Source organism: Bradyrhizobium sp. NBAIM14 (assembly GCF_020193895.1).
Taxonomy (GTDB): Bacteria; Pseudomonadota; Alphaproteobacteria; order Rhizobiales; family Xanthobacteraceae; genus Bradyrhizobium; species Bradyrhizobium yuanmingense.
In genome coordinates, this window is record NZ_JADYVQ010000013.1 from 1 (window position 1) to 55,648 (window position 55,648).

At 62.6% G+C, this 55,648-nt stretch carries 53 protein-coding genes and 4 pseudogenes (1 of these 57 cut by a window edge); 24 read left to right on the top strand and 33 right to left on the bottom strand.

Features of this window, described 5'->3' with window-relative positions; genetic code table 11:
- Positions 1 to 529 precede the first annotated feature (529 nt).
- A complete protein-coding gene (locus I6F28_RS25530; protein WP_162131166.1) occupies positions 530 to 952 on the bottom strand; it encodes a response regulator in 423 nt (140 codons plus the stop codon).
- Positions 953 to 1,347: 395 nt separating this feature from the next.
- On the opposite strand from I6F28_RS25530, the gene I6F28_RS25535 reads away from it, so the two are divergent.
- The 4 genes from I6F28_RS25535 (at position 1,348) to I6F28_RS25550 (ending at position 3,872) form a co-directional block, all read left to right on the top strand.
- Positions 1,348 to 2,058: a Crp/Fnr family transcriptional regulator gene (locus I6F28_RS25535; RefSeq protein ID WP_225141651.1), complete on the top strand. Its 711-nt coding sequence runs from the start codon at positions 1,348 to 1,350 to the stop codon at positions 2,056 to 2,058.
- A gap of 186 nt (positions 2,059 to 2,244) precedes the next feature.
- Entirely contained in the window at positions 2,245 to 2,943 is a 699-nt protein-coding gene (locus I6F28_RS25540) for a Crp/Fnr family transcriptional regulator (RefSeq protein WP_192893380.1), read from the top strand.
- Between the two features lie 154 nt (positions 2,944 to 3,097).
- Positions 3,098 to 3,472, top strand: coding sequence for an Hpt domain-containing protein (locus I6F28_RS25545; protein WP_036008515.1), 375 nt, complete (start codon positions 3,098 to 3,100; stop codon positions 3,470 to 3,472).
- Between the two features lie 151 nt (positions 3,473 to 3,623).
- Positions 3,624 to 3,872, top strand: coding sequence for a hypothetical protein (locus I6F28_RS25550; protein ID WP_036024694.1), 249 nt, complete (start codon positions 3,624 to 3,626; stop codon positions 3,870 to 3,872).
- A 69-nt stretch (positions 3,873 to 3,941) separates the two neighbouring features.
- Here I6F28_RS25550 and I6F28_RS25555 read toward each other — a convergent pair whose 3' ends face one another.
- The gene (locus I6F28_RS25555) at positions 3,942 to 4,571 is read right to left on the bottom strand and encodes a helix-turn-helix domain-containing protein (protein WP_057026527.1); all 630 of its coding nucleotides are present in this window, start codon (positions 4,569 to 4,571) and stop codon (positions 3,942 to 3,944) included.
- A 335-nt stretch (positions 4,572 to 4,906) separates the two neighbouring features.
- On the opposite strand from I6F28_RS25555, the gene I6F28_RS25560 reads away from it, so the two are divergent.
- Both I6F28_RS25560 and I6F28_RS25565 read left to right on the top strand, forming a co-directional pair.
- Positions 4,907 to 6,070, top strand: a complete 1,164-nt coding sequence (locus tag I6F28_RS25560; RefSeq protein ID WP_225141653.1) for a hypothetical protein — start codon at positions 4,907 to 4,909, stop codon at positions 6,068 to 6,070.
- A 553-nt stretch (positions 6,071 to 6,623) separates the two neighbouring features.
- A complete protein-coding gene (locus I6F28_RS25565) occupies positions 6,624 to 7,832 on the top strand; it encodes an EAL domain-containing response regulator (protein WP_225141663.1) in 1,209 nt (402 codons plus the stop codon).
- A gap of 48 nt (positions 7,833 to 7,880) precedes the next feature.
- Here the strand turns inward: I6F28_RS25565 and I6F28_RS25570 are convergent, their stop codons facing one another.
- Positions 7,881 to 8,735: an NAD(P)H-dependent oxidoreductase gene (locus I6F28_RS25570; protein WP_225141665.1), complete on the bottom strand. Its 855-nt coding sequence runs from the start codon at positions 8,733 to 8,735 to the stop codon at positions 7,881 to 7,883.
- Positions 8,736 to 8,831: 96 nt separating this feature from the next.
- On the opposite strand from I6F28_RS25570, the pseudogene I6F28_RS25575 reads away from it, so the two are divergent.
- Positions 8,832 to 9,746 (top strand): annotated as a pseudogene (locus tag I6F28_RS25575) (LysR family transcriptional regulator); the annotation flags it as partial.
- A 94-nt stretch (positions 9,747 to 9,840) separates the two neighbouring features.
- On the opposite strand, the gene I6F28_RS25580 reads toward I6F28_RS25575, so the two are convergent.
- From I6F28_RS25580 to I6F28_RS25600, 5 genes are all read right to left on the bottom strand, one after another.
- Positions 9,841 to 10,125, bottom strand: coding sequence for a hypothetical protein (locus I6F28_RS25580; protein WP_225130809.1), 285 nt, complete (start codon positions 10,123 to 10,125; stop codon positions 9,841 to 9,843).
- Positions 10,126 to 10,297: 172 nt separating this feature from the next.
- A complete protein-coding gene (locus tag I6F28_RS25585; RefSeq protein WP_225141669.1) occupies positions 10,298 to 11,158 on the bottom strand; it encodes a DMT family transporter in 861 nt (286 codons plus the stop codon).
- A 423-nt stretch (positions 11,159 to 11,581) separates the two neighbouring features.
- Entirely contained in the window at positions 11,582 to 12,721 is a 1,140-nt protein-coding gene (locus I6F28_RS25590; protein ID WP_225141671.1) for an FAD-dependent oxidoreductase, read from the bottom strand.
- A 564-nt stretch (positions 12,722 to 13,285) separates the two neighbouring features.
- Complete coding sequence (locus I6F28_RS25595) at positions 13,286 to 16,486, bottom strand: class I SAM-dependent DNA methyltransferase (protein WP_225141673.1); 3,201 nt, start codon at positions 16,484 to 16,486, stop codon at positions 13,286 to 13,288.
- Positions 16,483 to 16,959 (bottom strand): type IIL restriction-modification enzyme MmeI, encoded by a 477-nt coding sequence (locus tag I6F28_RS25600; RefSeq protein WP_225141675.1) that lies wholly within the window; start codon positions 16,957 to 16,959, stop codon positions 16,483 to 16,485. The genes I6F28_RS25595 and I6F28_RS25600 overlap by 4 nt, the downstream gene beginning before the upstream one ends.
- Positions 16,960 to 17,122: 163 nt before the next feature.
- On the opposite strand from I6F28_RS25600, the gene I6F28_RS25605 reads away from it, so the two are divergent.
- Positions 17,123 to 18,019, top strand: coding sequence for a DUF7947 five-stranded beta-barrel domain-containing protein (locus I6F28_RS25605; RefSeq protein WP_225141677.1), 897 nt, complete (start codon positions 17,123 to 17,125; stop codon positions 18,017 to 18,019).
- Positions 18,020 to 18,100: 81 nt separating this feature from the next.
- Here the strand turns inward: I6F28_RS25605 and I6F28_RS25610 are convergent, their stop codons facing one another.
- The 4 genes from I6F28_RS25610 to I6F28_RS25625 all read right to left on the bottom strand — a co-directional run bounded on the left by I6F28_RS25610 (position 18,101) and on the right by I6F28_RS25625 (position 21,985).
- Positions 18,101 to 18,727: a GDYXXLXY domain-containing protein gene (locus tag I6F28_RS25610; RefSeq protein WP_225141679.1), complete on the bottom strand. Its 627-nt coding sequence runs from the start codon at positions 18,725 to 18,727 to the stop codon at positions 18,101 to 18,103.
- Complete coding sequence (locus I6F28_RS25615; RefSeq protein ID WP_225141681.1) at positions 18,724 to 19,995, bottom strand: DUF2157 domain-containing protein; 1,272 nt, start codon at positions 19,993 to 19,995, stop codon at positions 18,724 to 18,726. Before I6F28_RS25615 ends, I6F28_RS25610 begins: the two co-directional genes overlap by 4 nt.
- A gap of 335 nt (positions 19,996 to 20,330) precedes the next feature.
- Positions 20,331 to 20,846, bottom strand: a complete 516-nt coding sequence (locus I6F28_RS25620; protein WP_225141683.1) for a nuclear transport factor 2 family protein — start codon at positions 20,844 to 20,846, stop codon at positions 20,331 to 20,333.
- A 77-nt stretch (positions 20,847 to 20,923) separates the two neighbouring features.
- Positions 20,924 to 21,985, bottom strand: coding sequence for an aldo/keto reductase (locus I6F28_RS25625; RefSeq protein ID WP_225141685.1), 1,062 nt, complete (start codon positions 21,983 to 21,985; stop codon positions 20,924 to 20,926).
- Positions 21,986 to 22,077: 92 nt separating this feature from the next.
- Here I6F28_RS25625 and I6F28_RS25630 point away from each other — a divergent pair, with 92 nt between their 5' ends.
- A complete protein-coding gene (locus I6F28_RS25630; RefSeq protein ID WP_225141687.1) occupies positions 22,078 to 22,980 on the top strand; it encodes a LysR family transcriptional regulator in 903 nt (300 codons plus the stop codon).
- A 210-nt stretch (positions 22,981 to 23,190) separates the two neighbouring features.
- On the opposite strand, the gene I6F28_RS25635 is transcribed toward I6F28_RS25630, so the two are convergent.
- Positions 23,191 to 24,171, bottom strand: coding sequence for a Bug family tripartite tricarboxylate transporter substrate binding protein (locus I6F28_RS25635; protein WP_225141689.1), 981 nt, complete (start codon positions 24,169 to 24,171; stop codon positions 23,191 to 23,193).
- Positions 24,172 to 24,245: 74 nt separating this feature from the next.
- A complete protein-coding gene (locus I6F28_RS25640; protein WP_225141691.1) occupies positions 24,246 to 25,886 on the bottom strand; it encodes an FAD-dependent oxidoreductase in 1,641 nt (546 codons plus the stop codon).
- 111 nt (positions 25,887 to 25,997) lie between these two features.
- Here I6F28_RS25640 and I6F28_RS25645 point away from each other — a divergent pair, with 111 nt between their 5' ends.
- Positions 25,998 to 26,909 (top strand): LysR family transcriptional regulator, encoded by a 912-nt coding sequence (locus I6F28_RS25645; RefSeq protein ID WP_225141692.1) that lies wholly within the window; start codon positions 25,998 to 26,000, stop codon positions 26,907 to 26,909.
- 168 nt (positions 26,910 to 27,077) lie between these two features.
- Positions 27,078 to 28,133 (top strand): DUF6538 domain-containing protein, encoded by a 1,056-nt coding sequence (locus I6F28_RS25650; protein ID WP_225141694.1) that lies wholly within the window; start codon positions 27,078 to 27,080, stop codon positions 28,131 to 28,133.
- On the opposite strand, the gene I6F28_RS25655 is transcribed toward I6F28_RS25650, so the two are convergent.
- From I6F28_RS25655 to I6F28_RS25705, 11 genes are all read right to left on the bottom strand, one after another.
- The gene (locus I6F28_RS25655) at positions 28,039 to 28,422 is read right to left on the bottom strand and encodes a recombinase family protein (protein WP_524536114.1); all 384 of its coding nucleotides are present in this window, start codon (positions 28,420 to 28,422) and stop codon (positions 28,039 to 28,041) included. The genes I6F28_RS25650 and I6F28_RS25655 overlap by 95 nt on opposite strands.
- Before the next feature lie 212 nt (positions 28,423 to 28,634).
- A complete protein-coding gene (locus I6F28_RS25660; RefSeq protein WP_225141696.1) occupies positions 28,635 to 29,870 on the bottom strand; it encodes a low temperature requirement protein A in 1,236 nt (411 codons plus the stop codon).
- Between the two features lie 5 nt (positions 29,871 to 29,875).
- Positions 29,876 to 30,550, bottom strand: a complete 675-nt coding sequence (locus tag I6F28_RS25665) for a YoaK family protein (RefSeq protein WP_225141697.1) — start codon at positions 30,548 to 30,550, stop codon at positions 29,876 to 29,878.
- A 58-nt stretch (positions 30,551 to 30,608) separates the two neighbouring features.
- Entirely contained in the window at positions 30,609 to 31,544 is a 936-nt protein-coding gene (locus I6F28_RS25670) for a pirin family protein (protein WP_225141912.1), read from the bottom strand.
- 29 nt (positions 31,545 to 31,573) lie between these two features.
- Positions 31,574 to 32,857 (bottom strand): alginate export family protein, encoded by a 1,284-nt coding sequence (locus I6F28_RS25675; RefSeq protein ID WP_225141699.1) that lies wholly within the window; start codon positions 32,855 to 32,857, stop codon positions 31,574 to 31,576.
- Between the two features lie 210 nt (positions 32,858 to 33,067).
- Positions 33,068 to 33,541: a DoxX family protein gene (locus I6F28_RS25680; RefSeq protein WP_225141701.1), complete on the bottom strand. Its 474-nt coding sequence runs from the start codon at positions 33,539 to 33,541 to the stop codon at positions 33,068 to 33,070.
- Position 33,542: 1 nt separating this feature from the next.
- Positions 33,543 to 35,528 carry an amidohydrolase gene (locus I6F28_RS25685; RefSeq protein ID WP_225141703.1) on the bottom strand — a complete coding sequence of 662 codons (1,986 nt, stop codon included), beginning with the start codon at positions 35,526 to 35,528 and terminating at the stop codon, positions 33,543 to 33,545.
- Positions 35,528 to 35,803 carry a XapX domain-containing protein gene (locus tag I6F28_RS25690; protein WP_225141705.1) on the bottom strand — a complete coding sequence of 92 codons (276 nt, stop codon included), beginning with the start codon at positions 35,801 to 35,803 and terminating at the stop codon, positions 35,528 to 35,530. The genes I6F28_RS25685 and I6F28_RS25690 overlap by 1 nt, the downstream gene beginning before the upstream one ends.
- 114 nt (positions 35,804 to 35,917) lie before the next feature.
- A complete protein-coding gene (locus I6F28_RS25695) occupies positions 35,918 to 36,613 on the bottom strand; it encodes a hydrolase (protein WP_225141707.1) in 696 nt (231 codons plus the stop codon).
- 63 nt (positions 36,614 to 36,676) lie between these two features.
- Positions 36,677 to 37,267 (bottom strand): alpha/beta hydrolase, encoded by a 591-nt coding sequence (locus I6F28_RS25700; RefSeq protein WP_225141710.1) that lies wholly within the window; start codon positions 37,265 to 37,267, stop codon positions 36,677 to 36,679.
- A gap of 211 nt (positions 37,268 to 37,478) precedes the next feature.
- Positions 37,479 to 38,372, bottom strand: coding sequence for a LysR family transcriptional regulator (locus I6F28_RS25705; RefSeq protein WP_225141712.1), 894 nt, complete (start codon positions 38,370 to 38,372; stop codon positions 37,479 to 37,481).
- A 137-nt stretch (positions 38,373 to 38,509) separates the two neighbouring features.
- On the opposite strand from I6F28_RS25705, the gene I6F28_RS25710 reads away from it, so the two are divergent.
- From I6F28_RS25710 to I6F28_RS25735, 6 genes are all read left to right on the top strand, one after another.
- Positions 38,510 to 39,160: a hydrolase gene (locus I6F28_RS25710; RefSeq protein ID WP_225141714.1), complete on the top strand. Its 651-nt coding sequence runs from the start codon at positions 38,510 to 38,512 to the stop codon at positions 39,158 to 39,160.
- Positions 39,161 to 39,202: 42 nt separating this feature from the next.
- Entirely contained in the window at positions 39,203 to 39,562 is a 360-nt protein-coding gene (locus I6F28_RS25715; RefSeq protein ID WP_225141716.1) for a MoaF-related domain-containing protein, read from the top strand.
- A gap of 81 nt (positions 39,563 to 39,643) precedes the next feature.
- A complete protein-coding gene (locus I6F28_RS25720) occupies positions 39,644 to 40,477 on the top strand; it encodes an SDR family NAD(P)-dependent oxidoreductase (protein WP_346656745.1) in 834 nt (277 codons plus the stop codon).
- A 33-nt stretch (positions 40,478 to 40,510) separates the two neighbouring features.
- On the top strand, positions 40,511 to 40,801 hold the full coding sequence (locus I6F28_RS25725; protein WP_225141720.1) for a GNAT family N-acetyltransferase: 291 nt from the start codon (positions 40,511 to 40,513) through the stop codon (positions 40,799 to 40,801).
- A gap of 49 nt (positions 40,802 to 40,850) precedes the next feature.
- Positions 40,851 to 41,015 carry a pirin-like C-terminal cupin domain-containing protein gene (locus I6F28_RS25730; RefSeq protein WP_225141722.1) on the top strand — a complete coding sequence of 55 codons (165 nt, stop codon included), beginning with the start codon at positions 40,851 to 40,853 and terminating at the stop codon, positions 41,013 to 41,015.
- Positions 41,012 to 41,527 (top strand): RidA family protein, encoded by a 516-nt coding sequence (locus I6F28_RS25735; protein ID WP_225141723.1) that lies wholly within the window; start codon positions 41,012 to 41,014, stop codon positions 41,525 to 41,527. Before I6F28_RS25730 ends, I6F28_RS25735 begins: the two co-directional genes overlap by 4 nt.
- A gap of 41 nt (positions 41,528 to 41,568) precedes the next feature.
- Here the strand turns inward: I6F28_RS25735 and I6F28_RS25740 are convergent, their stop codons facing one another.
- The 3 genes and pseudogenes from I6F28_RS25740 to I6F28_RS25750 all read right to left on the bottom strand — a co-directional run bounded on the left by I6F28_RS25740 (position 41,569) and on the right by I6F28_RS25750 (position 43,695).
- Positions 41,569 to 41,913, bottom strand: a complete 345-nt coding sequence (locus I6F28_RS25740; RefSeq protein ID WP_225141914.1) for a nuclear transport factor 2 family protein — start codon at positions 41,911 to 41,913, stop codon at positions 41,569 to 41,571.
- A gap of 72 nt (positions 41,914 to 41,985) precedes the next feature.
- A pseudogene (locus I6F28_RS25745) lies at positions 41,986 to 42,838 on the bottom strand (alpha/beta fold hydrolase); the annotation flags it as partial.
- 116 nt (positions 42,839 to 42,954) lie between these two features.
- The gene (locus I6F28_RS25750) at positions 42,955 to 43,695 is read right to left on the bottom strand and encodes an SDR family NAD(P)-dependent oxidoreductase (protein WP_225141916.1); all 741 of its coding nucleotides are present in this window, start codon (positions 43,693 to 43,695) and stop codon (positions 42,955 to 42,957) included.
- A gap of 506 nt (positions 43,696 to 44,201) precedes the next feature.
- Between I6F28_RS25750 and I6F28_RS25755 the strand changes: the two genes are divergently transcribed.
- Positions 44,202 to 44,699 (top strand): nuclear transport factor 2 family protein, encoded by a 498-nt coding sequence (locus tag I6F28_RS25755; protein ID WP_225141724.1) that lies wholly within the window; start codon positions 44,202 to 44,204, stop codon positions 44,697 to 44,699.
- Between the two features lie 95 nt (positions 44,700 to 44,794).
- Positions 44,795 to 45,537: pseudogene (locus I6F28_RS25760) on the top strand (SDR family NAD(P)-dependent oxidoreductase).
- Between the two features lie 241 nt (positions 45,538 to 45,778).
- Here I6F28_RS25760 and I6F28_RS25765 read toward each other — a convergent pair.
- Positions 45,779 to 47,047 carry a hypothetical protein gene (locus I6F28_RS25765; RefSeq protein WP_225141725.1) on the bottom strand — a complete coding sequence of 423 codons (1,269 nt, stop codon included), beginning with the start codon at positions 47,045 to 47,047 and terminating at the stop codon, positions 45,779 to 45,781.
- A gap of 227 nt (positions 47,048 to 47,274) precedes the next feature.
- Between I6F28_RS25765 and I6F28_RS25770 the strand changes: the two genes are divergently transcribed.
- The gene (locus tag I6F28_RS25770; protein ID WP_225141726.1) at positions 47,275 to 47,562 is read left to right on the top strand and encodes a hypothetical protein; all 288 of its coding nucleotides are present in this window, start codon (positions 47,275 to 47,277) and stop codon (positions 47,560 to 47,562) included.
- A 6-nt stretch (positions 47,563 to 47,568) separates the two neighbouring features.
- On the opposite strand, the gene I6F28_RS37850 is transcribed toward I6F28_RS25770, so the two are convergent.
- Positions 47,569 to 47,739, bottom strand: coding sequence for a DUF6538 domain-containing protein (locus I6F28_RS37850; RefSeq protein ID WP_524536117.1), 171 nt, complete (start codon positions 47,737 to 47,739; stop codon positions 47,569 to 47,571).
- A 696-nt stretch (positions 47,740 to 48,435) separates the two neighbouring features.
- Here I6F28_RS37850 and I6F28_RS25775 point away from each other — a divergent pair.
- Complete coding sequence (locus I6F28_RS25775; protein ID WP_225141727.1) at positions 48,436 to 49,362, top strand: hypothetical protein; 927 nt, start codon at positions 48,436 to 48,438, stop codon at positions 49,360 to 49,362.
- A gap of 400 nt (positions 49,363 to 49,762) precedes the next feature.
- Here the strand turns inward: I6F28_RS25775 and I6F28_RS25780 are convergent, their stop codons facing one another.
- A complete protein-coding gene (locus I6F28_RS25780) occupies positions 49,763 to 50,089 on the bottom strand; it encodes a BglII/BstYI family type II restriction endonuclease (RefSeq protein ID WP_225141728.1) in 327 nt (108 codons plus the stop codon).
- A 1,636-nt stretch (positions 50,090 to 51,725) separates the two neighbouring features.
- Between I6F28_RS25780 and I6F28_RS25785 the strand changes: the two are divergent.
- Positions 51,726 to 52,611, top strand: a pseudogene (locus tag I6F28_RS25785) (LysR substrate-binding domain-containing protein).
- Positions 52,612 to 52,656: 45 nt separating this feature from the next.
- Here I6F28_RS25785 and I6F28_RS25790 read toward each other — a convergent pair.
- Positions 52,657 to 52,956: a hypothetical protein gene (locus I6F28_RS25790; protein ID WP_225141729.1), complete on the bottom strand. Its 300-nt coding sequence runs from the start codon at positions 52,954 to 52,956 to the stop codon at positions 52,657 to 52,659.
- A 429-nt stretch (positions 52,957 to 53,385) separates the two neighbouring features.
- Between I6F28_RS25790 and I6F28_RS25795 the strand changes: the two genes are divergently transcribed.
- Positions 53,386 to 54,360: a helix-turn-helix domain-containing protein gene (locus I6F28_RS25795; RefSeq protein WP_225141730.1), complete on the top strand. Its 975-nt coding sequence runs from the start codon at positions 53,386 to 53,388 to the stop codon at positions 54,358 to 54,360.
- 215 nt (positions 54,361 to 54,575) lie between these two features.
- A complete protein-coding gene (locus I6F28_RS25800; protein WP_225141731.1) occupies positions 54,576 to 54,953 on the top strand; it encodes a nuclear transport factor 2 family protein in 378 nt (125 codons plus the stop codon).
- Between the two features lie 302 nt (positions 54,954 to 55,255).
- Here I6F28_RS25800 and I6F28_RS25805 read toward each other — a convergent pair whose 3' ends face one another.
- Positions 55,256 to 55,648, bottom strand: partial view of a DUF302 domain-containing protein gene (locus I6F28_RS25805; protein WP_225141732.1) — the 3' portion only. The gene runs 12 nt beyond the window's last position; the window shows 393 of its 405 coding nt (coding positions 13-405); its start codon lies beyond the right edge, outside the window; it ends in the stop codon at positions 55,256 to 55,258.

Sequence of the window (55,648 nt, forward strand, 5' to 3'; positions counted from 1 at the left end):
AGGCGGAAGATGTTATCCAGGATCTTGGCGTTGTTCGGCTCCTGCTCGAACTTCACCAGCTGATTGTCCACGGTGTCCAGGCTCTCGCTGGTCTCCGTCAGAAACTCCCGCAACAGATCATCCATGAGCTACGCCTTACTGACCCGGGCCGCAAACGCGACATCCGAGCCACCCTTGGCACGGACGCACGCCCTATTTTGGATCGTTAGACATCCCCTTTCACAGTCCCGTTAATTTCATCCTCCGTGCTACTACGGATTTTGAAGAGAAGTTTGCGGTTCTGCCGCGTGTTGCAGCGCTTTTCGGCAAAACCATCCCCGCGCCGCAACGGCGGGAGCCGCGCGGTGAACGAGCCACTAATCGCGCGACGCGGCGTGCGAGAAAGTCCTGCTCGTGAAGAACGATAGAGGCGGTCGAGGCAAGCCGGCCGCGCCCTCGTCGCGCGAGTGCTTGGGCGTTGCCGGATCTAGGCGGTCCACGCTCGAGGTAAACGAAGCATTACCCCGCGGGGAAAGCGGCTCGTGTCGCGCTAACCGAGCTGCACGGCCGTGGCAATGTCGGAGCGGGGGCGAGGCTCTGCCAGGCAATCGTTGATGGCGGCGAGCAGCGCGTGCGGCGTGAACGGCTTGCGCAGACAGCGCGCGGCGCCGAGCTCCAGCGCCATCCGCAGGAAGTCCGGCGCGGGCGAGTCCAAATTCGCGAAGGCGTAGCCGGACATCGCGATCAGCGGAATGACCGGAGCCCGGTCGTGGAAAATCCGGATCGATTCGAACCCGCGCATGTGCGGCATGAAGATGTCGATGATCATCAGATCGAATTGCTTGTGCTCGAGGGCGCGCAGTCCGGCTTCACCACCCTCGGCGATCGTCACCCGAAAATTGTTGCGCTGGAGGTAAACCTCGATGGCCATGCACACCATCGGGTCATCGTCGACGACGAGAATATGGCGCAGATCGTCTCGCCCGGATTGAGCTTCCCGTTCCGGCGATTCAACAATCGAACCGTGGGGCACGCCTTTCTCCTTTGCTTTCGATGAGAGATGAAACTTACATTTTTGCGGACGCGGTCGAGGCGACGCGAGCCGGCCCGATGGCCAGCGCGACTGCAATGCCTTCCGGCTCCTGAGGCCCCCTTGCCGCTTTTTCCCTGCGCAATCGTTGCAGGACGGCCGCCTCGTCAACGAATCAGCGTGCGCTACTTAATTCCGCCGCAAATGAGACAGGCTGTCTGCCCTCTAACGGGTATATGGACGACACCACAACCTTCAGATTAGTATTTGCGCGCCGTGCAACTGAGTGACGAAGGCCGCCGCGCCCAGCGTCCATCGAACCCGCCGGATTAACCTGCATGACCGTGAGCGGCCGCCCGCCCAACCAGCTGCTGCAACTGCTCGATGCGGCGGATTTCGATCTGCTGCGCCCGCACCTCGCGACGGTTGAAATGGTCAGCAAATCTGTCGTGGGCGAGATCGGCACTGCACCGAAACATGTCTACCTCCCGCATGGTGGATGCGTTTCGATCAGGGTGAGCCTGTCCGAAGGACAGACGATCGAAATTGCGATGCTGGGCCGCGACAGCGTCGTGTGGGCCGGTGCGGCCCTTGCCGACGGCATCTCGCCGATGGACGCGGTTGTGCTGTTCCCAGGAGCTGCTTCCGTGATCGAAATCGGAGTTTTCCGCGCGGTCGCGACCGCAAGCGCACGCCTCCGCAAGCTGATGGTCCGCCACGAGCAGGTCATGCTCGCGCATGTGCAGCAATCGCTGCTCTGCAATACGCTGCATCCGGTCGAGGCGCGGCTCGCGCGTTGGCTGCTCCGCGCCCACGACCTGTCCGACGGCCAAATCCTGCCGCTGACCCAGGAGGCGCTGGCGCAGATGATCGGCGTCCGCCGCAACGCGATCTCGCTGGTCGCGCATGCGCTGCAGCGCGCCGGCATCATTCACTACAGCCGCGGCCAGATCGAGATCATCGATCCCAAGGCGCTGCTGGCGACGTCCTGCGGCTGCTATTCGGCGGTGAAGGCCCATCACCTGCGCCTGATGGGAGTCGTGGCGTGACGGGAGCACGATGCGATCTCTGTGTTCCGACGTGCACGCAGCGTCGATGCATCGCCAGGGCCGGACAACTTGTCTCAATTGCCAATATATCCCGCCGCGAGGATGATGGAACTTACCCGCGCACCGCGTGAGTGCAGGCGTGCGATTCCCAGGTGCAAGGGTACGGAGGAGGCAGCTTTGGAAAGCATGGCGCGTCCGTCCAACGGTTTCCTGTCCGCACTGTCGGCAGACGATTATGAGTTGATCCGCCCGCACCTGCGAACTGTGGATCTGCCCCACGGGGCGGTGCTGGTCGAGACCGGCGAGACGCTCATGCGCGCCTATTTTCCTCACCGCGGCGTCATCTCGCTGGTGGTTGAACTGGCCAAAGGCGAGCATGTGCAGGTCGCCATGATCGGCCGTGGCAGCCTGCTCGGAACGCTCGCCATCGAGGGTGATGCGTGTGCGTTGAACACCGCCATCGTGCTGGTTCCCGGCGCCGCCTCGGTGGTGGATCTGGACCGCCTGCGCATGGCCGCCGATCAGAGCAGCGCCCTGCGCACGCAGCTTGCGCGTCACGGGCTGGCGGTCTACGCCCAGGTGCAGCAAACCGCGGGCTGCAACGCCGCTCATCCGGTGGAGTCGCGGCTGTCGCGCTGCCTGCTGCACACGCATGACATGTCGGGCGAGTCGCGTCTGCTGCTGACACAGGAGACCATGGCTCAGATGATCGGGGCCCGGCGCAACAGCGTGTCGCTGGTCGCCAACTCCCTGCAGCAGGCCAATTTCATCCACTACAGCCGCGGACACATCCAGATCACCAACCTGGACGGGCTGCGCCAGACGGCGTGCGAATGCTACGCCGCCGTGAAGGCCCAGTACGACCGGCTGCTCGGCCCGCCCTGAACGCCGCGGTCGCTTGGTAAACCGCGGGCTAATGCCGGCCTGCAAACACCAGCCATCCTGCTACCAGAACTGAAATTCGAAGGCCGTACAAACGCGACATGCCTCGCGCGGCGGCGTGCCGCGCGACACGAACCGGGATCAGGGCAGGCAAGACATGTTTGACGTCACCGTCGGGCTTGCGAACGCGATCGATGCCGAACCCGCGCGCGAGCCGCGCGCGTACGAAGCGCTGGTGCGCGAGATCGGCGAGGACGGTGCTGGCGAAGTGCGCGACGTGTTCTGGAGCGAGACCTGCGCGCGCCTGGAATCGTTCCGAACGCTCTCGCCTGCGCAGCACCACGCCAGGATCGCGCGCGAAGCACATTCTTTGAAGAGCGCGGCCGGAACGTTCGGCTATCTCAGGCTGGCAGCGCTGGCGCTCCGGCTGGAGAAAACCGCGGAAAGCCTCGGCGAGACCGAATTCCGCGCGCTGCTGGACCTGATGGATGCGGCCTACGCCGCCGCGCATGCGCAGGAGCCGCAAGGCTAGCTCGCTTGGGATGCGCGCTCGTCGCGCTGCTTCGCGTGAAAACGCTCCGAACTACTCGCGCGTGCATTCCCGCCGTACTTCTACGGTTTGCGATTTTCACAGATGGCTAATCATAGCTGGCGATAGTCCCGGAAAACCAGGAGGGTTTTCCATGTTCACCTACGAGACCGCAGACCAGAAGGAGGTTCGTCGCTTCCGGATCGCACAGTTCAACGGCCGGATGGCGACGGTGAAGGCCGGCGAGTCGACCGTGACCGGCTTCGTGCGCTCGGTGCTGGAGCAGGAATCGAGCATGCCCCCCCGCTGGACCATCACGATCATTCCGAGCGCGCCGAAGGAAGAGATCAAGCCGCTGCGTCCCACCTCGCGCGCACGTCCCTTCGCCGAAGACTATTTCTGAGCGCCACGGATTTCCCAACTTTCGAGCTAGGCGTCGGGTCTCGCCCGACGGCGGGCGACGGGCCCGGCCTCAGTCGATCGAATGCAGCAGCGCCGCACGGACGAGGTCCGCGGTGTTGCGCGCACCGAGCTTGCGCATCGCCTCGGCGCGATGGCTCTCGAAAGTGCGCGGACTGATCTGCATGCGAAGCGCACCCTGCTTGTTCGAGTAGCCTTCGCTGATCAGCCTCAGCACCTCGCGCTCGCGCCTGGTCAGCCGCTTCTGGCCCGACGGGCCGATCAGATCGGCGCTCGGCGGCCGCGGCGGTTGCAGCACGCGGACGGCCTTCGATTCCGCTTCTTCGGACGGGCTGGGCAAGCCGCCCTTGGAGCCGCCCTTGGGCGGGCCGGCGAGCTGCTTGACCAGGCCGCAAACGCGCTCGGTCTGGGCCAGCGCGTTCTCCACCACCCGCTGCAAATAGGCGCGATCGCCGGTCGCGGGGACGAGCTGATCGCTGTGGTGCTTGATCTCGCCCATGTAGAGCAGCAGCGCGGTCAGGGGGCCATTGAGCTCGCGGGCGATGGCAGCCGCCATTTCGTCGGCCGCCTTGGCACGCAAGGCGCTCAGGCGGGCGAAATCGAGCTCTTCAGCTGAAGCAGCGCTGCTTTCGTGCCATGCCGACGGCCGCGAATCGGTGGCCGTATCATTCTGTGACCCCATGTCACTCGTTTAGCGGAACCGGGGCGGGTCTGTGATTAACTTTTTGCTCCGTATGACTACGGTGATTTAGACGGTTTTACGCTGAAATGACGACTTCGGCACAATTTGTGCTTGCGCGGTGCCGCACGCGACCATGCAGCGGTTGAGTTTTCTGCCGAAATCGTGGGGTGGGAACGGGAAAGCTCCTCGGCGAACGCCTTGCTCCGACATCCACCCCCCGGATTTTACGGATTAATTAACGGCGACTTGCTTCTCTAGGGAGGTTGAGAGCGCGCAAATGCCTCCACGCATTGGACCCGCAAGCCCGCGGGACACGCTGCGAAAGATTGCGTGCCATGGACGAGATCGACCGGCTATCGGAATTTCTGCAGAGGCTGACGCCGCTGTCGCGCAGCTGTCTGCTCAGCGAGCTCGAACGGCTCGAGCTGTGCGGCATCGACATGCCGGGTTCGGCCGACATCCAGGCCCGCTTGCGCGCCGAATTCCGCAAGGACGGATCGACCCAGGCGCGCGCCACCAGCCCGTCGCGCTATTTCTTCGCGCCGCTCGAGCTGCTGCTGATCGATGGCGCGCCCGAGCATGCCAACATGGGGCGGATCTCGCGCAATACCCTCACCCCGATCTGGGAATGGATCTGCCGCGACCTGCTGCCGACCATGGCGCGCGACTACATCAAGGCGATCGGCGACCAGGTCGCGGCCAACAACCCGAAGGAGGTCCAGAAGATCGCCTCGACCTTCCAGATCAAGGTCGTCAAGGTCCTCGAGAGCACCCTCGCCTCGCCCGAGAGCGCCGAATCCGCGCGCGCCAAGCTCGGGCAATATACGGCCTCGCGCACCGCCTTCGACGACGTCGTGAAGATGCTGCACGTGTTGCGCGCCGGCGATGCACTGCCGAAGTTCAACGCGAAGCTGCCCGACAAGATCGCGAAGTTCGACGACGGCCAGGTCGCCCAGATCACCCCGCAGCTCGATGCCTTCAAGAAGGCGCATCCCCAGGCGCTGCCATTCGCGCTGGCGCTGGTGGCGCGACGCCTGAAGACGTCCTGGCAATTGGTGCGGCTTGCGACCCGAGCCGCTGCGAGCAAGGCCGCCGCAGACGTCGCCGCCACCCCCTATGCCTGCGTCGTTCCCATGGTGCTCGACCGGCTCGACGACAAGCGCCTCGCGCTTCGTGTCGCACTCCGGCACAACCGGGTGCTGATCGCCCGCGACCTGCTCGCCGAAATCTACGACACCGAATATGCGCTCAAGGTCCGGATCGACGGCATCGAGCAATGCGAATGGGGCGTCCGCCTCCAGCAATTGATGGACGCGATCGCGGCGCTGGTCTCCGCCGAGGTGAGCCGCTTCCCCGACAATGTCGGCCACATTCTCGGCTCGCGGCGGCTGCGCAGCCACGATACGCTCAGTGGCAAGCTGAGCTATCTGGCCTGGAAGGGACGCGACGCGATGCAGGACGGTGCGGCGGCGTTCCGCAAATTGATCGGGCAAACCTAAAGCGTTTGAGCATGATCTTTCCGGAAAACCGCTGCACACTTTTCCGGATCATGCTCTAGACCCGGTTCGGCCGCGAAAAACCGTGCGCCGCGCGGCTAGCGCGGCAGGCACAGGAAGCGATCCATGAATCGCCCTGACAGCACGAACCTGAACCACCAATACATCATTCGCCGCATCGACATAGCTGTAATCCTCGACAGCCCTCCACCGGCTCGGGGGAGCTTTAGCGCGAGCGCGGCAACGCGCGTGTGATGTGCTTCACATTCTCGGCCGCCGGCGCGGACCCGTTGTCGCATGACCGTCACGAGCGAAAGGCGGCGGTGCGCGCATCGCGGGAAGACGCAAGCGTGAAAGCCGCCGCCGATTCACGTTGCGCCGGCTTCATCGCCGCCGCGGGACAACCGCGCGCGTGCGCCCAAAGATTTCGTCGACAAATTAGCTCGAATTGCAGGGCTTAACGTTACTCAGATAATTCAAGAACGATGTGAAGCTCTCCTTATTTGAACCCACGCTCCGCGTTTAAGAAACCGTCACGGAACGGGAGTGGTGTACGATGAACGATGGGATGATTGAACTCGTCGGACGAAGGCCTGTGACCTTCGGACGGCGAAAGGTGACGCCGCGCGCCTGCGTGGCCGACAGCAAGCGTCACTTGCGCGCGTTCCTCAGCGAGATCCTCGAGGATCTCGGCTTCGTCACCTGCGAATGTGCCAGCGCCGACGAGCTGAAGACGGTGCTCGCGAGCGAATTGCCGGACCTGATCCTGCTCGGCGTCGCCGCCGACGGCATCGAGCCGGGACGATTCCTCGAAGTCCTGGTGCGCGAGGCATTCGCCGGCAAGGTTCTCGCCGTCGGCGCCCGCGATTCGATCATCGTCAAGGCCGTGCGGCAGGTCGGCGACGAATATGGCCTTGCCATGCTGCCGCCGCTGACGACGCCCTTTGCCGCGGAGACGCTGCGCGAGCGCGTTGCCATGCTGCTGCCGGAGGAGCCGGCGCCGAGCCCGGCCGTGCATGTCGGCGAGGCCTTGCATGCCGGCTGGCTCGAGCTCTGGTACCAGCCCAAGATCGACGCGCGCACGCTGGTCCGCAACGGCGCCGAGGCCTTGGTGCGGATGCGGCATCCGACCTGGGGCGTGGTGCCGCCGGCCTATTTCATCCCGGAGCCGCACGATCCGCATTTTCGCGAGCTGTCGGAGTTCGTGATCGATCGCGCCATGCAGGACTGGCACTATCTTCTCGAGCAACAAAGTCCGGTCGACCTGTCGATCAATCTTCCCGCCTCCTATCTCAGGGAGCCGCAGGCGGTGCGCGATCTCTGCCGCCGCGTGCCGACGCATCCGGCCTTCGGCGGACTGACGGTCGAGATCGACAGCGAGGAGGCGATCCGCGAGCTCGATTTCCTCGCCGAGGTCGCGCGCGAGGTCGGCCTGCACAATATCGGCCTGTCGATCGACAATCTCGGCGCCAACTGGCCGTCGCTGATGGACCTCGACAAGATTCCCTTCGTCAAGCTGAAGGCCGACCGGCAGTTCGTCACCGGCAGCGGCGGCGATCGGCTGAAGCGCACGGTGTGCCGTCACATCGTCGAGCTGGCGCAGACCTTTGGTGCGCGCGCGGTGGCGCAAGGGGTCGAGAGCCGCGCCGACCTCGTTGTCGCGAACGAGATCGGCTTCGATGTCGTGCAGGGCTTTCTGTTCGGCAAGCCGATGCCGCTGAAGAAGTTCGCACGGAGCGCGCTGACGCGGACGGTGATGGGGTGAGCGCGCGCGTTCCCGGGCCTTGAGAGCTGCGTCCGTGCGATCCCGCAACTACGCCGTTGCCGCGCGGAGATCCGCCGTCGACCGCATCGTGCCTAGCTCGCCCGGCGCGCCGCCTTCGTCAGCGGGATCGAGGTGGAGCGCGAAGCCGCGCGCTCCGGGAGACTCGAGCCCGGCGCGGAGCTGCATGCTCGGAATGACGTAATCGCCGCCATTCTGGCGCCGATAGGGAATCGGCAAAGTTGTCGCAAGCGTTCTCATCCGCTCGCGCAGGCGTTCGGCCGTCGCGCCGAAAGCGGCTTCATCGAACCTGTCGGCCTGATAGGCCACGAACGGCGGCAGGACGTCATATCCGGGATAATAGAGAATGCCGTGATTGATCGGAAACAGCAGGTCGTCGATCGGCCCGTTGATCCCGCGGGCGGAATAATGGTCCTGCCAGCCGCCGGCAGTCACGATCAGCATCGCGCGCTTGCCCGCCAAGGTCCCTTCGCCGTAACGGTCGCCCCAGCGCTTGTCGCTGTGCTCGCCGACACCATAGCCGAAGCCGTAGGCGAACACGCGGTCGACCCAGCCCTTGAGGATCGCGGGCATGCTGAACCACCACAGCGGAAACTGCAGAATCAGAGCGTCCGCCCACAGCAGCTTCTCGATCTCGCCCTTGACGTCGGCAGTCAGCGTGCCCGCCTCGAACGCCTGCTTGGATGCCGCGGCGACCGCGAGACGCGCATCGACCGGCAGCGACGGAAAGTCGCCGCGGTCGACCTCGGACTTCCAGCCTTCGGCATAGAGGTCAGAGACCCGCACCTCGTGCCCCTGCGCCTCGAGCTCTCTGACGGCGACATCCCGGAGCGAGCCGTTGAGCGAGCGCTGTTCAGGATGGGCATAGACGATCAACACTTTCATGTTCGGGCACCGTTGGATTGAGGATTGTGGCTCGGCAGATAGCGCGGTGGCCCGCGATCCGGTAGACGTAGCCGATGGATAAGATTGTGCCGGAAAATGGATAGGCCGGAGGTTACGCTCGAGCGCATGCGCAGCTTCGTGCGCGTCGCCGAGCGCGGAAGCCTGTCCGCGGTCGCGCGCGAGCTCGGGATCGGCCAATCCACGGTGACGCGGCACATTCGGGAGCTGGAGCAGGCGGTCGGCGTGCCGCTGCTCACCAGGACCACGCGCAGGGTCACCGTGACGGAGGAGGGCCGCCATTACTACGCCGACTGCGTGCACATCCTGCGTCTGGTCGAGCAGGCCGGCGACGAGGCGCGCTCGACGCGCGGCGCGCCGGCCGGAACGGTGCGGGTCTCCTGCACCGCGGCGTTCGGCGTGCTCCACGTCAGCCGCTTGATCTTTGCTTTCCAGGACACTTATCCCGAGGTGTCGGTCGATCTCAGCCTGACCGACGAGCGGATCGACCTTGTCAGGGAGGGCGTCGATGTCGCACTGCGTTTGGGGCCGCTCGCCGAAAGCTCGATGAAGCTGAAGTCGCTTGGCCAGTCGCGGCGGCTGCTGGTGGCCGCACCCGGCTATCTTGCCGCGCGTGGCCGGCCCGCGCGCCCGCAAGACCTCGCTCATCACGAGGGCGTTCGGATGTCCAACATCGCCGGCAGCGATGTCCTCGTGCTGCAGGGGCGCCGCGGCGGCCGCCATGCGATCCCCTTCACCGGGCGGCTGCGCCTGGATCACGGGCTTGCCGCGCGTGAGGCGCTCGCAGCCGGCCGCGGCATTGCGCCGGCGCATCTTTGGCTGGTCAGCGACCTGCTCGCCGACGGCCGCCTCGAACGCGTGCTGCCGGATTATTCGCCGCCGCCGGTGCCGCTGAACATGCTGATCGTGCCGGAGCGGTCCGGCATTGCGCGCGTGCGCCTCCTGATCGATTTCCTCGCCGGAGAGATCGCGCGATTACCGGGGATCGAAAGGCCTCAATCAGAGCTTTCTGTCCGGCAAGCCGATGCCGCTGAAGAAGTTCGCACGGAGCGCGCTGATGCGCACCGTGATGGGGCAGCAGTGAGGCCTAGCGGCAGACCCAGACGCCGTTGACCAGCACGCGGACGCAGGCTGGCGCGACGACGGCGGCTCCTGCGGCTGCTGCACCGACGGCGGCGCCACCGACCACGGCACGACGCGTCGTTCGACGTGCGACGCCCGCAACACTCGCCGGCGTCGCCGGCCGGCCGACGCGGGCTTCCGCGCTCTGGATCGAGAATGAAAGCCCGTCCTCTGCCGACCACTGCACCGAGGTCAATGCTGCGCAGGCAACAACGGCGCCCGCCAACCACAATTTGGTTCCCTGTCGCATGACGTCCTCCTTCGCTTCTCATGCAGCAAAGGCAGACACTGCGCCGGGACGGGCGTTGATCTAGATCAAGGTTTGGCGGCCGCATGACAATGGCGCCAGATGTCGATCGCCCCGACCCCGCAGGAAGCGCATTGACGCGGACGGTGATGTGGCGGGTGTGAGGCGAGAGGCATCACGCAAACCGCCGCGCGAAGAAGACGCAGGCGACCACGATTGCCGTCGCGGCGATCATGCTGCCTGCGACCGGCTCGCCGAGCAGGAGGCCGGCGAGCGCCAGGCCAAAGAACGGCTGCAGCTGCTGGAGCTGGCCGACGCGGGCAATGCCGCCGATGGCGAGCCCGCGGTACCAGAAGATGAAGCCGACGAACATGCTGAAGACGGAGACGTAGGCGAGCCCGATCCAGGCGGGCACCTTGATGCCGCTCCAGCTCGGCGGCCACGTCGGCACCGCGAGCACCAGCATCAAGGGCAGCGCGAGCAGCAGCGCCCAGGAGATCACCTGCCAGCCGCCGAGGCGGCGCGACAGCGCAGCGCCCTCGGCATAGCCGAGGCCGCACAGCACGATCGCGGCGACCATCAGGAGATCGCCTTGAAGCGAGGCCGCGCCGTCAGCGGTGAGGGCAAAGCCGGCCACCGTGGCGCTGCCGAGACAAGCGAACAGCCAGAACGGCGGCCGCGGCCGCTCGCCGCCGCGCAGCACGCCGAAGATCGCGGTCGACAGCGGCAACAGGCCGATGAAGACGATGGAGCGCGCGGACGTGATGTGCTGGAGCGCGAGCGCCGTCAGCAGGGGAAAGCCGACCACGACGCCGATGGCGACGATGGCGAGCGAGGCGAGATCACGGCGCTGCGGCCGCGCCTGCCGGAGCAGGCCGAGCACCACAGCCCCGATCAGCGCCGCGATGACTGCGCGCGCCGAGGTCAGAAACAGCGCCGAGAAGCCGCCGACCGCCACGCGCGTCGCCGGCAGCGAGCCGCTGAAGATGATGACGCCGAGAAGCCCGTTGCCCCAGCCGCTGGCGGAAGAGTGCATGTTGGTCTCGCTTGGTGGGGGGCGGCGGATGGGATGCCGCGGCGGTTGAACGCTTCGCGTGATGGCATGGAACAACAAAGGTGCGAAAACAACCCCATGCACAGTAGACGGGGGTTGCAAGATCAATGGGTTAGGTGGGGAGCTGCAAACGGTGCGGGTCGGACGGGGTTTCAGGAGCCGAAAAACCGGCGGAACGTGGTTTGACGTGCCTCTCCGGCGCTCCATGCGAGCCGACGAGAACTGGCCGCGAGCGGTACGGCCCATTCCGACTGACGTCTCCCGTCATTTGCTTCGTCGGGCAAAACAGGAGCATAGTGGCATCATCGCGGGAGGTCGGACAGGGAGGGCTCCGGGCCTCGTGAAGGCGTCTGCCGCCGGACGGTGCGCGTTTCGTGCACTGTCACCGCAACATCCAGCATCCGCTCAGGCGAATTGAGAATACCGCGAAAGCTGAAAGAACGGTTCTGCCTGGTAGGACGGATCGGCGGCAAGGCGAGCAAGCCTTTGCCCGATGGCGGGCGCGAATTTCGCACCATGGCCTGAACAGGCGGAGCAGACGATCAGGCGGGACTCCGGCCAGCGATCAATGATGAATTCCTCGCCCGCGTCTAGCCGGCGGTCGGCGGGCGCGGTGTTGGTGTAGAGGCAAACGTCGCGATCGATGATGGGCCCGGCCGCACCCGGGACGAGGGCGGCCAACGCTTCGCCGACCGGGCGGAGTTCGGCATCGCTGGCGTGCGGACCCCAGTCGTCGGGGCCGACCACGGGCCCGTGGTTGTGAGGCGCAGCTTTGACGCCGCGCTTTTCGAAGTCCGGAAAGCCGTAGACCGTGTCGTTGGGACCTCGGTCCAGAATGAAGATCGGGAAACGACCGAGCGCCACGGTATCGGGGCTGCTAGGTGCAAACCAGCCGACCGCCTGTCGGGTCACGTTGAGCAGCGCGCCTAGCCGCGGGAGTGCGCGACCGAGCCATGGGCCCAGCGCCAGAATCGCGCGCTCGGCGAAGAACTCTTGCGTGGCCGTGCGGATCGACACGCCGTCGTGGTGCGGCGTGAAGCTCGCGTGTTCCGGAATCACGCGCGCGCCAGCGCGTGCGCGCATCAGTTTCATGACGACCTCGGTCCGCAGGATCGCGCCACCGTCCTGCACGACGACGTCCCAGTCGCCGGGCAGGCTGAAAGCCGGAAATTCCTTGTTCGCTTGAGCCGCGGTCAACATCGGATCCGCGCGCCCTTTCGCGATCGCGGCCGCGCGCGAGGACGCCACCATGGCAGAGCCGGGGCGGCCGGCCTCCAGAACAGGGGTTTCCGTCAGAATTGTTTGACCGCTTTCGCTCTGCAGCCGGATCCAGCCGGCATGAGCCTCGTCGCTCAGGCTGGTGTAGTTGGGGTTTTCGAAATTGAAGCGACGGAAAATGCGACATGAACCATGTGACGAGCCCCGATCCGAACCTGCTGCGACAGGGTCGAAGCCGAGCGCATCGACGCCGGCATCCAGCAATGCGCCCAGCGCTGCTCCGCCCATGAGCCCCAGACCCAGCACGGCGACTTCGCATTTCCGCATGTAGACCTCGCGAGCGATGCTACGACGCGCTGATCATCGTGATGATTTCGCGGGTTGACAAGGTCTACGAGAGGGCGACTACGGCACGACGGCCTGCTCGCGGCAACCGCGTTGATGCACAATCTGACGCTGGTGACGCGCAATGATCGCGGTGTTGCGGGACTGGGGCGAGCGTGATGAATCCGTTTGGGGACGCTGGAGATTAGGATTGATCTTGGTCTCAGCTTACTACGAATGACGTCGCACGGCCTTTGACCCGACCGGGCAAAACAAGAGCATAGTTTCATTGTTGCAGGAGGTCTGATTGGCGGGCCTTCGCCCACCTCTCGAACGCAACGGAATTGCGCGGTCGGCGCGGGTACGGCTTTTGTTTGACCCGGCGTCGCCACTGGACACGAGTTTAGTGCACTGTCACCGTAACTATCGTCGGCACGAACGCTAAGCGAACTAGTCGCGCTGTGCCATTTTAGCAACCTTCAACCGCTGTGGCGAAGCGAGAACCTAACGAAGGAGGGAGCCTAGTGTCCGTCCTCAACACGCCCCCGCACCTGTCTTGATTTCGATCTATCTTGGCAAGAAGTATCTTCGCTGTCCCTCGTACTCGCCAGCCCGTGCTAGACCCGTAGCAACCAGCGTTTCCAAGACCTCCGCGATGCGCTGCCGACGCTTGGCCGTATTCTTTCCCTCCAATCCGCTGGCTATAGCATCTGGCAGAATGGGCGCTGGAGCCTTAAAGAGAAAGTCTCGCACGAACCTGAGCTGTTCCAGACCGTCCGGCGGCCATTTCGGTCGCTCGGCCGCGTCTGGCAGTTCGATGTCCAGCATTCCGACGGGTTCGCTCTCCTGTTTGGATGCCTTCACGCCCAGCTTTGCTATCTGATACTCCGGTCTTAACCACCGAACCAACCCACGTTTCTCTTCAGACGCTCGCTCTTGATTGAGCGCTACAAGCCGGGTCAGAAGTTCTTCCTCTGCCCTCTCTTGCTCTGGCGATTTGTGAAGCGAGGGCAGCGTTGCACCGGGCCGACCGACCAGCAGCGGGATTAGGTCTTCCCAGCCGTAGGAGGTCAGCACCGCTCGGTCGATATCGTCATGAATTTCTTTCAGAACCGAAATTAGGCCAGCCTGGTGCATGTCACGCTCTGCATCAGTGAGCGGAGGCACGGCGCAGCCGTTTTCCAGTTCACGCAATCGTTCCAGCGCGTTGTAGAGATCCGTCATCGTCAAGAAAGAATGCTCAGCTAGTCGCTGCTTGCGAAAGCTATCTAGCCGCTCGCCAAGACCCCTTAGCCGCTCCTGTTGGGCAAACAGCGGATTGGCCGATGAAAGTGCCGGATCAACCGCGAGCGGAAATGGGAATGGATCAAAGGTCCTCGACTTTGAGTATCGAGGATCGTTACCCACCCCGAGCCACCCGCCCGTGGCGATAGCCCAGGCCACATTCAGCCGCGACGACAAAACAGCCAAGTGCTCCGCCGTGTCGAGACTGACGCAAACAAGCATATTGTCGGGCCTGATGCTGGCATCAAGAAATTGAAATGTCCTGTGACGGGTCGTCTCGACGGTCACGATGTATCGCGGCAAACCTTCTAGTGCCGGACGGAAATCCCGTCGCGGTTCACCAAAAATCCACCACAGGTCGCGGTAACTAGCTCGGTTGTTGTGATCGCGCTCCGGTTTCACATTGTCTAGTATGTGTTGATAGACAGCCGGAAAACGCGAGCGGACTTCCTCCGCTTCCAGCGGGTATAAGTCGATTACCATTACGCCGCGTGGACGCTGCGCAACGTCACGCCCATTGCGATAGTTGAGGATGTGGCTCTCCAAGCCGCTAACTGTTCCAAGTCCTAACGCTTTTGCCTGCGTCGGTGTGACGATAAAGCCCGCCCCATGAAGCTTTACACCCGGACTAGACAATAGGTCGTTGGCAAGAAGAGCTCTCGCAGACGCAAGGTCTGCTCCTATGGTGAGATTGGCACGAATTTTTCCGTCACGCGTCTCCAATCCAACCTGGGGCGTGTCGGTACCCAACCCTGCTTCAGACACAACTTCCGCCAATACTCCATCCCGCTCTCCCTTCTCCGCAACGGTCATGGCGATCCGTACGGCTGCTCGATCGGATGCCTTCATCCAAGGATGGTTGGGCACAGCGAATACCAAGGACAAAGGCTCCTTCGCGGCCATGCTCCGCTCAATCGCGCGTCGGGAAAAAGTTTGCGTGATCGAATTTGTTGTGATGAAGCCGAAGCGCCGCAATGGATTCAATTGGCCCTGTAATGGCTTGCGTAACAGCCGGGTCGCAGCCTCGTCCCAGAAGTGCAAGACGAAATCGGCTCCCCCGGAAAGATGCGGACGCGCTGCCCAGCAAGCTTCGGCATACCCGTCACCAAGCTCCGCACGCATGTCCTTGCCACCGATGAAGGGCGGATTGCCAACGATAAACTCGACCTCAGGCCAAGGAGCGCGTTTTGGATTTGCATAGCTATAGAGCGGCACCTGGGCGTCAGGGTCCGGAATTTCCTCTCCGGTGATGGGATGCAGCTTCTTCGTGATTCCATCCCATCGGGACAAAGGTCGGCCGCTGGCATCGCGCAGCAATTCTTGTCGATCGTAAGTAATGACGGCATCCTGCTCCTTGATGGTGCCGTAAACATCTAGGACCGGCTCATGAATTGTGTCCGGCCCTCCCGTCTTAAGCTGCCATTTCAGGTAACCGATCCAGAGAACCAGATCGGCGATCACTACAGCCCGAGGATTCAGCTCGAGACCGTAGAACTGATGAGGATCAACGGTAAACCGTCCCCCAGTTCGTGCTAGTCGTTGACCGACTAGATCCTTACCGGCCTCTTCCCGATAATCGCTGTATCGGTCTGGTTGCCCACCAAGATTGGCGATTGCCTCCAGCACCTCGCCTTCTAACTTCTTCATCAACTCAAGGCTGACGTAAAGGAAGTTGCCGGTACCGCAGGCAGGGTCCAGCACACGTGTGGTGCACAGCTTGCGATGGAACCTAAGCACCGTCGCCAACGCACCTCGATGATTCCCCTGGTCGCGCAATTCCTTTACTTGCCCCTGAACAAGCTCCCAGTCAGCGCGTAGCGGTTCGATGATAGTTGGCACCACGAGGCGCTCCACATAGGCGCGCGGCGTGTAGTGCGCTCCTAGCTTAGATCGTTCACGTGCATTCAATGCGCGCTCAAGCAGCGTACCAAAGATCGCTGGCTCGACATTCGACCAGTCCTTGCTGGCAGCAATCCACAGTTCGTTAATGTCCTCCTTGCCCAGTGGCAGCGCCGATCTTTTCTTGAAAAGCGAGCCGTTGAATTTCTTCAGAGTGACATTGAGGTGCGGCGCATAACCACCTTGGTCCATCACTGCCCAGAGGCTTTCCAGGGCCGCGACGAAATGCTTGGGCGTGTCTCTCATCTGCCCGAGCAGCTTATGAAACCCCTTCTCGGGTATGAGCTTCGCGTCCTCTGCGAACATTGTGAACAGGCAGCGCATCAAGAACTCCGCCACGTCCTTAGCGTCGCACTTCTCTTCCAACCGCTTCGCGATCTTGGCGAGACGCTCGGCAATGTCCCTCGTGACCTCTGCTGAAATTCGCGTTGGATCGAGTGACCGAGGGTCGTTCCAGATTGCCTGCAAGCGCGCTTGAACGCTCGGATCGCGCAAACTATCCATGCTGATACGGTAGGATTGGCGGTCCGGGAAGTGTGCGTAGTTCTTCCCTTGGCCGGAGAAGTCTGCATAGACTTCGATCACATGACCGACGTCCACGACGAGCAGAAATGGTGGGTAACCATGCTCAACAGCAGCGCGCGAGCATAATCCTCTGCCTGCTTGCGAGCAGCAAGCATCACTTGGTCCCAACCGCGCGTCCCACGCAGAGCATGCCCTGACTTGAATTGCTGTTCGTCTTCACCAAGAAGCAGCAGTTGGTCAGCCGCGAGTCTGGCTTTTTGACGCTTCCGTGATTGCTTTGCTTCGAGCACGAAGCTGTTCTTGCGATAACAATCTATAAAGCCGGAGGTGGTGGTCCCATCCGGATGCTTGAAGTCAACGCGACGCTCGAAGACGTAGTCATTTAGGGAGTTCTCCTCCCTGGCGAGATCGGGGCCAGGAAGACCGAGCGCACCGCACAATCGCTCAATAAAAAGCTGATAGTTGGCTCTCTCCGCTCCGCCGGACGCACTCGCCGCAGCGATCAAGGCTTCTAGCTTGGCATCATCAATCACCTGTTGCCCCATACTCCCAAGGGATTCGCCTCAAAGTCCCTGTAGCAATAGCACCGCTTCTGCATTGCAGCGATTCTCGCTCCAGCTCAAAGTCTAATCATCTCAAGATAGACGAAAGTCGCAACGGCAACTATCATTGTCCGACGGGAGGGCATGCCAAAGAATGCAGGGGCCAATCTTCGACGCGATACCCGTAGCTTACCGGGGTCTTCTCGCGGATCAGCATCTCGTTGACGCGCAACAATTCGGCAAATCGCTGATTGGGGTGACTAAGCTCGCTAACAGCGTTTGTCACGAGATATTTCACGAAGAGATCACCCATGATCCGCGGTCATACCAAATCCGATTTTGCGTGGGGCCCAGCAAGGAGAATGGTCTCGTCCAGGAGATATTCGCCGTCGTTACTTCCGGCCAGATGCCGCTCTATACCCCAATCTTATTGACCGTCGGAAAGAAGCTTACTGAGCTTTTGGTGGGCGCTGTAATCGAGAAGGCCCTTGGGAAAAAGAAGGATACCAACAACGCTGTCGATAAGATTCACGAGCTGGCGATGGCGCACAACGATTTTGCCCAGCAGGTTCTGCGCGGCCAGATGCGCGACAAAGCAGCGCTGATGAAGATCATCAACGAACTTCATCGGGAGAATAGAGCGTCGTTAAGACAGATACCCGAGCCAGTCGGAAGAACGGTGCGGTCGCTGCAAATCGGCAGCAGCCGCAGCTCAGCTTTCATCGACGAGCCAGCCGCCGAAGTACTGCGCTCACCAGAGCAACTTACACTAGGTGAGCCGGTCACCTACGATGTGAAAATCCAAGGCGTTTTCAAGACAAACGGAGCTTGCCGAATTGAGATACTAGACCAAAAAAGCAAGATCGTTTCTGGAAAGATCGCCGACGCCACTCTCGATGCACCTCACAATGTCTATACGAAGGCGCTCGACGAGGGGGCCGTTCTCCGCGTTGTGGCTCAACCGACGATGAAGGACGGCAGGCTGCACCGACTTTTCATCACTAGCGCTAAAATTGCGCCGAAGAGGCGCGGCAAGACACAGGGACGCTGAAGGCCACTACGCGAGTCGCTCGCAAGCGTGAGAGGTGAGCGATCGCCGCGGAAATCGATCAGTCCTAAAAGTCACCCTGCCCTAATACAGCGGCTCCTCATACACCGCCTCACCCTCAAGCAGCAGCCGCTTGATCGCGGCGCGGCCTGAGGGCAGCACGGCGGCGACGATGCGCAGCTTCTGCTGGTTGCGGGCATCTTCGAGCTTCTTGCCCTCGCCTTCGGGCACGAAATAGCTTTCCAGGCCATATTTGATCGGCAGGTTGTCGCAGAACCTTCGCCGGTCGTCGCCGCAGGACCCGCCGTAATTGCCGACGCGGCCGCGGATCAGCACTTCGGGCGCGGTGACCGCGACGGGCTCGGCATGCACCGAGACCGCCTGATAGAGGCCGCCGGCACTGGGCGCGAGCTTGACGAACACGATGGGTTGGCGCGCGTCGGCTACCTTGCCGGCGAGCGCGCCGGCCGGCACTTGCGAGATGTCGTAACGGAGCACGACATAGTCGCCGCGCAGGAGATCGCGGGGATCGACCGGCTGCGTCTGCAAGGTCACCTCGACGCCGTTACGCAGGATCTGCATGCGGTCGGCGACCATCAGGACCAGCAACGCACATTGCAGCAGGACGGCGACGCCGAACAGCACGGCATTCGGGATGCGCCGCCAGAACGCGGCCAAAGATGCGGCTAAGGGTGCGATCATCTCGTTCATCGCTGAGCCCTCGGCAGCATGCGGTTGAGCGCGGTGGCAAAGGCGACGGCCGCGATGCCCGCCACGGCCAGGAAGGCCGAGCGGCGCAGCAGCGATCCCTTCACCGCCCAGGTGATGCCGGCGATGACCCCGGCGATGCCGAGCCAGCCGGCGACGATGCGCGGTCGCACGTCGTCGAGCATGCCGGAGACGACGAGACACAGCATGGCACTGAGCAGCGCGGCATAGGCGAGCCAGGATTCGCCGGCCATGGAGGCCGGCCAGACCGGCGCCGCGAGCAGGACCAGGGCGATGGCAGCTGCTGCAAGCAGCTCTCCCGCGCGCCGGGTGATCGCAGCTGAGGCCAGCGCGAGGATCACGCCGGCATTTCCGCACGCGATCGCCCAAAGCGGCTGGCCCGCAATGGATCCTTCGCGGAAGCGGACGAGATCGTCGACCGTCGTCACCTCCAGGAACGCGGCGATGGCCAGTGAAAACGCGCCGTAACTCGACAGGACGCTGCCGAGCCGGAGCGCGCGCGGCGACGGCGCGGCGGCGATCGCGAGCCCGGCGCCGAACAGCAGCGCCGCACCGCTCGCGAGCACGAAGGACGGCTGGGTGCCCTCGAATTCGAAGCGGAGCGAGGTCGCGATCCACCACGGCAGCAGCGCCAGCGCGACGAGGTGGGCCGCGATGCGGGAATTCCAGGCGAAGGCGAGTGCGGCGGCGAGGAGCCAGACCGCGACGAACGGGAGATGCAGCACGTCGGACGCATCGGTGATCCGCATGCAGGTCCAGATCGAGGCGGCGACGAGACCGACCGCTAGCGCACCGCGCGAGCCGGTCAGCAAAGCTGTGGCGAACGCGCCGATCGACCACAGCAGCATGCCGCCGGCAAAGTCCTCGCCGAGGTGGTACATCTGGCCGACCAGCGCGATGCCGGCGCCGAAGATGATGGCACCGACGCTGGCGCAGAGATCGGCGAGAATGGTGCGCTCTCTCGCGGCGAACCAGGCGCCGAGACCGCCGGCGATCACCATGCCGGCCAGCAGGATCGCGAACCGCGCCAGGCGCGCGATCTCGGTCCAGTGCGCGGCGACGAAGGCGAGGAACGCGGCGGCGATCAGCAGGCCGCCGACGATGGCGACGACCGCGGCGATGTTGATGCCGGGTGGAAGCGGCGGCAGCGCGCTGCGGATGCTGGCTGCCGCCGCCGGCGCAATCACGCCGTCGGCCTCCCATCGCGCAAGATCGGCTTCGAGGCGCTGCCGGTAGGTTTTGTCGAACATCGTCCTGGGATCACCTGGCGCCCGCCGGATGGCGGGACCTTGCTAGGTCGGATCGTACGGGCGATGGGTTCAAGCTCCTGCTCGCAGGAGGGTGAATCGCATTCGAGACTTTTCCCTGCGGCCATCCTTCGAGACGCCCGCTTGCGCCGGGCTCCTCAGGATGAGGATGGAGTCCGCGGCAGCAATTTCAACGGGCATTCGCCTCACCCTGATGAGGCTAAGCGGCATCGGAGCCCGCCGAAACTCGCGCCACACACTCGGTCCTCATCCTGAGGGCCCGCCAGCGGCGGGCGTCTCGAAGGATGGCCACAAGCGACATCACTCTTATGTGCGGCCTATTGCGTCGGCGCGGGAATGCGCCGCAGGACGTCGTCATAGGGTGCGAGGTCGAGATAGGCCGTGACCTCCGCCGCCTTGCCGTCCTGCATGAGCAGGATCCACGCGTAAGAGTTCGCGTAAGCCTTGCCGTCACGCGCCACGCCGCTGCCTTCCCAATGCGCGATGACGTGGTCGCCATCAGCGAAGATCCTCACGGAAGTGGGGCGGACCGGGGTCGACAACCGGCTGGCGAACGGGCGGACCGCGCGATCAATGAAGACATCGCGCCCTCTGAACTCGCCGGCGCTTGGACCGGATCCCTTGATGCGCCAGACCACGTTGTCGTGCAGCAGATCATTGAAGAAGGTGGTTCCTCCGGCCGCCCAGCGATCGAACGCATCGGTGACGATCCGCTTGTTGTCGTCCTGGATCGAGTTGGCCTGTCCGCAAGGTGCGGCCGTCGTCAGGGTGGAAGCCGTCACGATGACGGCGTAGACGCACGACGCAAGCGCGCGATTAAGCAGGGTTGCCATTGGTGTCTCCCTTTCTGGTGCAAGATGTCGTCTGCCCCGAAGTGTTGCGCGCATGGTCGGTCGCGTTGTTGCTCGATCTAGCCGCGCCGCGCGACGGCGGCGCCGCCGAAGATGAGCTGCTCGACCATCGGGCGGCGCAGGAAGCGGCCTGGAAAGATGGGATCGGGCGCGGTCGCCTGGTCGAGGCGCGCCATCTGCTCGGGCGACAGCGAGATCCCGACCGCGCCAAAATTGTCTTCCGCCTGCTCCAGCGTGCGGGCCCCGATCACCGGCGCGGTGACCGCGGGATTGGCCAGCGTCCATGCAATCGCCACTTGCGAGGACGTCGCGCCGAGCTCCCAGGCGACGGATCGCACCGTCTCGGCCGCGTCCAGCGATCGCTCGTTGAGAAGGCCGGATGACGCGATGATCGAGGCGCGTGTCGTGCCGACGGCGCGTTCCTGGGAATCCCTGAGGTCGGCCCGGCTGTACTTGCCGGTGAGCACGCCGCCGCCAAGAGGCGACCAGGGCAGCACGCCGAGGCCTAGGCTCGCCGCCAGCGGAATGAGCTCGTGCTCGACGGTGCGCTCGACCAGATTATATTCGATCTGCAGGGCCACGAAGGGCGACCAGCCGCGCAGATCTGCGATCGTCTGCAGCTGCGAAATGCGCCAGGCCGGCGTGTTGCAAATGCCGACATACAGAACCTTTCCGCTGCGCACGAGATCGTCGAGGCCTCGCATCACCTCGTCCGGCTGCGTGGTCGCATCCCAGCTGTGGAGGTAAAGCAGGTCGATGCGATCGGTCTCGAGCTGCCGCAGGCTCTGCTCCACGGAACGAACCATGTTGAGCCGGTGGTTGCCGCCGGAATTGGGGTTGCCGGGATCGCGGGCCATGGTGAATTTGGTGGCGAGCACGAGGCGATCGCGCTTGCCGCGGGCAAACTCGCCGACCATGCGCTCGGACGCGCCGTTGGTGTAGTTCACCGCGGTGTCGATGAAATTGCCGCCGCGGTCGACATAGAGGTCGAAGATGCGCCGGGCCTCGCCGGCATCCGCGCCCCATCCCCACTCGGTTCCGAACGTCATCGTGCCCAGTGCGAGCGGCGATATGCGCAGGCCGGAGCGGCCAAGCAGGCGGTATTGATCGAGCGACGTCATCAGAGCCTCCTTCGTGTGGCTCCGAGATAGTCCGCGGCGAGAGGTGGGAGAAGTTGGCCAATGATGACTGGGGTGGTAAGCCTAACTAACCAATGACCACGGACCTGAACCTCGTTGCCGTTTTCATCGCGGTCGCGGAAGCCAAGAGCTTCCGTGGCGCCGCCGAGCGGCTCGGGGTGACCCGATCCGCCGTGAGCCAGGCTATCCGACGCATGGAAGACCAGCTGGGCGTGGCTCTCGTGCAGCGAACGACGCGCAGCGTCAGTCTGACCGAAGCCGGCCTGCGCCTGCACGAGCGCGTGACCCCGGCGCTCGCCGAAGTCGAACAGGCGATCAATGGCGCCCGCGACCGTGACGCGCAGCCGACGGGGCAGCTGCGTCTTGCCGTCTCATCGATCGCCGAGCGATTCATTCGCGGTCCGTTGCTGGCCGAATTCACGCAGGCTCATCCCGGCGTGCAGGTCGACGTGACCGTGACCGACGAGGAATTCGACATCGTGGCCGAGGGCTTTGATGCCGGCGTCCGGCTCGGCGAAGTGATCGAGCAGGACATGATCGCCGTGCCTGTTTCGGGCGATCAGCGCCAGCTGGTCGTGGCAGCTCCCGCCTATCTGGAGCGGTTCGGCGCGCCCTCGCAACCGCGCGAGCTCTCACAGCATTGCTGCATCGGCTGGCGGCCGGCGCCGCACGTCGCTCCCTACCGCTGGGAATTTGCGGAAGGGGGGCGCGAGTTCGACGTCGCGGTGGAGCCGAGGATCACGACCAACGACATGTGGGTCATGGTGCGGACCGCCTGCGCGGGCGGCGGCCTGACATTCGGCATGGAAGAGACGTTCAAGCCGTATATCGAGCGCGGAGAATTGGTGCCCCTGCTGGAGGAATTCTGCCCGTTCTTCCCCGGCTTCTTCCTCTACTTTCCGGATCGGCGGAATCTTCCGCCGAAGCTGCGCGCGCTGGTCGATCACGTGCGTTATCGTGGAAGCGGAAAGCGCTGAACTAGTGAGCGTGATTGAGATCCGGTTTTGATTGCTGCAACGTAGGTGCGCTCCCTCTCCCGCTTGCGGAGAGGGTTGGGGAGAGGGTGTTTCCGCAATGGGATAGCCCCCAAGAGGAGAAAGCCCTCACCCGCGCCTTCGGCGCGACCTCTCCCGCAAGCGGGAGAGGTTGCACCGAGCCCGTGGCGATCGATTCGACCTGAAGCCGCTTCAGTTTGCCTTGATGCCGGCCTCGCTGATCAGCTTGCCCCATTTCGCGCTTTCGTCCTGAATGAAGCGGCCGAACTGCTCGGGCGAGGTCGGCGCAGGCTCCGCGCCGAGGGTGCGGATCTTCTCCGCCACGGCAGGGTCCTTCAGCGCCTTGGCGAAGGCCTCGTTCAGTCGGGCGATGACATCCGCAGGCGTGCCGGCGGGAGCAACGAGCCCGAACCAGCCGACGGATTCGAAACCGGCAAGGCCGCTCTCGGCCAGAGTCGGCACATCGGGCAGGGACGCAAGGCGGCGCGCGGAGGACACGCCGATCGCGTTGAGCTTGCCTTCGAGGATCAATTGTCGCGATGCCGGAATATCCAGCACCGCGAACGGGACATGGCCTGCGAGAACATCGACCGCCGCCGGCGCCGTCCCGCGATACGGCACCAGCTCCATCGCGATCCCGCTTCTCTGCGTGAACAGCGCGGCGGTCAAATGCATCGCGGTCGAGTTGCCGCCATGCCCGATCGAGAGCCCACCCGGCTTCGCCTTGGCGAGCGCGATGGTCTCCGCAGGTGTGCGCGCCGGAATATTCGCGGACGCGACCAGCACAAAGGGAATTTCCGCGAGCAGGGTGATGGGCGCGAGATCCTTCAGCGCGAACGGCATCGAGGCATTGAGGTGCGGATTCACGGTCAACGCACCCGCCGGCGCCACCCCAAGCGTATAGCCGTCGGGCTTTGCCTGTGCGACCGCGGCCATGCCGATGTTGCCGCCGGCGCCGGCGCGGTTCTCGATCACCAGGCCCTGCTTGAGCTCGGCGGTGACCAGCGGCTCGAGCGCGCGGATGACCGTGTCGGCGCTGCCGCCGGGCGGGAAGGTCACGATGATCTTGATCAATTGCTCGGGATAGGCGGCTCGGGCCGCCGCCACCGGCAACAGTGCGAAAGCGGCGGCCGTCAGCGCGGTCAGGATGCGGCGTCTTGCAACGTGAAACACGGTCTCCTCCTTGCGTTCTGTTCTTGAAACCAACCTGGCGAGCTACGTCGCCAGGCCGTCCGCTCGATGTCGTCCTACGCCGCAGCGCCAGTGATACGTGTCAGCAGGCCTATCGGGTTCTCCGGCGCGGACTGCCCGCGCCAGGCGATGTGCTGGTCGGGCCGCGCCAGCACGAGCTTCTCGGCATAGGCGCCGCTCGCCTCCTCCGGCGCGACGTCGATCAGCGCGAGCGGCACGCCGCGCGCCTTTGCGGCGTCCTGCAGCCGCGTCACATCGATCGCCGGATCGAACCGCAGCAATGTGTAGCCGGGGCCGAAGGCGTCGTAGAGCGAGCGTCCGTCGCGCAGGAACAAATGCGGCGCGCGGGCGCCCGGCACGGTGGAGGGCGTGAAGCTGCCCATCGCGTAAGGCGGCGGCGTCTCGCCGTCATAGGCGATAATCGGCGAGGCGTCGTAATAATAGCCGAAGTTGAGGCCGGCGCAGCAATATTGCTGCACGTTGAGATCGTAGGCCGCTTTCGCCAGCGCCGCGCGCGCCGCCTGGCCGCGCGGCGTGTCGTCCTCGATCTCGGCGGACACGCCGCCGCGCTGCGCCATCATCTTCATCGCATGATCCATCGCAAAGCGCGACACCTGCTCGGTGATGGGCTGCCGCTCCGCCTCATAGGCATCGAGAATTGCAGCCGGCGCCCAGCCGTTCAGATGCGCCGCCAATTGCCAGCAGAGATCGACGGCGTCCGCAATGCCGGCATTCATGCCGTAGCCGGCATAGGGCATCCACAGATGTGCGGCGTCGCCGCAGATGAAGACCCTGCGGTCGCGGAAGCGGTCGGCCACGAGGCGCCGTCCGACCCAATCCTCCTTGCTGAGCACGCGGTATTCGAAGCGCTCGTCGACGCCGAGAATGGCACGGATGGCCCAGTCGCGATCGACCGAGTCGAACTCGGGCTCGTCGGGCTTGAGGTGATTGTGGATCAGCCAGCGGTCGTGGCCGTCGATCGCAACAACGGTGCCGGAGCGGCGCGGATTGAGCGAGAGCACCATCCAGGCCGGCTTGTGCGCCCCCATCAGCTCTTTAAGTTGCGGCGCTTCGATGAAGGTCGACTGCACGCGCTGGATCACCGGCGTGCCGGACAGGCTGGCACCGATTGCTTTTCGAACCAGGGATCGGCTGCCGTCGCAGCCGATCACGAAGCTGGCTTCGATCCGGAGCGAATGTCCGCTGTCGAGATCGCGCGCCAGCGCGACGACATGGTCGTCGTGCTGCTCGATGTCGGTGATTTCCGTGCGCGCCAGGATCTTGATGCGTGATTGCGCCGCGGCATGGCTGAACAGGATCGGCTCGAGATAGACCTGGTTGATCCGGTGCGGCGGCTCGGGCGTCGGCCACCAGGTGTCGGGGCCACCGGTCGCGCTATAGCGGCGCGCACGGGAGGGAATGTCGATGCGGCAAAGCTCGATCCCGGTCGCCGTGGTCCTATAGGAGCAATCGTTGGGAAAGTCCGCAGGGAGCCCCGCATCGCGCAAGCGGGCGGCTATTCCGAGCCGTCGAAAAATCTCCATCGAGCGCGCCGACACGTGATTGCACTTGACGCTGGGCGGATCGCCGGCGTGGCGGATCTCCGCGACGACGACGTCGATTCCGCGCGAAGCGAGATCCATCGCCGCGGTCAATCCGACGGGCCCGGCCCCCACCACCAGCACTTGTGCTCTCATGCTCGCTCCAATCCTTGCCGCGGATTCTTTCCGTCCGCACAGCATGCATTTTATTGCAGGTCCGTTTATGCGATAAGTCGGAAAGAGCTCATCAATTCATGAGATTTCGCCATGAATGTCACATTGCGCCAGTTGCGGGTCTTCACCGGCGTGTACCGGACGCGCAGCATCACGCGGGCCGCCCGCGAGCTCGGCATCACGCAATCGGCGGCGAGCCTGTTGATCCAGCAGCTCGAGGCCCAGCTCGGCGTCAAGCTGTTCGACCGCTCCACGCGCTCGGTGCAGCCGACGCTGGCCGCCGACGAGGCGTTCGCCGCCGCCGAGCGCATGCTGAGCGACGCGCAAGGCTTGTCGCGCCGCATGCGTGATCTCGCGCAGGCCCGCGCCGGCCGGGTCGTGTTTCTCGCCTCGGCCGGCACGGCATCGGCGCTGCTGCCCATGGTGCTGGCGAAATTCCGCACTGGCCATCCCGACATCGAGATCGACATGCGCGATGTCGCCGCCGACGATCTCGTGCCACGGCTGAGCACGACCGATGCCGAGTTCGCGATCGGCAGCGTGGAGGGCGAATTCGCGGACATGACGATCGAGACGCTGACGAGCGGCCGCCTGAGCGCGATCGGCCGTCGCACCGCGGACTTCGCCGCGCGTCGGTCCCTAACCTGGGACGAGCTGGTGCAACTGCCGACGATTGCGATGCGCAGCGAGACACGCATCCGCATGCAGATCGATCAGGCCCTGAGCGCGCAGGGCAAGCGCCTCGATCCGACCTATGAAGTGACCCTGATCAACACCGCGCTCGCCATGACGGCGCAGGGCCTCGGCCTCGCCATCCTGCCCGCGACGATGCTGCCGGCCGACCAGTTCCCGACACTGATCGCAAGACCGCTGGTGCGCCCCGCCCTCACCCGCCCCGTGTCGCTGCTGCAGCGCCAGGGCCGAACGTTGTCGCCGGCGGCGCAGGCGTTCGTGACGACGGCGCGGATGGTGCTGGCCGGCCGAACGGCAGCAGCATCAGGCTGATTTTGCGGAGCTATTGAGAGGGGGGGTCGCTGAGCTGGCGGAGAGGGAGGGATTCCCACCACCCCCGTTAAGCTAACCCGCTGATGTTTCAAATTTTATCGGCGGAATAAGGGCTTCCTGCATGTCCCGGGGCTACACCAAGGGGCTACACCATTGGGAAGCAACCGCATGCCGGAACCGGTCCGCAAGAAGAACAAGGACGGGACCATCAAGAGCGAGATCTACTGGCTCCGCAAGAAAGTCCCGGAGCGCTTTCGGGCCGTCGTCGGACGCCGGGAGGTCTGGCGCTCGCTCGAGACCGACCACTTCAAGACGGCACAGGTCAGGTGCAACAAACTCAGTCTGGACTTGGATAAGGAGTGGCAGGACCGGCTGCTCGCGTCGCGATCGGCCGCCAAGAAGGCCGCGCCGACAGCCCGCAGCATGACCGACTTCGAGCTCAGCGGCCTCCAGCGCGTCGTCCATGAACAGGGCCGAGACCGGATCCGCAACCCGCCTCCGGGGGCCAAATGGGGCCAAGGTACCCATGTCCGCGACGAAGAGGAAAACGATGAACAGCGCGAGTTCGACGAGCAGGCCCTGGACGATTTCCTGAGCCGCACCGGGTACGTCCTGGCCGAGGCCGACCGTCGCCGCTTCCTGCCCATGTTCGTCGAAGCCCAGCGCCAGGTCTCGGTCGACCTGGCCCGCGCCGCCATGAGGCAGGACTATTCGGAGTCGAAGGCCTTCGACAACAACGCCCCCTCCCTCTCCGCACGGATCGACCTCCACGAGGCGTTCGAATTCTACTGCGACAAGGCCGGCATCAAGGGCGGGGCCAATGGGCCGACTGCCAAGCGCTGGCGTCCGAAGATCGCGGCCTTCTGCGTTTTCGTCGGCCATTCCGACCTCTGCCGAATGACGAGGGACGATGCCTACCGCTGGGTGGACCACCTCACCGAGGAGGGCGTCGCGAAGAAGTCGATCAGGGAGGTCTGGATCGCCTCCTTGCGGGCCGTCACGGGCTTTCAGATCGAGCGGCTCAAGTTCACGGGCGAAAACCCGTTTGCCCGCATCCGCGTCCGGGGCGTGAAGGGGACCAACACCTCGAACAAGAAGGGCTTCACCGATGTCCAGGCCACGAAGATCCTCACGGCGACCTGCGCCGCCTTCTCGCATCTGACCGCACCGGAGACCCGTGCCGCGCGACGCTGGATTCCCTGGATCTGCGCCTACAACGACTGACGTCGTAGACGAGGATGTGGTCGAAGTCGGCTTGCCCCGACTGCACGTCCTCAATCAGTTCAATGAGACCCGGCCGGCCCTTGATCCGGAGGCCGCTGCGACCCTCGTCCGAATAGGTGCGGACGATTGTAAGAGCGTTCGCCTCGGCATAGGTCGCGATTGCTGCCATCTGGTTCTTGATCGAGTAGCGTTGGAGCTCCCTCGACATCCGGACGTATTGCGCGGCGCGACGCGCTCGGGTCCGCCTCGCCAGGCCTGTCCCCTTCGGAACGACGAGCCAGTTACCCATGCACCCCTCCTGCTACTTCAGAGGCACCAAGCCTAGCAAATACACCTTGCGCGTTCGGGCCGGCAACGCCGATCAAACTCGGGCGTCGGGCGCGGCCATTGGCCGCTAGGAAAAACCGAAGTTCGATGGCCTAGAAATTGTGTTAGCTGCCGATGGTGTTGGTAATCTCTGCGCAGGTGTCCAGCGGCCGAAGCGGAGAAAGCCTTGCCTTCTCATGGCATATCCGCGGTGACTTTGCTGTAGGGATGGAGGTTCCGGCGCACAAGAGCAGCTACGGCTAGAACCGCCGTGATCGCCTCGAGCGGATAGGGTGCGAATGTGGCCGCCACCAGTATGAGTGCAGCCGCACCAAGGAGAACCCATTGAATGACGCCGCTTGGATTTGCCCGATCACGCACGAGCCACAGGGAGGTGAGATAGAACGCAATCGAAATGCCGAGGGCGAGGGAAGCGCCTTGCGTGGAGATGTTTGCACGCTGCTGGCTCACGGCCAGGAAGATGGAAAAGCCCGCCGCGGTCGCCGCTCCGGCAGCGAAGACCACGTAATGGCCATAGGCCCAAAGCAGAACCGAGCCGAGCTGGCGGCGAAGCAGCTGTTCTTTTCGATCGAAGTAAAGCCCCCACATCGAGAATGCGATCACAGAGCACAGGCTGGCCAGCCAGAAATGTTTGAGGTCGGGCCTCTCGGTGGCGGTGAAGATCCTCGCGATCGACAAGAAGCATTCGCCAATAACGATGATATTGAACAGGTTGTAGCGCTCAACGATGTGATCGTGGTGCCAAGGGGTCGCCACGTTGCGCTCGGCAAGTGCCGGTATCGCCAACTCACCGACGGCGCCCAATGCGAACAGCGAAAGATACAACAGTCCTTGCGGGGGGAAACCGACGATCACGGCCGTCCAATAGACTTGCATCGCGGAGATTGCGAGCGCATAGCGTAGCGCCGCTGGCCGCGCCTCTCGATCGCCGTTTGCTGCGCCAAGCCAGAACACGACGATCCCAAGCCGCATGATGATGAAACCGGCAAGGGCAGTCCGTATGGGCTCATCGGCATAGGCGCTATTCAGACCACCAGCGAGCGCGAGCGCTCCGAACATGATCACCATCGACAACGCACGAAACACGACGGATTTGTCGTCGTAAGCCGAGGCAAACCATGTGTAGTTGGCCCAGGCGAGCCAGGTCATGAAAAAGCTGCACAGGAACTTGACCACGCCGGCAATGACATGGCCGCTCTGGATCTCATGCGCCAGTCCATGGGCAGCGGCGCCGACGGCTACAACCGTCGCCAGGTCGAACATGAGCTCGAGCGACGTCGCACTGCGATTGGGCTCGTGTGGATCACGAGGTGCGAGCCTCAAGGTCAAGAACCTAAACATCGAAGTCCGCCCGTCGAGGAGACGCTGATTCCAGATGGCGAGGACGGTCGGCACGACGCGGTGACCCATGGCACTCACCCTGCCTTCTGAGCGCTCTGAGGCGAATAGAAGATGCCGATCAGGAACAGCAGGGCAGCCGGCAGGATCATGCCGGCGACGCCGACCGTCTTTTGCGCGAATGCGCCCGCGCCACATCCCGCCACGAAACCGATAACGAGAATAAACGAGGTCAACGATTGCCCCCATTCTCCGGGAGTCTCGCTATAGCCAATCAACCGACGGGCGCCCGCGACCGCCAGACCGGCGATATTGCCCGTCATCAACGAAAAAGGTGGTCCGAGCCGCGAGTCGAGACGTTCGATGGCGGTCAACATGCCCATCGCGACGACGACGAAAAGCGCGCAGGTGGATGCCGGGCCAGTCTGGCTGATCGCTAGACCGGCTGACACTGCGAACGCGCAGGCCGCGATCAAGATGGTCCAGTACGTTGCGCGCTCCAGCGGCCTGATCCACGTAACCAACATCGCCGCAAAGCCGGCGCCCAGCATGAAGAGGGGAAATGTCATGATCTGCAGACCCTGCAGGCCGCCCTTTTCGTGACCGACGATGGCCAGTCCGAGAAGGATGACGTTGCCGGTGACCAGGCCGACAAAGAGCCCGCCCAAATGGATAAAGAATAGTGCGTCGGCAAATCCGGAAATGAACGCCAGCACCAGTGAATTGCTTTTTCCGCGAAGTGTGTCGAGCATGCTCTGCCACCCCCCTTTTCTTGTTCGAAATGTAAATCGTCTCGATCTGACTGAGCCATCAATCCGGAAGCGGGATGAACTCCTGATCGTCGCCGGGTGGCAGACGGAAACGGCCATGAGCCCAATCACCTTTTGCCCAAGCCTCTTTCGCGGCGTCGATCTTCTCCTGCGAGGATCCGACGAAATTCCACCAAAGATAGCGCGGGCCGTTAAGCGTCTCGCCGCCGAGCAGCATCAGGCGCGCCCCGCGCTCGCCGGCGCGCACGGTGATGGCGTCACCCGGCCTGAACACCATCATCCGCCCGCTTTCGAACCGATCGCCCGCGACCTGGATCGAACCGTCCGTGATATAGAGACCGCGGTCCTCGTGATTGTCGGGTAAGGGGAGGGCCGTGCCGGGCTCAAGCACCACGTCGGCGTAGAACATCTCGGTGAAGGTCTTCACCGGCGCCGTCTCGCCCCAGGCAGAACCCAAAATCAGCCGGACCTGTTTGCCCTCACCCTCGAGAAACGGAAGCGCCTCCTTGGCGTGATGCTCGAAGCTCGCGCTGGTTTCCTCGGCGTTTTCGGGGAGCGCCACCCACGTCTGAATCCCGAAAAGACTGTTCTTGCCGGCGCGCGTCGTTGAACTGGTGCGCTCGGAATGCGTCACGCCACGACCGGCGATCATCCAGTTCACTTCGCCCGGGTAGATCATCTGGTTCGTGCCCAACGAGTCGCGGTGCTGGAACTCGCCGTTGTAGAGATAGGTCACTGTCGCGAGCCCAATGTGCGGATGAGGCCGCACATCGATTCCACCGCCCGTGAGGAATTCGGCGGGACCCATCTGATCGAAGAAAATGAACGGCCCGACCATCTGCCGGGCGGGGGCGGGAAGAGCCCGGCGGACTTCAAACCCGCCGAGGTCGCGTGCGCGCGGAATGATCTGCGTTTCGATCGACTCGAGCTCGCCTGCTTCCGGGCAGAGCGGTTCGAGAGTTGGATTCCAGCTCATATCAACAGTCCCTTTCGAGCGAATTGCCGTCAGAACGAGATCGTCGCCCAAGCGGCGACAAAAGATCCGGGCTTCCCGCCCGCCTCCCGAATCCGCTCTCCAGGCGTATAGTTGACGTAGGTGCCCCCCAGGGTCAGATGCTTGGTTGGCGTCCATGTCAGGGTCGTCGAGATCTGCTGACCCATGTACCGGCCGGAGCCGCCAGCGGTGCCCGCAACCGGCGTGACTGCTGGTCCGTAGTACGCGTCGGCCGTGGATTCCTTCCAGAGTGGATTCCAGCCGACGTTCAGCGTCACGTTCTTCACCAGCGTCAGCGTCAGATTCGGCTGGATGTCGATGAGGTTGGCGGGACCGACCAGGTTTGCTTCGGAGAAATAGGGCAATTTCGGGAACAGTGGATTGAAGGTTCCGAGTGTTCCGTCGTGTAGATTGTGATCGCCGCTGATCACATCGGCGTTCAGACCGATGCGTGGCGAGAACGGAACATCTTGGAGGGTGTAACCAACGCTTCCGGAGACTGTCCACGCACTGATACTAGCCGCTCCGAAGCTGCCGAATTGATATGCGCCCTCGAAGTCCCAATCAAACTCGTTGGCTTTTCCGAACAATCGCGCACCCACAGTGTGTCGATGTTCATCGGCGACTCCTTGCGCGAACCTGGCGGCGCCGCGGTCCAGACCAAAATAGTAGAGATCGGCTTTGAGTTCCGAAATGCCGGGAACAGGACTGGTGGCGTAGACACCCCAAAAAGCTTGGTTGGTGTCCGACCGGTCGTCGAAGACGCCGGTCTGATTCAGAACCGGCCGAACCACGAACGCATCGATGCGCGTGTCCGGCGAAACGATCCAGGCTGTGCGAGCACCGTCGAACGCCCGGCGGATGTTCGGACTTTCACGTACCGAGACGAGGCGCGACGAACCGAAACTCATTTCCTGTCGGCCGGCACGCAGCATGAAGCTTCCACCGGCGGACGGGAGCATCAACTCGCCATAGCCTTGCAGTAGATCAAAGCGATCGAGTTGCGTGGCCGGCAGGGTCCCGTTCCAAATCGGGGCCTGCCCCGTGCCCAATTGGACAAAGGTTCTCAGATAGGGGCCGAGGTGAAAATCGGCTAAGATGAACGAGCGGATGAGCAGAGCGTCGTTATGGGGAGGCTGAGCCAGCCCGAAAACCAAGTGGTTCGAAGACTCCGACCGTATCCGGGTCTGCCCTCCAATGTGGACATAGACGCTGCCGTCCGAGGAGAGCGGGATGTTCTTCAGCGCATCGAAAGGATCGTTTTCGGTGCCGGTGGAATTGGTCTCCTGTGCCATTGCGGCACTGCTCAACACTAGGCCGCACAAGGCAACCGCGAGACAGGATGGGTGCGCCATAGGCAACTTCGTCACCTTTGCGATGCGGTGCGTGGGGATCGATGAGGGCGCACGGTGTCCCCGGCTTGATCAGGATCGATGCGCGTGGGCGCCGTTTGTCTCTCACCGGCGGTCGACCGAACTGCATGAGTACTGCAGGCGACGGGCAAGCTAGGGCCGGTGCTCATGAGCGGCATCTTTCGTTCCACGCAGGTCGTCGATGGCAACGAGAACGAAGCCGCCAATGAGGCCGAGGTGCTCGAAGAAGGCGTTCATCGCCATCATGCGTCCCTGACCGACCGGGATCTCCCAAAAGCGCAGAGCGACGAAAGTCGCCATCAACGTGAACCCAGCCAAGGCGAGGGCTGCGAGCCAACGCCACAGCCCGAACAGGACCATCGCGCTTGCGATCAACTCGAAAGCGATCACGATTACCGCGAAGGCCGGTGCCGGCGATAGACCGAAATGCGTCATCTCAGCGATCGCACTGTCGAAATCGAGGACTTTGGTGAGCGGGCCCTGGATGTAGGCCGCACAAAGGCCGAGATAGGCGAGAAACCGCGTGGCGGCGGATCCGAGGATCGGCCGCGCCACCGCGGCCAGTTTGGCCGCGATGATCGTGGGAACGATTGGCGAAGCGGCCATGTCACACTGCCCAACAGGAGCATCCCAACGCTCCCCAGAAGCTTTTGAGATCAGAGATCGGCAGCTTGGATCCCCAAGCGCTGGCGTGGTCGTGACCATGCACGCCACAGGACGATTGACATCCGCACGAGGCGATCGCCACGCGCTGCAGCGAATTCCTGCCTGCACCCTCCGGTTCACCCCAGGCCGCATAGCCCCTGAAGCTGCGCACCGGCGACCAGTCCGGCATCGCCGGCGGGACCGGGTTCTCGTCGAGCTTGGAGAAATCACCGGCGCCGTAGACGATCTTGCCGCCCACCATCGTCAGGTCCGAGGTAAGGAAGGAGATCTCGTCCTCCGAGCAGTTGAAGTAGTCCTTGCTCGGCACGATTGCGTCGGCGAACTGGCCCTTCTCGATCCGGCCTCGTTTGCCTTCGTCGTTGGAGAACCAGGTGACGTTCTCGGTCCACATCCGCAGTGCGGTTTCGCGGTCGAGACAATTGCGTTGTGGATAAATGCGCAGCCCGCCGACCGTCTTGCCGGTGATCATCCAGCTGAGCGAGACCCAGGGGTTGTAGGAAGCAACACGTGTCGCGTCGGTACCAGCGGAGACCTTGAGGCCCTTTTCGAGCATGCGGGCCACGGGCGGCGTCGCTTCGGCGGCACCGGCGCCATAACGCTCGACAAAGTATTCGCCCTGATAGGCCATGCGATGCTGAACGGCTATGCCGCCCCCAAGCGCCGCGATACGGTCGATGGACTTTTCCGAAATCGTCTCGGCGTGGTCGAAGAACCAGTTCAACCCCTCGAGGGGGATGTCCTTGTTGACCTTTTCGAACACATCCAGCGAACGCGATATGGTTTCGTCGTAGGTCGCATGCAGGCGCCACGGCCAGCGGTTCTGTGCCAGCACACGCACGACTTCCTCGAGCTCACCCTCCATTTCCGGGGGCAAGTCGGGCCGCGGCTGGCGGAAGTCCTCGAAATCGGCAGCCGAGAAGACCAACATCTCACCGGCGCCGTTGTGCCGGAAATAGTCGTCGCCCTGCTTGTATTTCACCGAGGACGTCCAGTTCAGGAAGTCTTCCTTCTCCTGCTTCGGCTTTTGGGTAAACAGATTGTAGGCCAGACGGACTGTCAGCTGGTTGTCGTCCGACAGCTTCTGGATAACGGCATAGTCTTCCGGATAATTCTGAAATCCGCCACCGGCGTCGATGGCACCGGTCACGCCGAGACGGTTAAGCTCTCGCATGAAGTGGCGGGTAGAGTTGATCTGATAGTCGAAGGGAAGTTTTGGCCCCTTGGCCAGGGTCGCATAGAGAATTGCGGCGTTCGGCTTGGCGAGCAGGAGACCTGTTGGATTGCCGTTGGCGTCACGCGTGATTTCGCCACCGGGCGGCTCAGGCGTGTCCTTGGTATAGCCGACCGCTCGTACAGCCGCCGCGTTGAGCAGGGCGCGATCATATAGATGCAGCAGGAAGACCGGTGTGTCGGGGGCAATCGCATTGATTTCTTCGATCGTCGGCAGGCGCTTTTCGACGAACTGATGCTCGGTGAAGCCGCCCACGACGCGGACCCACTGCGGAGCGGGCGTCACCGCGACCTGGCGCTTGAGCATGTACATCGCATCGGCCAGTGAGCGAACACCGTCCCAGCGCAACTCCATGTTGAAGTTCAGCCCGCCGCGAATGATGTGCAGATGATTGTCGATCAGGCCGGGCAGAAATCGCCGACCCTTGAGGTCGATTTTCTTCGTCTTGCCGTCGGCAAGCACGAGCACATCCATGTCGCTGCCCACGGCGAGAAACTTGCCATCCTTGACGGCGACAGCACTCGCGACCGGGTTGGTCCGATCAAGCGTGGTGATCTTGGCGTTGTGGATGATGGTGTCAGCGTACATGGCGGTATCTCCCCTTGCTTTGTTTTCGGCGGCGCGTGCCGGCGGGACGATCGTTGGGAGCGCGAGGCCGGATATCCCGCCGAGAAAGCCGCGACGTGTGGTCTTCATCAGCTCTTCTCCTTCGGTGGTTGAGAGGCCTGCGCCACGTGGCGTCCTGGCAGTTGCCCGAAGACGTGGGTGATGGCATGGCTCTTGTCGCAGGCAGAGGCGAAAGCCTTGCCGGAGATCAACTGCTTGCCAACCGGAATGATCTGCTCGCCAATGAGCATGCCCAAGAGACCAATGAGCGCGACAATCGGAGGCGCGGGCGAGCGAACATCCAGAAGGCTGTAGATCAAACCAACCAGCAGGCCGGTGCCCAACGACACGAGGTAGAGTTTCATCAGATCGCTTCCTTGACCGGAGCCATGCTTGAATCCAAGGACGACGGCGCGACTGACATGCCAGCGCCCATGCCCCTCCGAGCCGTCCGGGTGCGAAACGGAGGGGCAAATGGATCAGATTTGCTTGGCCGGGTTCGGACCGATGCGCTCGCCGTGCTTCACGCGCTCGGGCGCCTTGTGCACCATGGTGTAGGCGTAATCGACGCCCATGCCGTAGGCGCCGGAATGCTCCTTCACGATGGCCATGACAGCGTCATAGGTCTCCTTGCGGGCCCAGTCGCGCTGCCATTCGAGAAGAACCTGCTGCCAAGTCACAGGGACGACGCCGGCTTGGACCATGCGATCCATCGCGTATTTGTGCGCGTCGACCGACGTGCCGCCGGAGGCATCCGCGACCATGTAGATCTCGTAGTCGGTGTCGTGCATGCACGACAGTGCGAAGGTCATGTTGCAGACCTCGGTCCACAGACCGGAGCAGACGATCTTCTTGCGACCATCCTGGGCATTCTTGGCCAGTGCATCACGAACATTCTGGTCGTCCCAGGAGTTCATCGACGAGCGCTCAAGCAGCCCGTTTTCGGGGAAAACCGCGAGCAGCTCGGGATAGGTGTTGCCGGAGAACGACTCGGTCTCGACCGTCGTGATCGTCGTCGGGATCTTGAACGCCTTCGCGGCCTTGGCCAGGCCGACAACATTGTTCTTCAGCACCTGGCGGTCGATCGACTGCACTCCAAATGCCATCTGCGGCTGCTGATCGATGAAGATGACCTGGCTGTTCTGAGGCGTAAGAACTTCGTGTAGCTTACTCAATTTCAGTCTCCCTAATTGCCCCGCGGTTGGTTGACCGCTCGTCGCGCGCGCAGAACCGCAGGATCAGGACCTCGCGACGAGGGCAGATAGACGAGCGTGGACCTGATCAACTTCATCATCGTTGATCTCGCGGCCCATGCCCGGATAGATTCTGTTGGCGACTTCAGCGCCGAGGGCCGACAACACGCGACTGCTTTCACGTACCCGGCTGACCGGGACGTGCGGGTCGATGTCGGAGCAGCCTAGATGGACGGGTGTATCTGCGAGCGAGCCGGCGTAGTCGCGGGGCGTCTTCTCCTGACCGATCAGGCCCGCGCTCAGGACGATGACCGCGTCAAAGCGACGTGCGTTGCGTGCAGCGAATTCCAACGCCAGACAACCGCCTTGCGAGAAGCCGATCAGGGTGATCCGGTCCGGTTCAACGTTGTTGGCTTTCAGCGGCACGTCGATTGCGACAAGGTTGTCGCACCGTTCGAACGGGATGCTGACGGGCTTGCCGGGCGTCTGAGTAGGACTATCGCGCTCGTAGACCTCTGACTGACACTTCTCCTGCTGATCCTGCTTGGCGGAGGTCTGAGCATTCGCGGGTCCAGCCCAGATTCCGGCGGCAAGGACCGCGCCGAGCATGCGCCCAAAGTTGATCTGCACTGACATTCCAATCTTTGTCGTTTAGCGCGCCGCGACCTGAGGCGTGATGCGTCCCGCCCGGGAAGGCAGATCACCAAACGACTTCCTCCGATCCGATCGGCGCCTCCCGCATGGGGCCGGGCGTCGGTCTGCCGTCACTGTGTCGCCCCAGTGGCCCTCAGGGTAGTGCTGCCTTCGGTGGTGCTGTGTTGCACAACCCGGAACGCCAAGCCGTCGGTCAGCGCGTTTCGTGCGTGTTCAGGGCGGACTCGCTGAAGCATTCGATCAGCATCTCCGTGAGAGCGCGGATCTTGCGGGCAGGGTGCTGCCCCGGCGGCCGGATCACATATATGCCCAGTTCGGGCAGCGGATAGCGCGGCATCACCTCTACGAGGGCACCCGATGCGAGATGTTCGGTGATCAGCGCCTCGGGCAGTCCGGCGAGACCAATGCCTGCGAGCGCCGCGGCGACAAGCGCGACCGCATTGTCGGCTTTGAATCGCCCCTGCGGTTTCATCAGGACGACCTTGTCACCGTCCTTCGCCAGCCAACTCTCGGTGCCCTGCATGACGACCTGGTGAGTCACAAACTCTTCGGGCGTTTGCGGCGAGCCGTGCTTCTCTATGTATCCGGGCGCGGCGACATATTTGGCTGTCGTCCAGCCCACCAGTCTGGCCATCATGCTGGAGTCGCTCAGATGGCCTACGCGGATGGCGCAGTCGAACCCATCTGCGATGAGGTCAACGAACCGGTCCGAATAGCATGTCTGAACCTGCAATTCAGGATTGCGCAGCGCCAGCTCCGCAATGACAGACGCGAAGTGGGTCGGTCCAAAGGTTAGGGGAGCCGCGATCCTGAAGCGCCCTCGTAGCGCGCCGGCGGGGAGGATCGTTTCACGCGCTATGTCGATCTCGCCGCAAACCTTTGCAGCGTGATCCCGGAAGGTGATCCCGGCTTCCGTCAGCGCGGCGCCTCGCGTCGTACGCGCGAGGAGCTGGATACCCAGATCTGCCTCGAGCCGTGCCAGCCGCCGGCTGACGATCGACTTCGAGACCCCCAATCGCAGCGCCGCGGCAGTTACACCGCCTGCATCCGCGACCTCCACGAACGTACGCAGTTCTTCAATGTCCATGCCGTGTTCCCAGATGCGCAACACAGCATAGCATGATGTGGAGCTATCGCGTCGGAAAAGGCGATGGCACACCCTCCGGGGGTGATGCCCAGTCCTGGTGTCTCCCGTAAACCGATTACGGCACCAAAGGAACCGACATGACCTTTCGCAACGGCCTCGACTCGCTTCTTCGCCCCCAAGACTCGGTGCTCGTGCTCATCGATCACCAGCCCTATCAGCTGGCAAACCTGAACAGTCACGATCCGCAGGCGGTCGTGAACAATACGACCGCTCTTGCCAAGACCGCCAAGGTCTTCGGCGTTCCGACGATCCTGACGAGCGTCATTGCGGGCCGCGGCGGCCTCATCTTCAAGCACATCACCGACGTCTTCCCCGGCCAGGATGTGATCGACCGCACGTTCATCAACACGTGGGAGGACAAGGCGGTGATCGATGCGGTGAAGGCGACCGGTCGCAAGCAGCTGATCATCGCCGGGCTCTGGACGGAGATCTGCGTTGCCATGCCGGCGATCCAGGCGGCGGGCGAAGGCTGGGACGTGACCGTGATCACCGACGCATCGGGGGGCACCTCGGTCGAGGCGCACGCGGTCGCGATCCAGCGCATGATCGCGGCCGGCATCAACACGATGACGTGGCTGGCGCTGGCCGCGGAATGGCAGCGCGACTGGGCGCGCGTCGACACGGCCGGCCCGCTGACGCAGGTCATGATCGACCATGTCGGCGGCAGCGGCGTCGCCTATATGTGGGAACAGCAGCTACTGAATACGCCGGTCCCTGCGGCGGTCTGAGAGCTCCCAACCGGGTGCGTTTCGATCGGGAAACTGGGGTCGATGCGCACCATGCGGGTCGCCGGCGCGATGGCGACCTGCCGCTTTTCACGATGGGACTTCACTTCTCCTGCTCCGGTTCCTTTTGTCGAACCTGGCGAGGCTGCGGCGGCGCAATCAAGGAGAATGACGATGCCGATCGCCGGTTTTCCGGTCGGACAGGAGATGAATGTCACCTATACCGACTTCCAAGTCAGCCTGAAGCTTCACTCAGTCACGCAGATGTCCTTCGACCTCGCCGAGGGGCCATTCGCGCACAAGGAAACCGTCTTCATCGTGGTGCAGCCGCTTAGCAACGGCGTCTTCCCGCTGAGCTCGGCAGAGGAGAGCGGTGCAAGGGGCACGCATGTGCAGGATTTTTGATCGTGGGGTGGTGCACCTCACCACCCGTTCCGCTGAAGGCCAGTAATGTCACGACCCTCCCCCAAACGGTTTCGATCCGTTGTGATCGCGGGCGCCGGCGCCGGGCTGGGGCGAGAAATCGCCCTCAAGTTCGCCAGTGAAGGAAGCGTGGTCTTCGGTACCGCCGAGTCGGCAGCCCAGGTTCAGGACCTGAAAGTCGCATCAGGCGGCCGGGTCAGCCTTGCAGCCTGCGATATCACCAATATGCAAGGGCTGAGGGCTTGGGCTGAGGGCGTCTCGGAGGCACTCGACGGCGCCGGGCTCGACGTCCTTGTGATCCTTCAGGAAGCCCACGAGACCGGTCCCCTCGAAGCTCTGCCTCTTGACGTTATCAGGCGAGAACTCGAGCTGAATGTCGTCGGCGCGATCGCTGTCATCAACGCATTTCTTCCGTCGCTGCGCGTAGCGCGCGGCAGGGTCATCCAGGTCAGTTCCTGGATTGCCCGTCTGACCGTTCCGTTCGGAGGCCTCTCCGCAGCCTCGACAGCCGCGCTCGAGGCGCTGTCCGCGGCATATCGGGCGGAGGTGCAACCTTCAGGTGTGGACGTGGTGATGGTCACGACAGACCTCATCGTGCCCATGGGTGATACAGACGGACCCACAAGGTCGGCGCGCCCGATTTTCCATCTGACGCCCGCGCAGCGCGACTTCTATGGGAAACGCCTGGCCACGGCCACGACACGGCTGGAGGAGCTTGCCATCGGCGGCACCCATGTCGCCGAGGTTGCGGCGCGGGTGGTGCAGATCGCGCAAGCGCCTGCGGCGGCGGGTCATGTGCCCGTCGGCGACCGCGCGATCGCAATCGCAGCGGCGGCGCGATCGAAGAACGATGCCGACCTCGACGCTTTCCGCCTCAGCCTGGTCGGCTTGGGTTAGCTGGCATCACCGAAGCAACAGGAGACAATCCCCTTGAGCACAGTCGACGACAATCCCGCCGAAAGGCGCTTTGAGCTTGCGATCGATAGCAGCCACGAGATCGCTGCCGTCTATTATCGGCTGCAGGGTGAAAAGCTTACCCTCACGCATACCATCGTGCCGCAGCGGTTTTCAGGGCAGGGGATCGGTTCGAAGCTGGCGCGAGGCGTGCTCGAGCTCCTGCGAGCAAGCGGCCGCAAGGCGGTCCTGCGCTGCCCGTTCATGGCAGCCTATTACGCGCGCCATCCCGAATATGCAGACGTCGTAGACCCTTCGGCAGAATAGGAAAGACAATGATCGAGCAGGTCATCGAACAACGGCGGCGGCCGGACAAATGCTGGTCGTGGACGGCTCCGCTTCGAGGGTAACCGCAATCGAGCAATTCACGGTCATGCTGCTTGGCGGCGAGCCGGTCGGCCAGCGTTACATCTACTGGAACTTCGTGCCGTCTTCGTGGGAGCGGCTCGGCGGCGGGCGGACTGGAAGGCGGGACGAATGAAGCTGCCTGACGCCGACAATGGCGAGTTCATCCCGCTCCCGGACGAACCCTGTCATGAAAGAGAGACCCCGGCGGCGGGTCGTATGGATCAACGTTTGGAGCTTCTTGTAATGGCAAAGCCGGAAATGTTCGTAACTGACGGCGCCGGGCAGAAACTGTTTGACACGTTGCATATGTCACAGACGCTCAAGGTCGGGAATCGGGTGGAGACGTCGGGCCAGGGCGGGTGGGACGATGACCTGAACATCCCCGCGTCGGTCGAAGACGAGATCGCGCAGGCGTTCCGCAACGTCGAGAAGGTGCTCGCTCCCGCCGGCGCCAGCTGGAAGGATGTGGTACACGTCAATAGCTATCATGTCGGCGGTTTTCCGCCCGAGGTGAACGCGACGATCTCGCGTCTGTATCGCCACTACATGCCGGACCGGGCGCCGATCTGGACGCAAACCGGGGTTGCGGCACTGGGCCTGCCGACGATGCGGATCGAAATCAGGGTAACGGCGATCATCGACTGACGGGTCCGGCCACGGGTGCGGCGTAGGATTTGCCGGACGCCTTAAGCGCCTTGCGGATCGAGGAAGACATGCAGCGTCTTGATGACGCCGTGCTCGATATGCGCTACGTCCAGCCCGGTGACCGCCACCGGGCCATCGGGCGGTCCGGCCGTCCATTGCAGCCGGCCGACGCCATTGTGGCCGAGCGCCGGCCGGACAGGCGTGAAGGCGAAATCTCGGGGCAGATGGCCGAGAAGCTCGGTCACGGCCCGGGAGACGGCTTCGTGGCCGTGCACCGATCGATCGGGCTCGTGCAGGATGGCGTCGGGGGCGTATAACTCCCGGATAGCATCGATCCGGCGAACGGGGTCGTGCTCGCCGAAGACGCGCTCGAGATTGGCACCCATGATGGCCGCGAAGTCGATATGGGCCGGTGGAGCGAGCGGCGAACCAGGCGAGCCCGCGCGCTCGGGAAGGACGCGTCCGAGAAAGTCGCGGACGTACTGCGCGATTTCACGATGGTGCGTCTCGAGCGCGAAATGTCCCGTGTCGAGCAAGTGGATCTCAGCGTCCGGGAGGTCCTGCTTGTAGGCAAGCGCGCCAGCCGGAACGAAGGCAGGGTCATGCCGCCCCCACACCGCGAGGAACGGCGGCTGATGCTCTCGGAAGTAGGCTTGAAATTGGGGATACAGCGCGACGTTGCTGCGATAGTCGAGAATGAGGTCGAGCTGCACCTCTTCCGCGCCGGGTCGCGCCATATAGGCAATGTCGAGCTCCCGCCCGTCAGGGCTCAGCAGTTCGGGATCGGCGCCGGTGCCATATTGCCAGTTGCGTATCGTCTCGGGCGACAGGGAGTCGCGGCACGCTTCGCGGTTCGCCTCGCTGGGCTCGCGCCAATAGGCCTGCCACGCGCCCCATTCGTCGCTGAAGCCCTCCTCATAGGCGTTGCCGTTCTGCGAGATGATCGCGGTGATCCGATCGGGGTGCCTGATCGCCAGCCTGAGGCCCGTCGGCGCCCCATAGTCGAAGATGTAGAGCGCGAAGCGTTCGAGCCCGATGGCATCGACGAACCCCTCGATGACGTCAGCCAGTTTGTCGAAGCTGTAGGTGAATTCGCCGCGGTCTGGCGCCCTGGTCTGACCGAACCCGGGGAGATCGGGCGCGATCACCCGGTAGCGGTTCCGCAAGCCCTGGGATGAGGTCGCGGAACATGTGACTGGCCGTGGGAAAACCATGAAGGAGCAGCAGCACGGGAGCGTCGGCCGGACCAGCTTCCCGATAGAATATGTCGACCCCGCCGACCTTCTGCTTCCGGTAATGCACTGCGGTCATACAGATCCTCGTAATTCAATCTTGTTTCGGCGGTATGACGATCAAGCGCCGTCCTATTCCGGAGCAGCGCGCCCTTCGGCCACGATAGCCGTCATGCGCGCCGCGACCTTCACGGCTCAAGCAATCGCACCACCGTCGACGGTCAGCGTCGCGCCGGTGATGATGCTTGCGGCCGGGCTGGCGAGATAGGCGACAGCGTTACCGATCTCGCGCGGTTCGGCGTAGCGGCCCAGCGACGTCAGGCTGCGCTGGAAATCGGCCGCCTCGCCATTCGCAGGGTTCGAATCCGTGTTGGTCGCGCCCGGCTGGATCAGGTTCACGGTGATGCCCTTGGGCCCGAGCTCGCGCGAGAGGCCGCGGGTAAACGAGGTCAGCGCCGCCTTCGACATCGCGTAGGTCGTAATGCCGGGAAACGGAACGCGCTCACCAAGCGCCGAGCCGATCGTGATGATACGGCCTCCTTCGCCCAGGTGCGGGATCACAGCCTTCGCGAACAGCACGGGAGCGCGAACGTTGACGTCCATCACGCGCTGATATTCGCCAAGGTCGATATTGGCGATCATGCCGGAGTGGCCGATCGCGGCGCTGTTTACCAGAATGTCGATACCGCCGAGCGCGGAGACCGCCTCGTTCACGGAACGGGCGATCGCCTCCGGATCGGCGCTATCCGCCTGAATCGCGACTGCGCGGCGTCCTGCAGCCTCGATGGACTTGACGACGCTCTGCGCCTTTTCAGCCGCATTCTGATAGGTGAAGGCGACGTGGGCTCCATTCTCCGCAAGCACTAAGGCGATCGCTGCGCCGATACCGCGCGACCCACCGGTTACCAGTGCCCGCTTGCCTTTAAGATCAATCATATACTCGTCCTCTTCTACCATGTTCGGTCCAGGTCAGCCGCGTGTCGTCGCGGGACGGGAAAGGCACACGGCTTCCTATTCCGCCGATTTAGCGGTTGCGCTCAGCGTTTCTTAGCTTCGGGTAGTGCCAAGCTGTGTTGCGTGAAGTGGAACGCGGCGCGCCTGGAATCTCGGCGTTCGAGCCGATGCTCTGCCCCATGCTCTCCGGAACGTGCCGATGGATCGGCTACGCGGTGAGCGTCGCGTATCCGGTCGGCTATGAGCGTTCGTGGCAGTTAGCAGAGAGCGCAAGAACATGTTCTTCAGCTCGCCGATCGCGAGATTCCAACGACGATGTTCCGGGTCGTGCAACACAGCTCCTCATAGGCCGTGGCTAGAGAGCCGTAGGCAGAATCCCTATCACTAGGCAAAGGTGGTCGACGCGGCGGTGAGAGCGGGACGGCTGCCAGGTTTGAGGCACGCCGACTTGTTAATTTCTAGAATAGCCCACTAAGGAGGAACCCATCATGTCCCCTGCTGCACACTCCACAGCTGAGCCCGCGTCGACGGCGTCGCCTCTGGCCGTATTGCAGTCGATCCTGTCGAACCCTACCGATCTCGACTTCGTCAAGCAGTTCACCACGGATGACTTCATTTACGTCTCGCTCAACTATCAGCACGCCGAACTGAAGCAGATCATGCCCTGGGCGGGCACGAACAAAGGCACCAAGGGGCTGGTTCAGACCTTTATCGATGTCGGTCGGTACTGGAGGACAGACGACTTCCAGATCCAGGACAGCTTTGAAAATGAGAACGGCGCCGCGATATTTGGTTCCTTTACCTACACATCGACCGTTTTGAATAAGACGGTGACATCTCCCTTCGCGGTTCTGGCGCGCGGTGAGAACGGCAAGCTGTCCTATGTGCAGTTTATGGAAGACACCTTCGCGACCGTCCGCAGCTTCCGGGAAAGCGGCGAGTATCTCATCAAGGCAAATCCAGACGGATCGGAAACCAGCGTCTGATCCTCCGCCAAAGGATAAGGCGCGATCATTTGCGCCGAGAGCCGGGGTGCCGTTGGCCGCCTTCCGGATTCGGCTCTTGCGGGTTCACGGCCTAGTTGGAATCAGGAGCTTCAGATGGATCGAACGGCGGGCAAGGCGGCGCCAAAGGCATCGGTCTGGCGGTCGCGCGGCGACTGGCGGCAGAGGGGGCTACGGTCATCATCACGGGTCGCGCGCCCGATCAGGTCAACGCCGCGGTTGGGCAGATCGGTCATGGCTCCCAAGGGATCTCGGCCGATGCGGCATCGCCGCAGGATCTGGAGCGCGTGGTGGCCGAAATCCAGGAAACGCACGGTCGCGTCGACGCGCTTGTGTTCAATGCGGGGATGAGCGAACCGGCATCGCTGAAGGAGGTGACCCCCGATCACTTCGATCGGCATTTCTCAACGTCCGCGGCGCCATGCTCGGATTGCAAGCAGCGCTCAAGGCCCTCGGCGAAAGGCGCCGCCGTCGTCCTGATAGGGTCCATCGCCAGTTCGATCGGTCTGCCGAACTACGGCACCTATGCCGCGACCAAGGCGGCACTGCGCTCCTACGCCGGGACATGGGCGGCCGAACTCGCTCCGTGCGGCATACGTGTGTCCTGTCGCCGGCATCGACAGACACGGACATGATGGCTCGCGTGCCCGAGGAGACGCGGGCGGCGATTATCGCCACCATCCCGCTCGGCCGCATGGCGAAGCCCGAGGAGGTCGCGGCAGCGGCCCTCTTTCTGCTGAGCGACGAGGCGAGCTTCATCACTGGGGTCGAATTGTTCGTGGACGGAGGCATGGGACAGGTCTGCCCCGGCCGCCTGTGAAGGGCAGCGTTGGTGGAAGGATGCGGAGTTCACCCTTCGTGATCAGTTTCCCGTCGGTTTCGCTGCGCCAGGGTGGATCGCACACAAGGCGGTGCCACCCAGCACCAAAGCACGCGCCAACGGTCATCTTTCCGACCGGTGCCTGGTCTCAAATGGTCGTCATACAATGACGCCAAATACGCGACCGCCTGGTCCACATATTCCGGCACGTCGTACATGTCGTAGTGGTCAGCACCATCGATCACGACGAAGTCGCGCCGATTGCGCGCGCGCTCCCACAATCCGCCTCCCGCCTCGTACGAAAAGGTCGTGCCGAGCTTGCCGCCGAGGATAACCTGGAGCGGCTGGACCAACAGTTCCCCGACAAGGTGAAAGGCGTCGTATCCGATACCAGCCGCTTCCAGTAGCCCAGAGGCACGTAGATGCCCGGGACGTGACTCGGCGCGTCGTGCACCAAGAGCTTGCTGCAGAACTTGAAAAAGAACGGCTCTGCGCCAAGGCGATACCCGTCGCAGCTTTCGTCGGCCGCGACCTTCGCGAGTTCGGCCGCGGCGGCATCCATGCGTGCGATTTCCTCGGCCAATTGTTCGTCGGGTCGGTATCCTTTTTCGCCATCGGTGCCGGCAAACATCTTATACTGCACGAAGACGACCGACTTCAGCGTCTCGTTCACGTATATGAGGTCGACGCCCAATTGCTGTTCTAGCGGCAACTTGTTCGCCAAAATGACGGTCAACTTTGTTTCGCCGTTCGTGAAGAGCTTGGCCGGATATCGTTGCCTTCTGACGAACTTCCAGTCTTCGTTCGTTTCGTCGAGATCCTGAAGGATCACCAGGTCTTCGATCGAGGTAACGTCCTCGACGCTGTCAAAGATCGACGTCACCGACGCCGATGCGTCGTCAAGCTGCGGCGAGATTTCTAGTTGCTCCTTCGGTATCCGCGCAATCTCCAGGGAAGTCACTACAGCGTCGCGCTGGTAGGCCCAATTGATCTTGGCCGATGAGGGCGTGGGGTCAGGCAGCGGAGAACTGCGATCCACCAGGCCATCGGCAATGGCGGCAGAGTCAGGGTCGACCAGACGAAAGGCATCCATGATCGCCTGGAATGCGGATGACGACGCGTGGCCGCCATCGAGCGCGGATCTTGCACGCCAAGCCTGCCTACCCTCCAGCTTGGACTTCAGCCTCGCCACGCTGACCGGCTTTGCGAACGGCGTCACGTTCCAAAGGTCGAGCTTGTCCTTGCCCGACTCGGCCGGGTGGTACACGACACTACGCGCCACATGGGTGAGGTAACCCTTTTTGGTGCTGAAGAAGCACAGCATCCAGCGCCGGCGCAGTGCCGCCGGAATTTTCGGAACGGCCTGGCTGCAAGTGCTTTCTGCATCTAGATCGCTTTGAAGCTCCTCCAATCGTGCCGGCGAGATGGAGAGAACATAGCCGTGCTCGGGAATCCACGGAAAGCGCGCTTCCAGGTATTGATTTCCCGACGGCGGCAATTGCGACCTCATGAAAGGTCGCGCTCAGAGAATCGCTCTGTTCGCTATGATTTAGGCCAGCGGCCTCCTTGCAATTCTGTAGCCCACCACTTCGACCGCCCGCAACCTTTAAACGAACGGTCCATCGACCCCAACCATGCGGGGTTTCTTCGATTCCGGGATTCCGGATGGACGGTCCGCCAGGGCCTGATCGCAATTCCACCGGCGCACCAAATGCGTCTTCAGAGCGACGATCCGAAATGTCGGTCGATCGCGTTCGCAACAGCGCCGTCTCCGCGTCTTCCTTTGCCTTGACGAATGCGGGACTCGTAGGTGTCGCCGACCAGATGGAGGTTTTGCCTGTCGAGGAAGGCAGCGACATCGGCGCGGAATCTCAGGCGCAGGTGCTGGCCGACCGGAACCAGAGTCCAGTCGCGGCGCTGCTTGGCCTGCAACTCCCGCAGCGACTTCTCGCGCTCCGGCGCAGAACCCGGATTGGCGCGCTGCGCGGCCACCATCTCGTCGAAGACAAGGCCCGCCAGAGCTGAGATCTGTTACTGGGTAAGCTGGTCCGGCTGCCGCCCGACGATGTTGCGGCGCCAGGCGCGCTCCAGCCGAAGCTTTTCCTCCTGGCACCGCAGGAAGGCCTCGTCGTAGTCGGTGGTACCGAGCGAAATCTTGATCTGGGCTCGGTCACCGAAGAAGCCGCGGTATTTTTCCGGAATCCTTCGAAACCAGAACTTCCGGCTCTGGTTTTCCGAGTTACGAGCATTCTATGGTGTTCACTTTTGTGTACCACCGGGCCGTTTGCTAATGCCTTATTTTGCCGAAGCAAATTTAGTCTGCTTGGCGTTCGGAGAGGCTGGCGGAGAGAGCGGGACTCCTTTCCGGCATTTCAAACCGACCCATCTGACGCCTTGACCGTCCCCGCTCGGACCTGAACAGACCAGAGCTTCAACCCTTTACCAAGCTGTTTCGCGCCGCCGCACTTAAAGGGAGTGTTCTACAAAACTCCGGCATGCGAGAAGGCCAAAGCCAAGAGGTTGATCCGAGGGATCTCGGCGATCCACATCGTGTCGTCGTTAGAATCGACGCTAATTCCGAGCCGCACTCACGAGCTCAACTTGTTGGATCTGTGACCGACATAGTGCGGTCGGGGAAAACGACCCTCCGGGCGCCGTCCGCGCTGGTCGTACAGTGACCCAGCGTGCCCACAAATTTTCCTTACGACCGCATTTACGCCGACGCTGTGCCACTCGGTCCGGTACAGGGTGCGGGACAGTACGCTCGCTCTTCGCGATCGATTGGCTACTCGAGGTTTTCCACCGTATCCACCGGCTCGCAAGCCCTGCACGAGTAGCCCGACACACGCTGCACGAGATAGCTCTTGGAGGTTCGTTAGAACCTCAGGAGCCAATAGAATGGGATACACGCACTACTGGAAGCAAACGCGCTGGATCGAGGCCGCCGAGTGGCGGCGGATGCTCGACGACGTCAAAAGGATCGTCGACTGCGGGGCCGACACGCTCGGCATCGAGATCGGTGACGGTCAGGGCACCGCGAACTCGGTCCCCTTCTACAAAGACGACTGCATCCTCTTCAACGGGGTCGAAAAGGCCGGTTACTCGGGCTTCCTGATCGAGTTGCGGACGAAGCGCCTGGCGCCGCCGACCGAAGACTGGACGGACTTCTGCAAGACCGAGCGGAAGCCGTACGACGGCATCGTCACCGCGTGTCTTTGCTATCTTTCGACCGCGACTAGGGTCGTCGGTCCTGACGGAAACGGCGTGTTCGGCACCGAAGCGTTCCATGCCACTTCTGACGGGAGGGGCAAGGATTTCCTCGCGGGGCTTGAGATCGCGCGGCAGGCGTTGCCGCATCTCGCGGACCGGCTCGATCTGCCGCTCGGCGTCATGGCTGGCGATCTGCGGACCTCGCCGTGGATCTACACGAAGTGCCGGGAATACTACGACATCCTGTTCTGCGCGGACGGACACGGGTACGTACTGAGCAGGAAGACCAACGAAAGCGCCTACTTCGAGACCCATGCCGAGCTTGCGGCCTTTCTCGCGGATCACGCTCGGGTCGTTTTCCGGAAGGGACGTCCGGACGGGGGATACGGCAGGACCGAGGTCAACATCTGGGAAGCCTCGGGCCTGTTCGACCAGCAGCGGGACCGGCGGGTCGCCAAGGCGCAGCGGGCGGCGTTGTCGAAGCTCTTTCCGTCCGACGCGCGCCATCCGCCGGCTTTCGTCAGGCCCGAAGAGTTCGCCCACGGCGGTCGCACGCGCAACCTGTTCGACCTCCTGCCCGACCGCCCGCGGCCGGGCCGCGGCCCGCTCATCTGACGACGCGACCTGATCGCGTTAAGGGTGCCGGTTCTCCGGCATTGCAACTCCCGACCTGCCGTGGCAGGCTAGGGCTACCCTAGGGGCTACACCCGGGGGCTACACCAGAGACCTCTGGCGTGCAGTAAGACCTGATTTTACGGGGCTTTCTCGAAGCCGCTTTATTATGGCGGAGAGGGAGGGATTCCCGTTTAAGCGGTATTCTTCTCGTCTGAAATCAGCGACTTGGTATGACAGCCCTCTCACCCCCGATCGCCATCTAGAGCAGCTATCATCGCGCTTCCTGTGTGGATTTTTCCCGAACGCGGCCGCTTACGACGATGCTGCGAACCGAGCTCTTATGAGAGCACGCTTGCAAGAAAAAGGCATAGCCTACATCCGCAGACATCCGACCTACGGTTTAGGAAAAATTCGATCCGGTGGTTTTGGGCCATTTCAACTCAGTGAACGCGCGGCGCAGCCGTTGCGTGCCCTTGGCCTCGCCACCGCCGGCAATGATTTCCTCGATTGGGATCGTGGCGCCGGAGAGCACGACGGCCAGCTCGGTGAGCGCATCGGGGAAATCCACGCTCAAGATCGCGCGTGCATGGGAGAGACATTCGATCACGAACCCGCGCGCCTTCAGATCATCGATGGTGGGCATTTTCGTCTCCGGCATGGCGCGACGGTAGCCGATTCGCCGATTTTGAGTCGCGGACTCGCAAGCGGAATCTTTGCCGATTTCCACGGGATAACTTGGGGTTAGCAGGCTGCCGGATGCCGGATTCCGTGCCGGGCGTGCTATTGTGCAGCCGCGAATCGAGCTCTCGCGAGCTTTCGATCTCCTACGAGGCCGGACACGGGCAGCCGCCTGATGGCCCGGGGCGCATCCCGCGCTCCGTTCTCGGAAAGGAGATAAAAATGCGAGTGAGTTGTTCGATAGAGCAGCCGGTGTCGGTCACGGACTATATCCGGGTCCGCTTCGGTAAGTTGGAGTACGTTCGTGCGCATTGCCGGTCCCTCCCGAACCGCTAAGCGGAACGGAAGGAAACCGGCGTTGGTAGCGTCGTAGCGTAACGGGAGTCGGTCAGTTGCACCTGGCCGCTCCCACCCCTCTCAACCATCACTGGCAGAGATTGTTCGCCGGCGGAATCCAACACCGCATTCATTCCCAGCGGAAATGAAGGTGGAACTCCCGGCATATCTGAAATCCTCACGGTCCCCCACGGCGCTGATTCGCGCCCCCCGATCGGATTTATCCTACGCCGCTTTTCGCGGAATGCGCAAATGCTGCGTAAGTCGAATCCGCGCGGCGAATCAAATCAATAGCTTGCGCCGGGAAAACTCCCGGCATAGTACAATCGGGTGCGGAGTCGAGCCCTCAAGCCCGGACACGACGCGTCCGTGCTTACTGCCCTCCCGGCCATATTGCGATCGGGGAGGTTCTGTTATGGTACGCTTCGAGCATATTAGCAAAGCAGCGACCTCGCGCACCATGTAACCAGGCTTATAGAAAACCGGGTGCATGGATATGCGCCAGCGACGAACAGGCGGGCAGCCGGCGTCGGTGTGGAAAGGAGCTGAAAAGCGGAACCTACTACGCTCCTCGTCCCGAAAAGCAGCACCGCGCCGCGAAAGCCCAAGGCTACACGAAGTAGCAGCAGAGCCGCCGAGAGGCGGCTTTTGCTTGACAGCCAAAAACAAAAACGCGCCCCGAGCGGAGCGCGCAAGTGATTCAGATCTGGCGATCCCGGCATGACTCGAACGTGCGACCTACGGTTTAGGAAACCGCGTAATGGCATGATGAATCAATGCGTTAATGCTCCGGTGTTGCAGATGCGTTGCAGGCTCGATTTCGGGTGCCAAGGCCCCCTCCCTTGAGATCCGAGAAGAAGACCCGCGGACGCGATGACGCATTCGACGAATTCATCTTAGCTTACACCGTTGGACCTGAGACAGCCGGGCTCGTAGATCCGGAACGGTCCGCTACGCAGGTTGCTGACGAGACCGCCGGCTTCTCCGTCAGGCGTGTGCCGGCGGACAGTCCGAAAGCTTGTAGTCCCAATCCACCAGGAGATCGGCCGTTCCGGAGCGATATAGGCAAGGCTCCGTAGGACGAACTGACCACGCGGACCGCATGGGCGTTGCCTTTGAACACACGCGTCTTGTCGAACTCGGGCTGGCTTCGGCGGGGCTCGATGAACATCAGGCGCCGGCTCATCAGCCGGTGACAATTAAACGCTCGTCCGCCGCAATCTGGTCAGATCGCGCGTGCCTTCGGCGTAAAGCTTCGAGGACCGGCCTCCGAGGCCGTCAATCATTCCATTGTATAGATGAAGCGGGCCTCCGAGTTCAGGAGGTAAAGCAAAGAGCGAGAGACAGTTATGGATCGCTGGCAAGCGATCCGTGCGTTCGTCAAGGTCGCGGAGGCGGAGAGCTTCGCGGAAGGCGCTCGGCTCCTTCACATGAGTGCACCGGCGGTGACCAGGGCCGTTGCGGCTCTCGAGGAAACGATTGGCATTCGATTTTTCGTTCGAACGACCCGCTCGGTCAAGCTCACCGAATCCGGATCCCGGTATTTCGACGATTGCCGTCGCATCTTGTCCGACATCGTCGACGGGGAAGCGGCGGCCGCGGGATCGCTTGCAAAGCCATCCGGCAGGCTTGCGGTTACCGCCTCCGCTCTTTTCGGGCAGATGTGCGTACTACCGATCATGACGGAGTATCTCGACGCTCATCCAACGATGTCCGGTAGAGCTTTGTTCCTGGATCGGCCGTGAACATCGTTGAGGAGGGGATCGATGTCGCGATTCGGATCGGGCACCTACCGGATTCCGGCTTCAGCGCGATCAAGGTCGGCACAGTGAGACGCGTGATTTGCGGAACGCCGTCCTACTTCGAGAAGAATGGTATTCCTGTCACCCCTTCAGATCTGAAGGATCATCGCATCGTAACGTCCACGAGCGCCTGGGCCTCGCCGGAATGCCGATTAGCGCGTGACGAGCGTATCATGGTCCGGACCTAGAGTGTAACACAAATGAGGCCGCGATCGCCACAGCAGAGGCCGGTTTGGGATTGACGCGGGTGCTTCACGATCAGATCGGCCCAGCGCTCGTCGAAGGTAAATTGCAGACTACTCTCGGCGAATACGAAGAGCCCCCTCTCCCAATCCCCGTGCTTCATCCGGAATGTCGTCATGCACCGGCCAAGGTCCAGGCGTTCCTTGAAGTTGCTGTACCGCGGCTTCGCTCAAACCGCCTCCTGAACTGAAGCTGCGGCAGGCTTGGGCGCGCTCCCCACTTTGTGAACGAACGATCAAACTTCTTGATCGCGGGCCTCCGTCGTATTCTGCACGTGGACGACGACAGCCTCATCGTGTCCGGTTCGACTGCTGTAGAATACCAGCCCCATGAGGCCAATTCCGACCAGAAGCGAAAAGAACGTCCCGAGTGCCAATGCGATCCAACCGTCCAGCGACATCCGGACATCGCCTGCTGACGTCCAGCCCAGCATGGCGACTACGATTGAAAACAGCAGCAATCCAAAAAGGACTCCGATCGTCGCAATGGCACCAATGCCGAATTTACGTTCTTGCGTCATGTCAGTTTCAGACATTTCTGTCTCCATCCTTTGATGCGGCTGTCCTCTGCATCAGGTGGCGCCGCTGGTTGCTCTGTCTGTTCACAACGATGCCCCGTCCCGCGGCCGGCCGGAACGATCGATCTCAACAGTTCATTGCTGTCGAAACTGCAACAATTATCGACTTGAGACGGGACCGGGACAGCTCGCCGCTGCGCTTTAGTGGCGCTGGCGCAGAAAGGCTGCTTTCGATGGATGATCGCGCAGACACGATTCCGTCACTTCTCAGTCTGAAGGCTGCCGCACCGGGAGGGGTGGCCTCCTCGGTCGGGAGCTTTTTGCCAGATCGGAATCGCTTGACATGACCGGGCTGACGCAGGCACAAAGTAGAAATCTCGACCATGAACCGAAACATGTTCTCACCGCTTGGCTGGGGCGGAGTGATATCGGTTTGCGACAGAAGCAATGGATAAGACGAACCACAGCCGCGCTCAGAACTGGACGACCAATCTGGTCCAGCCGACCGAGCGCTTCGCCTACTATCGCGAAGTGGTCTGTCAAGCTTTCATGAAAATGACACCGGAGGCCCCCGCGGCACCCGAGTTCTCGGCGAGTGGCCAAAGTATTGCTCTCGGTACCGGTGCGCTCAATAGGGTTGTCGTTTATCCTCCGCATAGGACCTTACGCACCATTGCCGATGTTAAGGCGGCGGATAGACGCGGGTTTTATCTGAACTACCGGCTTGCCGGGCGTAGCCTGGTTCAGCAGGCCGGTATCGACATGGTGGCGTCGCCAGGACAAGTCTGCCTCATCGATAGCGATCGCCCGTTTTCGCTGACCCACCACCCGGCACGATCGACAAGCGTCACCTCGTTCTGGATGCCCGCAGAGGCACTTTACGAGCGGCTCGAACCGTCATTCGACATCAAACCGGCTCGGCTCTCCGACGATCCACATGTGGGTCCACTGATTACCGAGACGGCGCGCACCTTGAACCTCCACGCGCTTCAGATGTCCCCCGATGATGCCGGACGATTGTTCGAGGCTCTGCTTGACCTTGTTGCCCTAGCGCTGTCATGTGAGAGCCGCTCGACCATACGAGAGTCGTCGTCAGTCGCCGACGCAACCACCCTCGCCGTCAAGCGCGCGATCGAAGTTCGGCTGAACAAGCCGGGACTGAGGGTTTCCGATATCGCCGCCGCAGTCGGCATCAGCGAGCGCTATGTGCATATGCTTTTCGCGCGAGCCGGCACGACCTTTCGCGATCATGTCATGCAGCGGCGTCTCGACAGCGTAGCCGCGAGTTTGCGCGCTCCCGAATTCGCGTCCGCCGATATCGGAGCAATTGCATTTGAATGGGGGTTTGCCGATCTATCTCATTTCACTCGTAATTTTAGGAAGCGATTTGGGATGCGCCCACGCGATTGGCGTACCCCCTAAAGCGCGATGAGATTTGGGATGAATCGTCATCGCGCTTTCTGCTGTTGTTTGCGCATGATCTTTCCGAAACCGCTTCGCACTTTTCCCTCCGACGGCTGGATTCGGGCGGCTGCCTATACCTATGTATAGATGGCTGCGTCGGCTCAGCAGCTACCTTTGCCGCCAGGCAAGATGAAGACCAAGCAAGCGTCGCTTGGTCCTACCCGGAGCGGGTGATGGAAAACGCAGACTACGACCGATTGATGAGGGCGAACATCGTGCGTGTCTTCGGCGAGAGGGATGTCGCCAAACGGATGGCGGCAATCCGCGAGCTGTATGCAGAAGACGCGGCCGTTTACGAGCCGGACCACGAGGCTATCGGTGCAGAAGCAATCAGTGCCACAGTTTCGAACCTTCTCACAACCCTGCCAAAAGAGTTTGTTTTCACTCCCATTGGCCCGGCAACAGGTCACCACGAGGTAGCTCGGCTACGTTGGCGCGCTGGTGTCCCGGATGGGCCAGCCGCCGCAAGCGGGACCGACGTCGCACATTTCAGGGCTGGACGCATCCAATCGCTCTACGTTTTCCTCGACCCCACGGTTTCCAAGGATTGAGACGACCACCCCGATCGATCGCATCCTGACCGGAGGCCAGTCGATCTGGGTTTCTCCTCGGATTCTGTCGCTCGCAGGCAGCGTCGTTCTTGCCCCTTGCAGGCTCACCGAGACAAGAACGAGGGCAGCGCCCGCGACGGAATAGGGCCGCCGACCTGCGACCAACATCAATCAGATTCTAAGTCGTCCGGAGACGTTTGCGTAGTCGTGCGCCGAGCCGAACGTCCGGCATCAAGCTCTGCTCCTGATCAGCCGAAATCGGCCTTGAAGTGCTCAAGCCACTTGTCGCGCGGCCCCGGTCATTAAGGGCGCGTAGTCGCTTTGTTCGCGATCGACTTCAACACGTTCGACATTGCCTCTACTGCTGGCTTTGTGTTGTCGGCAAGGCTATGGCGGCGGGCGATGAATGCAGGATCGTTGTAGGAAACGTATGTGGTCCCGTTTTCGTCCTGCCAGACGAGAGCCTTCAAAGGAAGATCAATGCCGGCAGTCTGTTGAGACTGCATCAAAGGTGTACCTCCCTTCGCGGCACCAAAGATAAGGAGGTCGGTCGGCCTCAATGGAAGCCCGATCGCGGCAGCACCTTCGGCGTGATCGATGTGGGCGAACACCGTCATGCCCCTTGCTTTGACCTCGGCTTCAAGCCGCCTCATGGTCTCGGCAGCACCGAAGCTGCTGGACAAGGTGATAATTCC

Excerpts from the sequence above, each read along its gene's own strand:
- I6F28_RS25535 (WP_225141651.1), top strand. The coding sequence starts at position 1,348 with ATGACCGTGAGCGGCCGCCCGCCCAACCAGCTGCTGCAACTGCTCGAT.
- I6F28_RS25540 (WP_192893380.1), top strand. The coding sequence starts at position 2,245 with ATGGCGCGTCCGTCCAACGGTTTCCTGTCCGCACTGTCGGCAGACGAT.
- I6F28_RS25545 (WP_036008515.1), top strand. The coding sequence starts at position 3,098 with ATGTTTGACGTCACCGTCGGGCTTGCGAACGCGATCGATGCCGAACCC.
- I6F28_RS25550 (WP_036024694.1), top strand. The coding sequence starts at position 3,624 with ATGTTCACCTACGAGACCGCAGACCAGAAGGAGGTTCGTCGCTTCCGG.
- I6F28_RS25555 (WP_057026527.1), bottom strand. The coding sequence starts at position 4,571 with ATGGGGTCACAGAATGATACGGCCACCGATTCGCGGCCGTCGGCATGG.
- I6F28_RS25560 (WP_225141653.1), top strand. The coding sequence starts at position 4,907 with ATGGACGAGATCGACCGGCTATCGGAATTTCTGCAGAGGCTGACGCCG.
- I6F28_RS25565 (WP_225141663.1), top strand. The coding sequence starts at position 6,624 with ATGAACGATGGGATGATTGAACTCGTCGGACGAAGGCCTGTGACCTTC.
- I6F28_RS25570 (WP_225141665.1), bottom strand. The coding sequence starts at position 8,735 with ATGAAAGTGTTGATCGTCTATGCCCATCCTGAACAGCGCTCGCTCAAC.
- I6F28_RS25580 (WP_225130809.1), bottom strand. The coding sequence starts at position 10,125 with ATGCGACAGGGAACCAAATTGTGGTTGGCGGGCGCCGTTGTTGCCTGC.
- I6F28_RS25585 (WP_225141669.1), bottom strand. The coding sequence starts at position 11,158 with ATGCACTCTTCCGCCAGCGGCTGGGGCAACGGGCTTCTCGGCGTCATC.
- I6F28_RS25590 (WP_225141671.1), bottom strand. The coding sequence starts at position 12,721 with ATGCGGAAATGCGAAGTCGCCGTGCTGGGTCTGGGGCTCATGGGCGGA.
- I6F28_RS25605 (WP_225141677.1), top strand. The coding sequence starts at position 17,123 with ATGCAGGGGCCAATCTTCGACGCGATACCCGTAGCTTACCGGGGTCTT.
- I6F28_RS25610 (WP_225141679.1), bottom strand. The coding sequence starts at position 18,727 with ATGAACGAGATGATCGCACCCTTAGCCGCATCTTTGGCCGCGTTCTGG.
- I6F28_RS25615 (WP_225141681.1), bottom strand. The coding sequence starts at position 19,995 with ATGTTCGACAAAACCTACCGGCAGCGCCTCGAAGCCGATCTTGCGCGA.
- I6F28_RS25620 (WP_225141683.1), bottom strand. The coding sequence starts at position 20,846 with ATGGCAACCCTGCTTAATCGCGCGCTTGCGTCGTGCGTCTACGCCGTC.
- I6F28_RS25625 (WP_225141685.1), bottom strand. The coding sequence starts at position 21,985 with ATGACGTCGCTCGATCAATACCGCCTGCTTGGCCGCTCCGGCCTGCGC.
- I6F28_RS25630 (WP_225141687.1), top strand. The coding sequence starts at position 22,078 with ATGACCACGGACCTGAACCTCGTTGCCGTTTTCATCGCGGTCGCGGAA.
- I6F28_RS25640 (WP_225141691.1), bottom strand. The coding sequence starts at position 25,886 with ATGAGAGCACAAGTGCTGGTGGTGGGGGCCGGGCCCGTCGGATTGACC.
- I6F28_RS25645 (WP_225141692.1), top strand. The coding sequence starts at position 25,998 with ATGAATGTCACATTGCGCCAGTTGCGGGTCTTCACCGGCGTGTACCGG.
- I6F28_RS25650 (WP_225141694.1), top strand. The coding sequence starts at position 27,078 with ATGCCGGAACCGGTCCGCAAGAAGAACAAGGACGGGACCATCAAGAGC.
- I6F28_RS25655 (WP_524536114.1), bottom strand. The coding sequence starts at position 28,422 with ATGGGTAACTGGCTCGTCGTTCCGAAGGGGACAGGCCTGGCGAGGCGG.
- I6F28_RS25660 (WP_225141696.1), bottom strand. The coding sequence starts at position 29,870 with ATGGGTCACCGCGTCGTGCCGACCGTCCTCGCCATCTGGAATCAGCGT.
- I6F28_RS25665 (WP_225141697.1), bottom strand. The coding sequence starts at position 30,550 with ATGCTCGACACACTTCGCGGAAAAAGCAATTCACTGGTGCTGGCGTTC.
- I6F28_RS25670 (WP_225141912.1), bottom strand. The coding sequence starts at position 31,544 with ATGAGCTGGAATCCAACTCTCGAACCGCTCTGCCCGGAAGCAGGCGAG.
- I6F28_RS25675 (WP_225141699.1), bottom strand. The coding sequence starts at position 32,857 with ATGGCACAGGAGACCAATTCCACCGGCACCGAAAACGATCCTTTCGAT.
- I6F28_RS25680 (WP_225141701.1), bottom strand. The coding sequence starts at position 33,541 with ATGGCCGCTTCGCCAATCGTTCCCACGATCATCGCGGCCAAACTGGCC.
- I6F28_RS25685 (WP_225141703.1), bottom strand. The coding sequence starts at position 35,528 with ATGAAGACCACACGTCGCGGCTTTCTCGGCGGGATATCCGGCCTCGCG.
- I6F28_RS25690 (WP_225141705.1), bottom strand. The coding sequence starts at position 35,803 with ATGAAACTCTACCTCGTGTCGTTGGGCACCGGCCTGCTGGTTGGTTTG.
- I6F28_RS25700 (WP_225141710.1), bottom strand. The coding sequence starts at position 37,267 with ATGTCAGTGCAGATCAACTTTGGGCGCATGCTCGGCGCGGTCCTTGCC.
- I6F28_RS25705 (WP_225141712.1), bottom strand. The coding sequence starts at position 38,372 with ATGGACATTGAAGAACTGCGTACGTTCGTGGAGGTCGCGGATGCAGGC.
- I6F28_RS25710 (WP_225141714.1), top strand. The coding sequence starts at position 38,510 with ATGACCTTTCGCAACGGCCTCGACTCGCTTCTTCGCCCCCAAGACTCG.
- I6F28_RS25715 (WP_225141716.1), top strand. The coding sequence starts at position 39,203 with ATGCGCACCATGCGGGTCGCCGGCGCGATGGCGACCTGCCGCTTTTCA.
- I6F28_RS25730 (WP_225141722.1), top strand. The coding sequence starts at position 40,851 with ATGCTGGTCGTGGACGGCTCCGCTTCGAGGGTAACCGCAATCGAGCAA.
- I6F28_RS25735 (WP_225141723.1), top strand. The coding sequence starts at position 41,012 with ATGAAGCTGCCTGACGCCGACAATGGCGAGTTCATCCCGCTCCCGGAC.
- I6F28_RS25740 (WP_225141914.1), bottom strand. The coding sequence starts at position 41,913 with ATGGGTGCCAATCTCGAGCGCGTCTTCGGCGAGCACGACCCCGTTCGC.
- I6F28_RS25750 (WP_225141916.1), bottom strand. The coding sequence starts at position 43,695 with ATGATTGATCTTAAAGGCAAGCGGGCACTGGTAACCGGTGGGTCGCGC.
- I6F28_RS25755 (WP_225141724.1), top strand. The coding sequence starts at position 44,202 with ATGTCCCCTGCTGCACACTCCACAGCTGAGCCCGCGTCGACGGCGTCG.
- I6F28_RS25765 (WP_225141725.1), bottom strand. The coding sequence starts at position 47,047 with ATGAGGTCGCAATTGCCGCCGTCGGGAAATCAATACCTGGAAGCGCGC.
- I6F28_RS25770 (WP_225141726.1), top strand. The coding sequence starts at position 47,275 with ATGTCGGTCGATCGCGTTCGCAACAGCGCCGTCTCCGCGTCTTCCTTT.
- I6F28_RS25775 (WP_225141727.1), top strand. The coding sequence starts at position 48,436 with ATGGGATACACGCACTACTGGAAGCAAACGCGCTGGATCGAGGCCGCC.
- I6F28_RS25790 (WP_225141729.1), bottom strand. The coding sequence starts at position 52,956 with ATGTCTGAAACTGACATGACGCAAGAACGTAAATTCGGCATTGGTGCC.
- I6F28_RS25795 (WP_225141730.1), top strand. The coding sequence starts at position 53,386 with ATGGATAAGACGAACCACAGCCGCGCTCAGAACTGGACGACCAATCTG.
- I6F28_RS25800 (WP_225141731.1), top strand. The coding sequence starts at position 54,576 with ATGGAAAACGCAGACTACGACCGATTGATGAGGGCGAACATCGTGCGT.